Annotated in this window: 59 protein-coding genes and 1 tRNA gene (1 of these 60 only partly in view); 33 read left to right on the top strand and 27 right to left on the bottom strand. The window is 62.9% G+C overall.

The genetic code is table 11. The annotated features are described in order from the left end of the window. The 3 genes in view from xth to erpA are tightly spaced (at most 17 nt apart) and all read right to left on the bottom strand, a layout consistent with a single transcriptional unit that may run on beyond the window. On the bottom strand, positions 1-509 hold the 5' portion of the coding sequence (gene xth, locus AC0L24_RS16830) for an exodeoxyribonuclease III (protein ID WP_127270660.1). It extends 286 nt beyond the left edge of the window; 509 of the gene's 795 nt are visible here — the first part of the coding sequence; the start codon lies at positions 507-509; its stop codon lies off the left edge, out of view. 17 nt (positions 510-526) lie between these two features. After that, positions 527-922: a VOC family protein gene (locus AC0L24_RS16825; RefSeq protein ID WP_127329517.1), complete on the bottom strand. Its 396-nt coding sequence runs from the start codon at positions 920-922 to the stop codon at positions 527-529. 1 nt (position 923) lies between these two features. Beyond that, on the bottom strand, positions 924-1271 hold the full coding sequence (gene erpA / locus AC0L24_RS16820) for an iron-sulfur cluster insertion protein ErpA (protein WP_127270656.1): 348 nt from the start codon (positions 1269-1271) through the stop codon (positions 924-926). Positions 1272-1361: 90 nt separating this feature from the next. Between erpA and AC0L24_RS16815 the strand changes: the two genes are divergently transcribed. The 13 genes from AC0L24_RS16815 to AC0L24_RS16755 all read left to right on the top strand — a co-directional run bounded on the left by AC0L24_RS16815 (position 1362) and on the right by AC0L24_RS16755 (position 17376). Continuing rightward, on the top strand, positions 1362-2576 hold the full coding sequence (locus AC0L24_RS16815) for a deoxyguanosinetriphosphate triphosphohydrolase (RefSeq protein ID WP_127810259.1): 1215 nt from the start codon (positions 1362-1364) through the stop codon (positions 2574-2576). A gap of 75 nt (positions 2577-2651) precedes the next feature. Next, entirely contained in the window at positions 2652-4409 is a 1758-nt protein-coding gene (gene argS / locus AC0L24_RS16810; RefSeq protein WP_127810260.1) for an arginine--tRNA ligase, read from the top strand. A gap of 103 nt (positions 4410-4512) precedes the next feature. Beyond that, on the top strand, positions 4513-7881 hold the full coding sequence (locus AC0L24_RS16805) for an SPOR domain-containing protein (protein WP_473563985.1): 3369 nt from the start codon (positions 4513-4515) through the stop codon (positions 7879-7881). Between the two features lie 131 nt (positions 7882-8012). Further along, the gene (nagZ, locus tag AC0L24_RS16800) at positions 8013-9032 is read left to right on the top strand and encodes a beta-N-acetylhexosaminidase (protein ID WP_127396170.1); all 1020 of its coding nucleotides are present in this window, start codon (positions 8013-8015) and stop codon (positions 9030-9032) included. 60 nt (positions 9033-9092) lie between these two features. Then, entirely contained in the window at positions 9093-9893 is an 801-nt protein-coding gene (locus AC0L24_RS16795) for a segregation and condensation protein A (protein WP_473564049.1), read from the top strand. Then, entirely contained in the window at positions 9890-10654 is a 765-nt protein-coding gene (gene scpB, locus AC0L24_RS16790) for an SMC-Scp complex subunit ScpB (RefSeq protein ID WP_473563984.1), read from the top strand. Before AC0L24_RS16795 ends, scpB begins: the two co-directional genes overlap by 4 nt. 169 nt (positions 10655-10823) lie before the next feature. Then, entirely contained in the window at positions 10824-11045 is a 222-nt protein-coding gene (locus AC0L24_RS16785; protein ID WP_023812188.1) for a twin-arginine translocase TatA/TatE family subunit, read from the top strand. Between the two features lie 29 nt (positions 11046-11074). Continuing rightward, positions 11075-11875 (top strand): Sec-independent protein translocase protein TatB, encoded by an 801-nt coding sequence (gene tatB / locus AC0L24_RS16780; RefSeq protein ID WP_128289446.1) that lies wholly within the window; start codon positions 11075-11077, stop codon positions 11873-11875. Beyond that, positions 11872-12747 (top strand): twin-arginine translocase subunit TatC, encoded by an 876-nt coding sequence (tatC, locus tag AC0L24_RS16775; RefSeq protein WP_127320714.1) that lies wholly within the window; start codon positions 11872-11874, stop codon positions 12745-12747. The genes tatB and tatC overlap by 4 nt, the downstream gene beginning before the upstream one ends. Positions 12748-12943: 196 nt before the next feature. Then, on the top strand, positions 12944-14248 hold the full coding sequence (serS, locus tag AC0L24_RS16770) for a serine--tRNA ligase (protein ID WP_127380881.1): 1305 nt from the start codon (positions 12944-12946) through the stop codon (positions 14246-14248). Then, the gene (surE, locus tag AC0L24_RS16765) at positions 14248-15006 is read left to right on the top strand and encodes a 5'/3'-nucleotidase SurE (RefSeq protein WP_023812184.1); all 759 of its coding nucleotides are present in this window, start codon (positions 14248-14250) and stop codon (positions 15004-15006) included. The genes serS and surE overlap by 1 nt, the downstream gene beginning before the upstream one ends. Beyond that, positions 15003-15662 carry a protein-L-isoaspartate(D-aspartate) O-methyltransferase gene (locus AC0L24_RS16760; RefSeq protein WP_128289445.1) on the top strand — a complete coding sequence of 220 codons (660 nt, stop codon included), beginning with the start codon at positions 15003-15005 and terminating at the stop codon, positions 15660-15662. Before surE ends, AC0L24_RS16760 begins: the two co-directional genes overlap by 4 nt. 202 nt (positions 15663-15864) lie before the next feature. Beyond that, on the top strand, positions 15865-17376 hold the full coding sequence (locus AC0L24_RS16755; protein ID WP_127267602.1) for a peptidoglycan DD-metalloendopeptidase family protein: 1512 nt from the start codon (positions 15865-15867) through the stop codon (positions 17374-17376). A gap of 113 nt (positions 17377-17489) precedes the next feature. On the opposite strand, the gene AC0L24_RS16750 is transcribed toward AC0L24_RS16755, so the two are convergent. Beyond that, a complete protein-coding gene (locus tag AC0L24_RS16750; RefSeq protein ID WP_128289444.1) occupies positions 17490-18380 on the bottom strand; it encodes an NAD-dependent epimerase/dehydratase family protein in 891 nt (296 codons plus the stop codon). A gap of 112 nt (positions 18381-18492) precedes the next feature. Here AC0L24_RS16750 and AC0L24_RS16745 point away from each other — a divergent pair, with 112 nt between their 5' ends. Further along, positions 18493-19311, top strand: coding sequence for an AraC family transcriptional regulator (locus AC0L24_RS16745; protein ID WP_127408836.1), 819 nt, complete (start codon positions 18493-18495; stop codon positions 19309-19311). A 39-nt stretch (positions 19312-19350) separates the two neighbouring features. Here the strand turns inward: AC0L24_RS16745 and AC0L24_RS16740 are convergent, their stop codons facing one another. Further along, complete coding sequence (locus AC0L24_RS16740; RefSeq protein ID WP_128289443.1) at positions 19351-20226, bottom strand: ATP-binding protein; 876 nt, start codon at positions 20224-20226, stop codon at positions 19351-19353. A 296-nt stretch (positions 20227-20522) separates the two neighbouring features. Here AC0L24_RS16740 and yajC point away from each other — a divergent pair, with 296 nt between their 5' ends. From yajC to AC0L24_RS16720, 4 genes are read left to right on the top strand one after another with little or no spacing between them, the layout of a single operon-like run. After that, positions 20523-20861 carry a preprotein translocase subunit YajC gene (gene yajC, locus AC0L24_RS16735; protein WP_127270542.1) on the top strand — a complete coding sequence of 113 codons (339 nt, stop codon included), beginning with the start codon at positions 20523-20525 and terminating at the stop codon, positions 20859-20861. 51 nt (positions 20862-20912) lie between these two features. Beyond that, positions 20913-23462: a protein translocase subunit SecDF gene (gene secDF / locus AC0L24_RS16730; protein WP_128289442.1), complete on the top strand. Its 2550-nt coding sequence runs from the start codon at positions 20913-20915 to the stop codon at positions 23460-23462. A 25-nt stretch (positions 23463-23487) separates the two neighbouring features. Then, a complete protein-coding gene (locus AC0L24_RS16725; RefSeq protein ID WP_127271505.1) occupies positions 23488-23880 on the top strand; it encodes an Mth938-like domain-containing protein in 393 nt (130 codons plus the stop codon). A 1-nt stretch (position 23881) separates the two neighbouring features. Then, positions 23882-24724, top strand: coding sequence for a phytoene/squalene synthase family protein (locus AC0L24_RS16720; protein ID WP_164748857.1), 843 nt, complete (start codon positions 23882-23884; stop codon positions 24722-24724). A 17-nt stretch (positions 24725-24741) separates the two neighbouring features. Here AC0L24_RS16720 and AC0L24_RS16715 read toward each other — a convergent pair whose 3' ends face one another. The 5 genes from AC0L24_RS16715 to AC0L24_RS16695 form a co-directional block, all read right to left on the bottom strand. Continuing rightward, on the bottom strand, positions 24742-25032 hold the full coding sequence (locus tag AC0L24_RS16715) for a type II toxin-antitoxin system RelE/ParE family toxin (protein ID WP_473563983.1): 291 nt from the start codon (positions 25030-25032) through the stop codon (positions 24742-24744). Between the two features lie 16 nt (positions 25033-25048). Next, positions 25049-25306, bottom strand: coding sequence for a type II toxin-antitoxin system ParD family antitoxin (locus AC0L24_RS16710; protein ID WP_292140764.1), 258 nt, complete (start codon positions 25304-25306; stop codon positions 25049-25051). 68 nt (positions 25307-25374) lie between these two features. Next, positions 25375-26793: a methylenetetrahydrofolate--tRNA-(uracil(54)-C(5))-methyltransferase (FADH(2)-oxidizing) TrmFO gene (trmFO, locus tag AC0L24_RS16705; RefSeq protein ID WP_473563982.1), complete on the bottom strand. Its 1419-nt coding sequence runs from the start codon at positions 26791-26793 to the stop codon at positions 25375-25377. 568 nt (positions 26794-27361) lie between these two features. After that, entirely contained in the window at positions 27362-27502 is a 141-nt protein-coding gene (locus tag AC0L24_RS16700) for a DUF1127 domain-containing protein (protein WP_013531314.1), read from the bottom strand. Positions 27503-27551: 49 nt separating this feature from the next. Beyond that, the gene (locus AC0L24_RS16695) at positions 27552-27692 is read right to left on the bottom strand and encodes a DUF1127 domain-containing protein (RefSeq protein ID WP_013531315.1); all 141 of its coding nucleotides are present in this window, start codon (positions 27690-27692) and stop codon (positions 27552-27554) included. Between the two features lie 236 nt (positions 27693-27928). Between AC0L24_RS16695 and AC0L24_RS16690 the strand changes: the two genes are divergently transcribed. The 3 genes from AC0L24_RS16690 to AC0L24_RS16680 are packed head-to-tail and all read left to right on the top strand — an operon-like array spanning position 27929 to position 31104. Beyond that, a complete protein-coding gene (locus AC0L24_RS16690; protein ID WP_473563981.1) occupies positions 27929-29047 on the top strand; it encodes a DUF2157 domain-containing protein in 1119 nt (372 codons plus the stop codon). Next, entirely contained in the window at positions 29044-29628 is a 585-nt protein-coding gene (locus AC0L24_RS16685; RefSeq protein ID WP_127810268.1) for a GDYXXLXY domain-containing protein, read from the top strand. The genes AC0L24_RS16690 and AC0L24_RS16685 overlap by 4 nt, the downstream gene beginning before the upstream one ends. Positions 29629-29655: 27 nt before the next feature. Next, a complete protein-coding gene (locus tag AC0L24_RS16680; RefSeq protein WP_128289438.1) occupies positions 29656-31104 on the top strand; it encodes an aromatic amino acid lyase in 1449 nt (482 codons plus the stop codon). 146 nt (positions 31105-31250) lie between these two features. On the opposite strand, the gene AC0L24_RS16675 is transcribed toward AC0L24_RS16680, so the two are convergent. From AC0L24_RS16675 to AC0L24_RS16665, 3 genes are all read right to left on the bottom strand, one after another. Continuing rightward, a tRNA-Leu gene (locus tag AC0L24_RS16675) sits at positions 31251-31336 on the bottom strand. 284 nt (positions 31337-31620) lie between these two features. Continuing rightward, complete coding sequence (locus tag AC0L24_RS16670; RefSeq protein ID WP_128290002.1) at positions 31621-32286, bottom strand: outer membrane protein; 666 nt, start codon at positions 32284-32286, stop codon at positions 31621-31623. 94 nt (positions 32287-32380) lie between these two features. Then, positions 32381-33232, bottom strand: a complete 852-nt coding sequence (locus AC0L24_RS16665; protein WP_127810271.1) for an alpha/beta fold hydrolase — start codon at positions 33230-33232, stop codon at positions 32381-32383. Between the two features lie 147 nt (positions 33233-33379). On the opposite strand from AC0L24_RS16665, the gene ade reads away from it, so the two are divergent. Then, positions 33380-35188: an adenine deaminase gene (gene ade, locus AC0L24_RS16660; protein WP_473563980.1), complete on the top strand. Its 1809-nt coding sequence runs from the start codon at positions 33380-33382 to the stop codon at positions 35186-35188. Positions 35189-35348: 160 nt separating this feature from the next. Here the strand turns inward: ade and AC0L24_RS16655 are convergent, their stop codons facing one another. Continuing rightward, positions 35349-36512 (bottom strand): alpha/beta hydrolase, encoded by a 1164-nt coding sequence (locus AC0L24_RS16655; protein ID WP_128290003.1) that lies wholly within the window; start codon positions 36510-36512, stop codon positions 35349-35351. A gap of 143 nt (positions 36513-36655) precedes the next feature. Further along, the gene (locus AC0L24_RS16650; protein WP_128290004.1) at positions 36656-37729 is read right to left on the bottom strand and encodes an alpha/beta hydrolase; all 1074 of its coding nucleotides are present in this window, start codon (positions 37727-37729) and stop codon (positions 36656-36658) included. A gap of 466 nt (positions 37730-38195) precedes the next feature. Here AC0L24_RS16650 and ilvA point away from each other — a divergent pair, with 466 nt between their 5' ends. After that, a complete protein-coding gene (ilvA, locus tag AC0L24_RS16645; RefSeq protein WP_128290005.1) occupies positions 38196-39452 on the top strand; it encodes a threonine ammonia-lyase IlvA in 1257 nt (418 codons plus the stop codon). After that, entirely contained in the window at positions 39449-40015 is a 567-nt protein-coding gene (locus AC0L24_RS16640) for a DUF1697 domain-containing protein (protein ID WP_473563979.1), read from the top strand. The genes ilvA and AC0L24_RS16640 overlap by 4 nt, the downstream gene beginning before the upstream one ends. An 8-nt stretch (positions 40016-40023) precedes the next feature. On the opposite strand, the gene AC0L24_RS16635 is transcribed toward AC0L24_RS16640, so the two are convergent. Together AC0L24_RS16635 and gloA are read right to left on the bottom strand one after the other, a co-directional pair. Then, positions 40024-40317, bottom strand: a complete 294-nt coding sequence (locus AC0L24_RS16635; protein WP_473563978.1) for a DUF2218 domain-containing protein — start codon at positions 40315-40317, stop codon at positions 40024-40026. 146 nt (positions 40318-40463) lie between these two features. Continuing rightward, the gene (gene gloA / locus AC0L24_RS16630; protein ID WP_127332092.1) at positions 40464-40904 is read right to left on the bottom strand and encodes a lactoylglutathione lyase; all 441 of its coding nucleotides are present in this window, start codon (positions 40902-40904) and stop codon (positions 40464-40466) included. 217 nt (positions 40905-41121) lie between these two features. On the opposite strand from gloA, the gene AC0L24_RS16625 reads away from it, so the two are divergent. Genes AC0L24_RS16625 through AC0L24_RS16615 form a run of 3 tightly spaced genes read left to right on the top strand, consistent with a single transcriptional unit; the run spans position 41122 to position 43091 of the window. Then, the gene (locus tag AC0L24_RS16625; protein ID WP_127398883.1) at positions 41122-41718 is read left to right on the top strand and encodes a cold-shock protein; all 597 of its coding nucleotides are present in this window, start codon (positions 41122-41124) and stop codon (positions 41716-41718) included. Positions 41719-41742: 24 nt separating this feature from the next. After that, positions 41743-42303 carry a DUF192 domain-containing protein gene (locus tag AC0L24_RS16620; RefSeq protein WP_127382930.1) on the top strand — a complete coding sequence of 187 codons (561 nt, stop codon included), beginning with the start codon at positions 41743-41745 and terminating at the stop codon, positions 42301-42303. A gap of 20 nt (positions 42304-42323) precedes the next feature. After that, positions 42324-43091: an alpha/beta fold hydrolase gene (locus tag AC0L24_RS16615; protein WP_292636050.1), complete on the top strand. Its 768-nt coding sequence runs from the start codon at positions 42324-42326 to the stop codon at positions 43089-43091. 38 nt (positions 43092-43129) lie between these two features. On the opposite strand, the gene speB is transcribed toward AC0L24_RS16615, so the two are convergent. The 7 genes from speB to AC0L24_RS16580 all read right to left on the bottom strand — a co-directional run bounded on the left by speB (position 43130) and on the right by AC0L24_RS16580 (position 49004). Then, entirely contained in the window at positions 43130-44095 is a 966-nt protein-coding gene (gene speB / locus AC0L24_RS16610) for an agmatinase (protein WP_127396854.1), read from the bottom strand. Positions 44096-44107: 12 nt separating this feature from the next. Next, a complete protein-coding gene (locus AC0L24_RS16605) occupies positions 44108-44878 on the bottom strand; it encodes a creatininase (protein WP_127396855.1) in 771 nt (256 codons plus the stop codon). A 12-nt stretch (positions 44879-44890) separates the two neighbouring features. Next, complete coding sequence (locus AC0L24_RS16600; RefSeq protein ID WP_127396856.1) at positions 44891-45598, bottom strand: SDR family NAD(P)-dependent oxidoreductase; 708 nt, start codon at positions 45596-45598, stop codon at positions 44891-44893. Next, a complete protein-coding gene (locus tag AC0L24_RS16595; protein ID WP_127810282.1) occupies positions 45592-46347 on the bottom strand; it encodes an SDR family NAD(P)-dependent oxidoreductase in 756 nt (251 codons plus the stop codon). The genes AC0L24_RS16600 and AC0L24_RS16595 overlap by 7 nt, the downstream gene beginning before the upstream one ends. Continuing rightward, a complete protein-coding gene (locus AC0L24_RS16590; protein ID WP_127396858.1) occupies positions 46344-47114 on the bottom strand; it encodes an ABC transporter ATP-binding protein in 771 nt (256 codons plus the stop codon). The genes AC0L24_RS16595 and AC0L24_RS16590 overlap by 4 nt, the downstream gene beginning before the upstream one ends. Before the next feature lie 10 nt (positions 47115-47124). After that, entirely contained in the window at positions 47125-47907 is a 783-nt protein-coding gene (locus AC0L24_RS16585) for an ABC transporter permease (protein ID WP_473563977.1), read from the bottom strand. 104 nt (positions 47908-48011) lie between these two features. Next, positions 48012-49004, bottom strand: a complete 993-nt coding sequence (locus AC0L24_RS16580) for an ABC transporter substrate-binding protein (RefSeq protein ID WP_127810283.1) — start codon at positions 49002-49004, stop codon at positions 48012-48014. Between the two features lie 121 nt (positions 49005-49125). Between AC0L24_RS16580 and AC0L24_RS16575 the strand changes: the two genes are divergently transcribed. Then, on the top strand, positions 49126-50031 hold the full coding sequence (locus tag AC0L24_RS16575) for a LysR family transcriptional regulator (RefSeq protein WP_127810284.1): 906 nt from the start codon (positions 49126-49128) through the stop codon (positions 50029-50031). 30 nt (positions 50032-50061) lie between these two features. Here the strand turns inward: AC0L24_RS16575 and AC0L24_RS16570 are convergent, their stop codons facing one another. After that, entirely contained in the window at positions 50062-50667 is a 606-nt protein-coding gene (locus tag AC0L24_RS16570) for an HD domain-containing protein (RefSeq protein ID WP_245481723.1), read from the bottom strand. A gap of 147 nt (positions 50668-50814) precedes the next feature. On the opposite strand from AC0L24_RS16570, the gene cysE reads away from it, so the two are divergent. Together cysE and AC0L24_RS16560 are read left to right on the top strand one after the other, a co-directional pair. Next, positions 50815-51663 (top strand): serine O-acetyltransferase, encoded by an 849-nt coding sequence (gene cysE / locus AC0L24_RS16565; protein ID WP_013531333.1) that lies wholly within the window; start codon positions 50815-50817, stop codon positions 51661-51663. Positions 51664-51814: 151 nt separating this feature from the next. Then, positions 51815-52018, top strand: coding sequence for a DUF3126 family protein (locus AC0L24_RS16560; protein ID WP_013531334.1), 204 nt, complete (start codon positions 51815-51817; stop codon positions 52016-52018). 69 nt (positions 52019-52087) lie between these two features. Here the strand turns inward: AC0L24_RS16560 and AC0L24_RS16555 are convergent, their stop codons facing one another. After that, positions 52088-52813, bottom strand: coding sequence for a hypothetical protein (locus tag AC0L24_RS16555; RefSeq protein WP_127810285.1), 726 nt, complete (start codon positions 52811-52813; stop codon positions 52088-52090). Between the two features lie 125 nt (positions 52814-52938). Between AC0L24_RS16555 and AC0L24_RS16550 the strand changes: the two genes are divergently transcribed. Both AC0L24_RS16550 and AC0L24_RS16545 read left to right on the top strand, forming a co-directional pair. Further along, positions 52939-53280, top strand: a complete 342-nt coding sequence (locus AC0L24_RS16550; protein ID WP_127291442.1) for a DUF6949 family protein — start codon at positions 52939-52941, stop codon at positions 53278-53280. 19 nt (positions 53281-53299) lie between these two features. Next, positions 53300-53827 carry a gamma carbonic anhydrase family protein gene (locus tag AC0L24_RS16545; protein WP_127332112.1) on the top strand — a complete coding sequence of 176 codons (528 nt, stop codon included), beginning with the start codon at positions 53300-53302 and terminating at the stop codon, positions 53825-53827. A 43-nt stretch (positions 53828-53870) separates the two neighbouring features. On the opposite strand, the gene AC0L24_RS16540 is transcribed toward AC0L24_RS16545, so the two are convergent. Then, positions 53871-54431: an ankyrin repeat domain-containing protein gene (locus AC0L24_RS16540; protein WP_127397558.1), complete on the bottom strand. Its 561-nt coding sequence runs from the start codon at positions 54429-54431 to the stop codon at positions 53871-53873. On the opposite strand from AC0L24_RS16540, the gene AC0L24_RS16535 reads away from it, so the two are divergent. Next, positions 54430-54609 (top strand): hypothetical protein (locus tag AC0L24_RS16535; RefSeq protein WP_473563976.1); only part of this gene is annotated, 180 nt, incomplete at its 3' end. The two genes, AC0L24_RS16540 and AC0L24_RS16535, sit on opposite strands and share 2 nt — an antisense overlap.

Here is a 54609-nt window from a genome sequence, read left to right as displayed (position 1 = left end):
TCGCCCAGCCAGTTCTCCGGAAACCGCGCGTCGATCCGCTCGGGAATCACGTTGTAGTCGCCGGCGAGCACCAGGGCCTCCTCCAGCCTCAGCCGTTCTTCGGCCCAGCGCTCCAGCCGCGCCATCCAGGACAGCTTGTAAGGAAACTTCTTCTCATCATCGATTGGATTGCCGTTCGGCAGATAGAGCGAGGCGACGCGCAAGGCACCCTTGTCGGTTGAGAAAACGCCTTCGATGAAACGCGCCTGTTCATCGGCATCGTCGCCGGGCAGGCCCCGGATGACTTCGTCGAAGCGCAGCTTCGACAATAGGGCGACGCCGTTGAAACCCTTTTGGCCATGGGTTTCGACATTGTAGCCAAGCGCCTCGATCTCGGCGCGCGGGAATTGCTCGTCGACGGTCTTGATCTCCTGCAGGCAGACGATGTCGGGTGCGCTCTCGGTCAGCCAATGGGTGAGATTGCCAATGCGGGCGCGGACACCGTTGATGTTCCAGGTGACGATTTTCATGGCGGTCTCGATGCTGTTCAGTTGGATTCTTGCGGCGGATGGCGTTCGACGAGGCCAATCGTATTGCCAGCCGGGTCCTTTAGGAAGGCCATCCATTCGCTTTCCCCCGCTGGACCGAACTGGCCCTCCGTGTCGCGATGGACAAGTGTTGGCGGCGCGGTGAAGGGTACGCCTGCCGCGACCGCAGAGGCATGGAAGTCATCGAGGCCGGATATGTCGAGATAGACGGTTCCGGCCGGTATGCCGTCAGTGAACAGCAGCCTGATATCGCCGGCCATGATGAAGGCGATGCCCGGCGGATCGAAGCGCGCATGAACCGCCATGCCGAGCACGTCGCGCCAGAAAGCCAGCGTGGTGTCGAGATCACGGCCAGCCGACAGCGCGATCTGACGGATCGCACCAATGGCAGGCATTCTATATGGAGAAACTCGTGCCGCAGCCGCAGGAGGCGACGGCGTTCGGATTGCGGATCTGGAACGACTGGCCCATCAGATCGTCGACGAAATCGATCACAGAGCCGCCCATATAGACCAGCGACAGATCGTCGATCAGCACGGTGGCACCGTCCTTCTCGATAGCGACGTCGTCGTCGTTGCGCGTATCGACCAGGTCGAACTTGTAGGAGAAGCCCGAGCAGCCGCCGCCTTCGACCGACACGCGCAGCGCCGTCTTGCCGGCCTCGTTCGAGACAATCCTGGCGATCCGCCTGGCGGCGGCCTCGGTCATATCGACTTTCATGGCAGTCTTGGCATCAGCGCCCATGGGCGTCACCTTGCTTTCGGTTTCACATGATAGGTATGAAGCGCGAGGGGCCAAGTCAACCTGGCTAAGTCAACTGCGGCAGCATCAGCCATGACCAACGAGTTGGGCGACATCGGATTCGGCTATCGGCCGCGCGCCGCCTATGCCTGCGATCCGGCAAAGTCGCGCGGGCGGCTGTTCGACGAGGTGGAAAGCCCGACCCGCACGCCATTCCAGCGTGACCGTGACCGCATCATCCATTCGACGGCCTTCCGGCGGCTCAAGCACAAGACGCAGGTCTTCATCGCGCATGAAGGCGACCACTATCGCACCCGGCTGACCCATTCGATCGAAGTGGCGCAGATCGCGCGCGCCCTGGCACGGGCGCTGCGCGGCGACGAGGATCTCGCCGAGGCGGTGGCGCTGGTGCATGATTTCGGCCACACGCCCTTCGGCCACACCGGCGAGGACGCGCTGAACGAGAAGATGGCCGCCTGGGGCGGCTTCGACCACAACGCGCAATCGCTGCGCATCGTGACGAGGCTGGAGGCGCGCTACGCCGAGTTCGATGGGCTCAACCTGACCTGGGAAACGCTGGAAGGCCTGGTCAAGCACAATGGGCCGCTGACGGACGCCAACGGCAAGGGTCTGAAAGGGCCGGTGCCGCAGGCGATCCGTGATTACTCTGAACTGCACGATCTCGAACTCGACCGGTTTGCCGGCATCGAGGCGCAATGCGCGGCGATCGCCGACGATATAGCCTACAACACGCATGACATCGATGACGGTTTGAGGGCAGGGCTCTTGACGCTGGACATGCTGGAGACGGTTTCGCTGCCGGGAACGATCCTGAAAGGCGTTCGCGCACGCTATCCCTCCCTCGATGATGTGCGCACCGGCCACGAGCTGATGCGGCGGCAGATCACCGCCATGGTCGAGGACGTGATCAAGTCCACGACCGCCAATCTCGATCGCATCAGGCCGCGGAGCGCAGATGCGGTGAGGGCAGCCGGCGAGACGATGGTGGTTTTCTCGGCCGAAATGGCTGCCTTGGAGAAAGAACTGAAGGCCTTCCTGTACAAGCACCTCTACCGGCACGCGGAGGTCATGCGGGTGCGCGCGGACGCCGAGCAGATCGTCAAAAATCTGTTCGACGCCTATTTCGCCGATCCGCGCGCCATGCCGGACGGCTGGCGCGAGGGGCTGGATCGGGCCGACGACCGCATCAAGGCGCGCAGCGTTGCCGACTTCCTGGCGGGTATGACCGACACCTACGCGCTCAAGGAACACCGGCGTTTGTTTGACCATACGCCTGAATTGGGCTAGGGCGGGCTCGATTTTGCCGGCCAACGAGCCGGATTCGCTGCAAAGCCGCCAGAGCCAGACCCCAGAGTCACACAAATGAACATCTTCGCCGATTTCACCGCGCGAATCATAAAAGCCGTCGAAGCGCTTGATCTGAAAGACAAAGACGGCGTTTCGCCTGACCTGTCGCGCATTGCCGTCGAGCCGCCGCGCGACGCCAGCCACGGCGACCTGGCGACCAATGCTGCGATGGTGCTGGCCAAGCCGACCGGCCAGAACCCGCGCGCGCTGGCCGAAAGACTGGCGCAGGCGCTGCGTGACGACAAGGATGTCGCGGCGACGGAAGTGGCCGGGCCCGGTTTCGTCAATCTCAGGCTCAAGGACGGCTTCTGGCAGACACATCTGACCGCACTGCTCGGCGAGGGCCGCAACTATGGCCGCTCGACGGTTGGCGGCGGCAGGAAGACCAATGTCGAATATGTCTCGGCCAATCCGACCGGGCCGATGCATGTCGGCCATTGCCGGGGTGCTGTCGTCGGCGACGCGCTCGCCAATCTGATGGCCTTCGCCGGCTACGACGTGACCAAGGAATATGTCATCAACGACGCCGGCTCGCAGATCGACGTGCTCGGCCGTTCCGCATTCCTGCGCTACCGCGAAGCGCTGGGCGACGATATCGGCGAAATACCTGCCGGTCTCTATCCCGGCGATTACCTGGTGCCTGTCGGCCAGGCGCTGGTCACGGAATACGGCCGCTCGCTTCTGCAGATGCCCGATGACGAGGCGCTCGCCATCGTCAAGGATCGCACCATCGATGCGATGATGGCGATGATCCGCGAGGACCTTGCGATGCTCAACGTGCATCACGACGTGTTCTTCTCCGAGCGCACGCTGCACGCCGACAAAGCCAGGAAGATCCGCTCTGCGATCAACGATCTGACGCTGAAGGGCCATATCTACAAGGGCAAGCTGCCGCCGCCCAAGGGCGAGAAACCCGACGATTGGGAGGATCGCGAGCAGACGCTGTTCCGCTCGACCGCGGTCGGCGACGATATGGACCGGGCGCTGGTCAAGTCCGATGGCTCGTTCACCTATTTCGCCGCCGACGTCGCTTATCTCAAGGACAAGGTCGATCGCGGTTTCGTCGACCTGATCTATGTGCTCGGCGCCGACCATGGCGGCTACATCAAGCGGCTGGAGGCCCTGGCGCGGGCGATTGCCGGCGACGAGGTGAAGCTCACTGTCCTGCTGTGCAATCTGGTCAAGCTGTTTCGCGAGGGCGAACCGGTGCGCATGTCGAAGCGGTCGGGCGATTTCGTGACGCTGCGCGAAGTGGTGGAGGAGGTCGGCCGCGACGCGATCCGCTTCATGATGCTCTACCGAAAGAACGATGCGCCCCTGGATTTCGATTTCGCCAAGGTGACCGAGCAGTCCAAGGACAATCCGGTGTTCTATGTCCAGTACGCCTCGGCGCGCTGTCATTCGGTGTTCCGGCAGGCGAGCGAGCAACTGGGCGAAGCCAATTTCGACCGCAACAGCCTGGCGTCGGCCGCGGCATTGCTGACCGACGAGGGCGAGATCGGCCTGATCCGCAAGCTTGCCGAATACCCGCGGCTGATCGAGTCCGCCGCCCTTGCGCTCGAGCCGCATCGGCTGGCATTTTACCTCTATGATCTGGCCTCCAGCTTCCACGGACACTGGAACCGTGGCACGGATAATCCGGACTTACGTTTTGTTAAGGTTAACGACCGACAATTGACGCATGCCAGACTAGGGCTGGTGCAGGCTGTTTCGGACGTTTTGACGTCCGGCCTGACGTTGATCGGAGCCGCCGCGCCCACCGAAATGCGTTAGGTTTGACTAAATAACCTGTCACCTTTTGCCCACATTGCGCTGGTAAGGGCCAACCCTACGCGACGTCCATGGCGTCCGAATGAGTGCGAGTTCGGGAACAATAATGGCAGACAGAACCCAGCTGAGAGTAGCCGACAACAACGACATCTCTGACGATGATCCGTTCGCGGAACTGACCAGGATCATGGGATTCGACCCGCGCCAGCCGGTCAGGCCGCAATCGCCCGCCCAGCCGCAGGCCCCAGCCGCCGATCACGGGCTCGAAGAGGGCGATTTCGATATCGATCTCGAGAAAGAAATGATGGGCGAGTTCGGCGCTGACGACAGCGACGCCGCTCCGGTTGTTCAGGCTCATGAGCCGACCTTCGTGCATGAGCCGGCATTCGAAGCGGCTGACGCCAGCGCGATGGACGATGAGCTTTCGGTGTCGCTCGACAACGATTTCCAACTGGACATGGCTGAGATAGACGATCACGTCGCCGGCGCTAGCCATGCGGTCGCAGCTGAAGCGGCGCCGTCCGTCGAGCCGGCTTTCGCGTCTGATTTTGACGATGCCGTCGCCGGTTCGCTTGAGGACGTCTCCCCCTTCGAGGACGATCATTCGATGGCGGACGAGCTGGCCATTTCGCTCGACCAGGATCTCCGGATCGATGAGGAAGCCGAAGAGGCCCAGTACGCTGAAGAGGCCCAGTACGCCGTTGCCGACACGCCCGCTTCTATCGAGCCAGTTGCCTCCGATGACGAATTCGACGATGCGGTGGCAGCCTCGCTTGAAGACGAGCTGGTGCTCGACGACCATTCGGCGGCCGAACAGTCATTCATGGCCGCCGAGCCCGTCAAGTATCCCATGCCGGAGCAGGCGGCGCGTGACGGCCATGCAATCTCCGATGAGAGCTTTGCCGGCCATTTCGACGACGCGATGGCTGATGTCGACATGGATTTCGACGTTCGCGCGGATGAGCCGAATGCCTTCGACGAGCCGCACGCGCATGATGCGCTTGTCGATATCACTGACGCCAACGGCGATATTCCCATCCCTGAAGGCATGTCGGACGATGCTTTCGACCTAAGTTTGGACGACGCGTTTGCCGAAACGGCCGAAGAGCCGGTCGCCGAGGTTGCTGCCGCAACGGTCCAGCCGGCGGCGCCAGAGGCTCATGTTGCGCCGGCGGCGCATGCCCCGGCCGCGGACGAACGGAGCCTGGAAGACGAGTTGAATGCGCTGCTGGGTGCCATGACGGCGCGCACGGCGCCGGTGGCCAGTGAGCCCGTCACGGCTCAGCCGGCTGTCGCCGCCCTGCCGCCTGTTGCCGAGCCCGCCGAGGTACCGGCCGATCTTGTCGGCGACCTCGACTGGGATCTTGACGAACCCGCGCCTGAGCAGGACCGGCATGTTGGCACGGCCCAAGCGGCCGATGCGGATATTTACGACCTTATGCTTGATGAACTCCAGGATACGACTTGGCACACGGCTGGCGATGTCGATTTCGACGATGATGCGTTCGACGCGGCTTTGCCCAAGGATCTTGATCCGCGTGACGAAGCCGCTGACCGGGACAATTCGGCGGATTCTCTCGATTGGCTTGCGGAGCGTTCCCAACCGGCAGAGCCGACGCGTTCGTGGAGCCGCGTGACGCCCGTTCCGCAGCAGCCGTCATTCAGTGCTCAGCCTGCGTTTGCTCAGCCGGCCGCTTCGGTGGCATCCGTGGCCGCCGCGCCGGCAGTCGCCGACATGACGTCCTACCGTTCGTCCGAGCCGGTCGAGGCCGTGGCTCCCGCTGCCCCGGTGTCGGCGCCCCAATCGCGCCAGCCTGCGCATTACGAAGACATGCCCGACGTCGAAACGGTCGATGTACCCGAGCGTGTCGTCGCGCTAGCCGACGATCTCGATATTCCCGAACTGCACTTCGAGGAAGACCAGCCGGCGTCGCCTGGCTACGACGATCTCGATGCGGAGTTCTCCAGCCTTCTCTCCGAGATGAACGCGGTGGAGGTCGCTCCTGTTCCCACGAGCAATGTGGCCAGCGCGTCTTACGATGATGACTCCTATGCCGCGGGCTTCAAGCCGGGCTATGACAGCCTCAAGCCGGCATATGACGGGGTCAAGCCGGGCTATGACGGGGTCAAGCCGGGCTATGAGCCGGAAGCGCGGACCTATGCCGCGCGGCCGATGGACATGTCCGCCCGCGCGGCGGCGCCCACGGGTTATGCCGACGCCTCCGGCTTCGACCTCGACGGCCTGCCAGGGAGCCAGCCGGTTTCGCAAGCCGATGATTTTACTGTCGATGAACTCGACTACGATCCCGAACTCGACGAGGCTATGGCTGTTCCGGGTCTCGGCGAGCGTGAGGCCGGGAGGCCGACGCGCGGACGCGGACTGTTCATCGCCGCGATTGTCGGCGCGGTCGCGGTCGCAGGCGGTCTCGGGGCCTTTGCGCTGTCCTTTGGCGGCAAGGGCGGCAGCGAAGCGCCTGTCATTGTCAAGGCCGACAACGCGCCGATCAAGGTCAAGCCGGAGAATCCTGGCGGCGCCGTGGTGCCCAACCAAGACAACAAGGTCTACGACGCGGTCAGGGGCGCAAAGCCGGCCGAGCCGGTCCAGGAAAAGCTGGTCACCAACGTCGAAGAGCCGGTGGACGTGCAGGCGAAGGACCCGGCCCGCGCCATCGATCTTTCGCCGGACCAGAATGCAGCCGCCGCTGGAACCGATGTCGGCAATGCCGCGCCGATGGCCGGCGCCGCTTCGGCCGACAACGCTTCTGCCGACAATACGGCGCCCGCGCCCAAGTCCGAGGACCGCATTGCGCAGGTGCTGCAGGATGCCGACAAGGGCACCAATGCCGATGTCGTCGCCGTTGCGCCGCGCAAGGTGAGGACCATGGTGGTCAAGTCGGACGGTTCGCTGGTGCCGCGTGAAGATCCGGCGGCGCCCGCCGCTCCGCTAGTGGCCGCCACCGAGCCGGTCGATCCGGCGCCGCAGCATGTTGCTCCGGCGGCTCAAGCCGACGCGGACCAGACCGGCACCGTGGCGCCTGCCGCCGCCCAGGCGGACGACGAGCCGGCCCTCAAGCCGGTCGCCAAGCAGAAAGCCGAGGCCCAATCGGCGAACACGCCGGCAAAGGTTCCGCTCGCGCCGCAGCGTCCGTCCGACCAGCCGGTCGATGTTGTCGGCGAGGTCAAGCCCGATCAGGTTGCGTCCATAGATCCGGCATCGACCGCGGCCGGCGGTGGCTCGTGGTCGATGCAGATCGCCTCGCAGCCGACCGTCGAAAGCGCCCAGTCCAGCTATCAGGATCTGCAGCGCCGCTATGGCAGTGTGCTTGCCGGGCGTACCGCCAACATCGTCAAGGCCGAGATCGCCGGCAAAGGCACGTTCTACCGGGTGCGCGTTCCGGCCCAGTCACGCAATGACGCGATCAATTTGTGCACCAGCTACAAGGCCGCCGGCGGCAACTGCTTCGTCTCGCGCTAAAGCGGAGCCGACCATCAAAAGCCGGCGCGGTCCATCGCGCCGGCTTTTTTCATGGGGAAAGCAGATCCGGCGTTGTCCCGGATGAATCCCTGGCGATTCCCTTTGATCGCACAAAGCCCTAAACTGCCGACATGACCGAATCAAAATCCATGATCCTCGGCTGTGCCGGGAAATCGCTTACCCGCGAAGAAATCAATTTCTATCGCAATGAATGCCCGTGGGCCTTCATCCTGTTTGCGCGCAACATTGGCGAGACCGAACAGATCCGCGATCTGGTCGCCGAGATGCGGGACTGCATAGGGCGTCCGGACGCGCTGGTGTTCATCGATCAGGAAGGCGGCCGTGTGCAGCGCTTGCGACCGCCGCTGGCACCGAACTATCCCGCCGGTGGCGCGCTCGGCGCGCTGTGGCGCGACGATCATGATGCCGGCGCCCGCGCGGCCTGGCTGATGGCGCGGCTGCATGCCTTCGACCTGCTGCGCTACGGCATCACAGCCGATTGCCTGCCGGTGCTCGACGTGCCGATCGAAGGCGCCAGCGATGTCATCGGCGCGCGGGCCTATGGCAAGGATCCGCGACCGGTGATCGAGCTCGGCCGCGCAGCCGCGGAAGGGCTGATGTCGGGCGGCGTGCTGCCGGTCATGAAGCATATTCCGGGCCATGGACGTGCCTTTGCCGACACGCATTTCGAACTGCCGGTGGTCAATGCCTCGCTCAGCGATCTGCAGCGGCATGATTTCGCCCCGTTCAAGGAGCTTAGCCATCTGCCGATGGCGATGACAGCCCATGTCGTCTACAGCGCGATCGACCCCAACAATCCGGCGACCACCTCCGGCAAGGTCATCGACGAGATCATCCGGCGCGAAATCGGCTTCGACGGACTGCTGATGAGCGACGACACCTCGATGAAGGCACTTTCTGGGGATTTCCCGACAAAGGCGGCATCGATCCTTGCGGCGGGCTGCGATCTGGTCCTTCACTGCAACGGCGTTTTCGAGGAGATGGCGGGCATCGCATCGCGTACCACGGGGCTTGAGGGCACGTCGTTGGAGCGCGCCAAGCGGGCGCTGACCTATATAAAGAACCGTGACACGGTCAAAGAAACCGAAATACGTGCCGAATTCGCCACCTACTTCGATGCGGTGGCATAGCAAAGGGAAAGTGACGGAGTGGCGGAGACATTGGAAAGCAAGGCCTCGAAGGCCGCACCGATGGACCGTCTGTGGGCCGAGAATGACGATTCACGCGTTACCGGCGACCCGTCGCTGGTTGTCGACGTGGCCGGCTTCGAAGGTCCGCTCGACCTGCTGCTGCATCTTGCCCGCACCCAGAAGGTCGATCTGGCGCGCATTCCGATCCTGGCGCTGGTCGAGCAGTATCTGACCTTTGTCGAGACGGCGAGGGCGCTCAGGCTGGAGCTTGCCGCCGACTATCTGGTGATGGCGGCGTGGCTGGCCTTCCTCAAGTCCAAGCTCCTGATTCCCAAGCAACCCGGCGACGAGGGCGAAAGCGGTGAGGAACTGGCGGCGGTGCTGCAGTTCCGCCTGAAGCGGCTGGAAGCCATGCGCGACGCCTCGGCGCGTCTGGTCAACCGCAACCGGCTCGGCCGCGATGTGTTCGCGCGCGGCATGCCGGAAATGGTCATCGTCGAAAAGCGTAACGCCTATTCGGCCTCGCTCTACGATCTCTTGACCGCCTATGCCCAGCAACGCCAGAAGCAGGCGATCAACCATGTGACGATCGCCAGGCGCGGTGTCTGGTCGCTCAAGGACGCGCGCGACATCCTGACCCGCCTGGTCGGGGCTGCAAGCGACTGGACGGCGCTGGAAAGTTTTCTGATCGCATACATGACCAGCCCCGAGGAGCGGCGCACGGCAATCGCCAGTTCGTTCGCGGCAACATTGGAACTGGTGCGCGACGGCACGATGGACGTGCGGCAGGATCAGACGTTCGCGCCGATCTACCTGCGCGGGCGCACGCAGGCAATCAAGGCAGTCGAGGTGGCATCATGAGCGAACGCGCCAACGCTTCGGTTATCCCGTTCAAGGTCGGCGATGCACCCGAAGAGGAGTCGCTTTCCCGGGATCCGGCCGAGCAGCTACAGAACCCGGCCGAGCGGCTGTATCTGGCCGAGGCCGTGCGCATGGCCGAGGCGATCGTGTTCGCCAGCTCCGAACCCGTCAGCGAAAAGCAGCTCGCGGCACGCCTCCCTGACGGCATCAACATTGCCCTAGCCATGGCCGAGCTGCAGCAGATCTATGCGCGGCGCGGCGTCAATCTGGTGCGTGTCGGCGACGCCTGGGCGTTCCGCACCGCCGGCGACTTGGCTTTCCTGATGAGCCGCGATACCGTCCAGCAAAGGAAGCTCTCCCGCGCGGCTCTCGAAGTGCTGGCGATCATTGCCTATCACCAGCCGGTGACGCGTGCCGAGATCGAGGACATCCGCGGCGTCGAAACCTCGAAAGGTACGCTCGACACGCTGCTGGAAACGGAATGGGTGCGCATGCGCGGCCGGCGAAAGACGCCCGGACGCCCTGTGACCTACGGCACGACGGAGACCTTCCTCGACCATTTCGCGCTGGAAGAGATCCGCGATCTTCCTGGCATGGAGGAACTGAAGGGGGCTGGACTGCTTTCGGGCCGCATGCCGTCGAATTTCTCCATTCCGCAGCCGCCGGCCGATCCCGACGCATTGACCGACGACGAGGATGCGCTGACCGACATCGATCTCGAGGAACTCGGCCTGCTGACGCCGCGCGTCACGGAAGATTGACTGGCATTGGCGGCCAACTTGATGAGGATGCGCGGATTCGTAGCGGGCGTTCCCGTCGAAAATGCGTGACATCCGTCACCCTTTCATAAACTCTGTCGCAGTTGTGTTTGAATCCCAACGCGAAAACGCATAGATCATCGCCAGGGAAAACATTCGAGAGAGATTTGCTATGGGTTCATTTTCGATTTGGCATTGGCTGATCGTGCTGGTGATCGTGCTTTTGGTGTTCGGCCGCGGCAAGATTCCCGAGCTGATGGGCGATATGGCCAAGGGCATCAAGAGCTTCAAGAAGGGCATGGCCGACGACGAGGTTGCCGAAGACAAGCGCACCGTCGAACATCGTGCCGACGAGACCGTTGCGGCCGCGAAGGAAAAAGCCAGCAAGAGCTGAGCCCAAGGTTCTAGTCGGAACAGAGTGCCATGTTTGAAGTCGGCTGGACCGAAATGCTGGTCATCGCGATCGTCATGATCGTGGTCGTCGGACCCAAGGATTTGCCCAATATGCTGCGCACCTTCGGCCGCACGACGGCGAAGCTGCGCGCCATGGCGTCCGATTTCCAGAAACAGTTCAACGAGGCGCTGAAGGAAGCCGAGCTCGACGACGTCAAGAAGTCCGTCGACGAGCTCAGGGGCATGAGCCCGATGGCTGAGATCAGGAAGCAGCTCAATCCGTTCGAACAGGCCGCGGCCGACGTTCGCTCCGGCGTCGATGCGGCGATGAAGCCGAAGCCGGCAGCCGATCCGGCAAGCTCTGTCGCTTCGACCCCGCAAGCGGCCGAGCCGTTGAAGAACGGTGCAACGACCATGCCTGGCGTCAACGGGCCGGGAGCAGCGCCAGCAGCGCCGGTTTTTCCGGCAATGACCGACGAATCGGTGGTGACCTCGTCAGCGCCGGCGGAACCCGTTGCGGCGCCGAAGGCGTCCGCGGCGAAGAAACTAATCAAGCCTGCACCGGCAAAAGCGACGCCGGCTGCAAAAGCTTCGGCAAATGGTGCAAAGGTTGCCGCGAAGGCAGCGTCTGCGTCCAAGACGCAGGCGAAGGCCATGACGGCGGCACAGCCTGAAGCGCCCAGGGCCAAGACGCCCGCTGAGGCCAAGGCTGTCGCGGCCAAAGCCGTGGCGACCAAGACTGTAGCGACCAAGATGGGGGCGAAAGCCGAACCGAAGCTTGCAGCGGTGAAGAAGCCGGTGGCCAAGAAGACGGCGGGAGCCGCCAAGTGAGCGTTTCGGACACCGAAAAGGACGAAATCGAGAAATCGTCCGCGCCGCTGATGGAGCATCTGATCGAGTTGCGCCGGCGGCTGATCTGGTCGCTGGGCGGCTTCTTCGTTGCCTTCCTGGTCTGTTTCTTCTTCGCCAAGAAACTGTTCAACCTCCTGGTCGTGCCGTTCAAATGGGCGACGCAGTGGGCAGGGCTCGATCCGCACAAGGTCGAGCTGATCTACACGGCGCCACAGGAATTCTTCTTCACCCAGGTCAAGCTCGCCATGTTCGGCGGCATGGTGATCGCCTTTCCGCTGATCGCCACGCAGATCTACAAGTTCATCGCGCCCGGCCTGTACAAGAACGAGCGCAACGCCTTCCTGCCGTTCCTGATCGCATCGCCGATCCTGTTCCTGATGGGCGCATCGCTGGTCTATTTCTTCTTCACGCCGATGGTGATGTGGTTCTTCCTCGCCATGCAGCAGGCCGGCACCGACGATCAGGTGCAGATTTCGCTGCTGCCGAAGGTGTCGGAATATCTCAGCCTGATCATGACGCTGATCTTCTCCTTCGGCCTGGTGTTCCAGCTGCCGGTGGTGACCAGCCTGATGACACGGGTCGGCATGCTCTCGTCCAAGGGACTGGCCGAGAAGCGCAAATGGGCGATCGTCATTGCCTTCGTCGTCGCGGCGATACTGACGCCGCCCGATCCGATGAGTCAGATCGGCCTGGCCATCCCGACCATCCTTCTCTACGAGGTGTCCATCTGGGCTGCCCGGCTGATCGAGCGCGATCGGGAAAAGCAGCGCGTGGCACGCGAGAAGCAGGACGCGGCGGAAGAGGTGGCGGACAAAGCACCGGACGAGCCCCCGGCACCTGCCTCCTCATAGGCGACAGAGCGGCTGCAGCGGCGGAAAAACACAGTCGTCGCCCCGTCCTCTTGCATCGATCTCGGATGCGGTTTACGCCCTCTGGCTGAAACGCATCGCGCTCAAAGCGATGCGTTTCAGTTTTGTTTTGAGCATGTCGTTGTCCCAAATCGCTGTGCACTTTTGGGCGACATGCTACCCAGGAGCGTTTCAAACCATGCTTGACATCAAATGGATTCGCGACAACCCGAAGGCCCTTGTCGAGGCGCTGGTGAAGCGCTCGTGGTCGGCCGGTGAGGCGCAGTCCATGGTCGACGGGCTGATCGCCTCGGACGAGGCCCGGCGCGAGCACGTCACCGAGCTGCAGACCAAGCAGGAGCGCCGTAATGCCGCGTCGAAGGAGATCGGCAACGCCATGCGTTCGGGCGATGCCGCCTTGGCCGAGAAGCTGAAAGCCGAAGTCGGCGAGATCAAGGTCTTCATCCAGAACGGCGAGGCGCGCGAACGCGAGCTCGACAAGGCGCTGACCGATGCGCTGGCGGTGCTGCCCAATGTGCCGTTCGACGACGTGCCTGTCGGCAAGGACGAGCACGACAATGTCGTCAAGCACCTCGTCGGCAAGGTGCCGACGCGGCCGAACTGGGTGAAGGAGCATTTTGAGATCGGCGAAGCGCTCGGCATGATGGATTTCGAGCGCGCGGCAAAGCTGTCGGGCTCGCGCTTTACGGTGCTGAAAAGCGGACTGGCCCGGATGGAACGTGCGCTCGGCCAGTTCATGCTGGACCTGCATACGACCGAACATGGCTACGAAGAAGTCATCCCGCCGTTGATGGTCAAGGACGATGTTCTGTTCGGCACCAACCAATTGCCGAAGTTCGAGGAAGATCTGTTCTTCGCGCCGCACGGGGAGGGCAGGCTTGGCCTGATTCCCACCGCCGAGGTCCCACTCACCAACCTTGTGCGTGAAGAAATCACCGCGCATGAAAAACTGCCGCTGCGCTATACCGCGCTGACGCCGTGCTTCCGCTCGGAAGCGGGTTCGGCCGGGCGCGACACGCGCGGCATGCTGCGCCAGCATCAGTTCTACAAGGTCGAGCTGGTGTCGATCACCGATCAGGAGTCGTCACTTGCCGAGCACGAGCGGATGACGCAATGCGCCGAGGAAGTGCTGAAGCGGCTCGGCCTGCCGTTCCGCACCATGACGCTGTGCACCGGCGACATGGGGTTTGGCGCGCGCAAGACCTACGATATCGAGGTCTGGTTGCCCGGCCAGAACGCCTATCGTGAGATCTCGTCCTGCTCGGTGTGCGGCGATTTCCAGGCGCGCCGCATGGACGCGCGCTACAAGGACAGAGACGGCAAGGGCAACCGCTTCGTCCACACCCTCAACGGCTCGGGCACAGCCATTGGCCGCGCGCTCATCGCCGTCATCGAAAACTACCAGAACGAGGATGGCAGCGTAACCATTCCTGAAGTGCTGCGGCCTTACATGGGCGGCCTGGAAAAGATCGAAGCGAAATAATGCGTATCCTCCTGACCAATGACGACGGCATTCATGCCGAGGGCCTGGCGTCGCTCGAACGCGTCGCGCGCACGCTGTCCGACGATGTCTGGGTGGTGGCGCCCGAGCAGGACCAGTCCGGCTACGCGCATTCGCTGTCGATCTCGGAGCCGCTGCGGCTGCGCAAGATCGGCGAGAAGCATTTCGCCGTGCGCGGCACGCCGACGGATTGCGTCATCATGGGCGTCAAGAAAATCCTGCCTGGCGCACCCGACCTGATCCTGTCCGGCATCAATTCGGGCGCCAATATCGCCGATGACGTCACGTATTCGGGCACCGTCGCCGGCGCCATGGAAGGCGCGCTGCTCGGTATCCGCTCGATCGCGCTCAGCCAGGGCTACAGCTATGTCGGCGAAGATCGCGTCGTGCCCTACGAGACGACAGAGGTGCTGGCGCCGGCGCTGCTGAAGAAGCTTGTCGCGACGCCGTTGCCGGACGGCGTGCTGCTCAACGTCAATTTTCCCAATTGCACGCCCGAAGAGGTCGCCGGCACGGTGGTCACCACGCAAGGCAAGCTCGTGCACTCCCTGTGGGTCGACGAGCGCCGCGACGGGCGCGGCCTGCCATACTACTGGCTGCGCTTCGGCGGCGAGCCGGTCGAGGGCAAGCAAGGCACCGATCTCTACGCCTTGCGCAACAGGCTGGTGTCGGTGACGCCGCTGCAGCTCGATCTGACCGCGCATGAAATCCGTGACCAATTGAGCAAGGCGCTTGCATGAACCAGGGCCTCCCGATCGATGACCGCGAAGGTTTTGCCGCCTTTCTGCTGCGTCTGCGCGGTCGGGGGACTGTACCGAAAGCGCTGATCGCGGCCTTCGAGGCGACGCCGCGGCGCGGCTTCCTGGCGGCCCAGTTCCATCAGATCGCCTGGTCGGACCGAATGCTGCCGATCGAATGCGGCGAGGCGATCGAAGGTGCCGATATGCAGGCGGCGGTGATCGCGGCGCTCGCTATCGAGCAGGGCAACCGCGTGCTCGAGATCGGTACCGGTTCGGGCTACACCTCGGCGGTGATGTCGCGGCTGGCGGCGCGGGTCATCACCACCGATCGCTACAAGACGCTCGCCGAGCAGGCTAGGCAGCGCTTCGAGGCGCTCGGCATCGGCAATGTCATCGTGCGCCACGCCGATGGTTCCGGTGGCCTGCCGAATGAAGGGCCGTACGATCGCATCGTTGCATGGGCGTCCTTCGACAGCCTGCCGCGTTTCCTGCTCGACCAATTGTCGAGCGGCGGCATCGTCATCGCGCCGATCGGCCCCGAAGAGGGCGAACAGGTGCTGGCCAAGCTGACCAAGGTCGGCAGCCGCTTCGAGCGTGAAGACATCGGCCTCGTTCGCCTGCAGCCGATCCTGCGCGGTGTCGCCGCTATCATCTAGCGCGTATGCCGATGATCAGGCCGCGCCGCGTCGGGTGCGCGCCCGTCTTCGGCCCCGGCCGGCATGACCTGAAAATCTCCCCTGGGCTCGCTCTCTAATATTTTAAGAAAAATTGCGCCGGATTCCATGGGGTTAACCGTCGAGTAACATTAACGCGCTTTAATCATGCCTAGTTTGTACCGGGTATGTGCGGGTTAGTGCGATGCAACTCAGTGTTTTGAAGACAAGCGGTCGCAATCTGGCGCGAGGCTGCGCCATACTGATGGTCGCGGGTGCTGCTGCGGGGTGCAGTTCCCAGGTTTCGCGGTTCAATGGCGTCGACGACGTCTTTACATCCTCGACCAACAATCAGCGCACCATCATCAACAAGCAGGATGCCGTACAGCAGCCTTATCCGGGCGATGTCGCCGCCGCTCCGATCGATGGCAGCCATACACAGTCGGTCAGCCGCTCCAGCCTCGATCCGGTCTCGACGCGGCCGCTGCCTCCGCCCGTTGCCCAGGCTCCCGAAGTGGCGCCGGTATCGAAGCCGGTGCGCACCGCATTGGCCCCCGCACCGCATGTCGACAGGACCACGACCGGCACCGTCGCCCCGGTGGCATCGCCTTTCAAGGTTTCGCAACCTGACGAACCCCGCGTGGCTGCTTCCGGCACTCCGCATGCAACCGAGATCGTCGTCAGGGACGGCGAAACGATCGGCGGCCTGGCGCAGCGCTACAAGGTTCCGTCCGACGTGATCATGAAGGTCAACGGGCTGAGCGCGACCAAGGGGCTGAAGACCGGCCAGAAGCTGGTCATCCCGGCCTACGCCTATTCGAGCAAGAGCGAGCCGAAGCTCGCGGATGCCAAGCCGGCGAAAGACACCAAGCACAACCTGCCGGCCACTGCGCCGGACAAGGTCGCCGTCCTGCCGCAGCAGCCGAAGCCTAGGGAGGGCAAATCCACCGCTCAGGTCGACACGTCGGCCGCCGCGAGCCAGCCCAAGGAGCCCAAGCCGCAGGTAGCCGCGGCCAAGGCGACCAATGCAGCTGGCACCTATACGGTTCAGTCGGGCGACACGCTTTCCTCGATTGCCAGGAAAACCGGTGTCGGAGTCGTTGCCATCAAGCAGGCCAACGGCATGCAGGATGGCTTGCTCAAGATCGGCCAGACCCTGAAGGTGCCCGCCGGCGGAACCGCGACCGTCGCCGCCGCCAAGCCGGCCAAGGTCGATCCGGTGACGACGGCCACGACGCAGCCCGCGGCAAAGACCACGCCGTCGGAAACGCTGGCGTCCTACACGCCGCCGAAGAAGGATTCGAAGGTCATCCAGCAGGCCGAGGCCGACGATGCCGTCGCGCCTGACGCCACCGGCATCGGCAAGATGCGCTGGCCGGTGCGCGGTCGCGTGATCTCCGGTTTCGGCTCCGGCAAAGACGGCGTCGACATCGCCGTGCCCTCGGGCACACCGGTCAAGGCAGCCGAGAACGGTGTCGTCATCTATGCCGGCGACGGCCTCAAGGAATTCGGCAACACGGTGCTGGTGCGCCACGAGAATGGCCTGGTCACCGTCTACGGCCACGCCAGCTCGATCGAGGTGCAGCGCGGCCAGAAGGTCAAGCGCGGCCAGGAAATCGCGCTGTCGGGCATGAGCGGCACGACGGACTCGCCGAAGCTGCACTTCGAAGTGCGCAAGAACTCGGCCCCGGTCGATCCCTCGGGTTACCTCGAATAGAAGAAAAAAAGCAATTTGCGGGCCGTCTGACCTCCAGTCCGGCCCGCCGGCTCAGCCCGTTCCGAAAGGAGCGGGCTTTTTCAGTTTCAACGCGACGCGCCAGTCTTCAAGCTTCAAAGATGATCACGCAGAGTGTCGGCGATCATGACGTCAAGGCCGCTGGCCTTGATTCCGAGAAGCGTCTCCGCGTCGGAGGAATCGACCAGCAAGGGATTGTCGAAGAGATAGCTCATCTCGATGAGTTCATGCATGCCCAATGCTTCCATTTCGGGGATGGAATAGGAACGTGTTTCTGGAATTTCACGGTGAAGCATTGCCGCCGTCGTCAGGATGAGTTCCCGGGGTGAGGCGTGTTGCGATGGAGCATGGAACGCCCGTCGCCATTCGCCCGTGTAGCGGGAAGCGGCGACCAGCGTCCTGGCCACGTCCTTCGTGAAGGACCAGGCATGAGTCGCGTCGAGGTTTCCAATGAAAGCAGTCGGCTTCCCCTCGATTATTGAGGGCAGCGCGACCAGTGAGAAAGAGCTGATCGCGCCATGTCCAAGATAATCGCTGGACCGCACTTCGATTGCCGGCACGTCCGCACGGACCGCCCGCTGCCACATGATCGTGCGGGCGGTCCCTTTCTTCGAAGTCGGATCCAGAGACAGGTCGGAGTGAAGCGGGGTATCGGCATGTTTCCCATAGCCATAGAGGTTTCCGAGAACCACAAGCTTCGCGCCGACCGCTTCCGCGGCACGCACGGTGCCGTCGATGATTGGGAAGAAGTCGGTCGGCCACCGGTGATAGGCGGCCATGGCACACATGAAAATGGCGTCGGCGTTTCGGCAGATACGCGCCAGTTCAACGGCATCGGTGGCATCGGCCTGCACCGCCCGGACGTTCCGCAACGCGTTTGAGCCGACACTCCGGCTCGTGAGAACGACATCATGTCCTTCTTCGCCCAGAAGGCGCGCGGTCTCGTGCCCGACCGGGCCTGCTCCGACAACTACATAAAAACTCATGGCTAACCTCTCGTCCAAGCTCGATGGAGAGGCGTAGGTACATGTCCATGGCATTGAAAATCGCGCGGGAATTGCCAATTCTTGGACAGGTTTTGCCAGGAAGCGAGAGAGCATGCATTCGCAGTCTGTTCCGGCCCGATTTCCGCCCGACGTCACAATGGCCTTCTGGCATATCGAAGCGGGCGTCCATCGTCTCTCCAGGGCGGCCCATCATCGCATCATGGTGCATGCAAGCGCGGCGACGCGTTCCTACTGCAATGAGGTTGGTCGATATTTCGTGAGGCGCGCCGGCGATATTGACCTGGTGCCCGCTGGCCAAGAGGGCGGCTTCGAGACCGAAACCCCGTTCGACACGATCGAGATCGCGTTACAACCAGCCCTGATGGAAAGGGTGGCGGCTGAGCTAGGTGGCAAGGCGCGCGCGTTGCCGCTCGACACACGTCATCTGCTTCGTGATCAGCGCATCCAACATCTCGCCCGTGCACTCGAGAGCGATCTCGGCGCAAACTCACCGAGTGGATCTTTGTTTGCCGACAGCATTGGCGCCGCTCTGGCGGTGAGGCTGCTCGGTCTTGAGAATTCCGATGTCGAGCGAACAAACCGGTTGTCAGATGCCCAGCTCAAGCGCGTGTTGGAGCATATCGAAGCTGGCTTGCACGAGCCCCTTTCAATCCAGCGATTGAGCCGAGTTGCCGGGGCGAGCAGCTCGCACTTGCGGGCTTGGTTCAAGGCGGCGACGGGCGTCACCCTGCACCGCTACGTGGTGCGACGTCGCGTCGAACGCGCACGCGCCCTGCTGCAGCGAGGCGATCTCAGCACAAGCGAGGTGGCGGAATTGACGGGCTTTGCGCACCAGTCACATCTGGCGCACTGGATGCGCCGCGAGATCGGCCAAACGCCGCGTGATTTGCGCCGGGCGCAGCCCAAATGATCTTGTCATTGGATGGCGTTGGCGACGCCACCCAACGTGTCAGTCCCTCAGTGGCTTGCCGAGCCGTCCAGCCAGGTCCTGGGTGAACTGCCAGGCGACGCGGCCCGAGCGGCTGCCGCGGGTGGTCGCCCATTCCAGTGCTTCGGCGCGCAGTTGCTCGGGATCCATGACAAGGCCATGGTGCCTGATATAGCCGTCGATCATGTCGAGATATTCATCCTGCGAACATTTGTGGAAGCCGAGCCACAGCCCGAAGCGGTCGGACAGCGACACTTTCTCCTCCACCGCCTCGGACGGGTTGATGGCGGTCGAGCGCTCATTGTCGATCATGTCGCGCGGCAATAGATGGCGGCGGTTCGAAGTGGCATAGAATATGACATTCGCCGGCCGGCCTTCGACGCCGCCTTCGAGCGCGGCTTTGAGCGACTTGTACGAAGTGTCGTCGTGGTCGAAGGAGAGGTCGTCGCAAAACAGGATGAAGCGGAAGGGGGCTGCCTTGAGCAGGCCCATCAGCTTCGGCAGCGTGTCGATGTCCTCGCGATGGATTTCGATCAGCTTCAACGGCAGGTCGGACTTGGCCCTGGCGTTGATTTCGGCATGCACGGCCTTGACCAGCGACGATTTGCCCATGCCGCGCGCGCCCCACAACAACACGTTGTTGGCTGGATAGCCGGCGGCGAAGCGTTCGGTGTTGTCGACAAGGATGTCGCGGACGCGGTCGACGCCGCGGATAAGGCCGATGTCGACGCGGTTGACCTTGCGCACCGGCTCCAGATAGCCCGGATCGGCCTGCCAGACGAAGCAATCGGCCTCGCCGAGGTCGGTTTCGGGCACCGGCGGCGGGGCGAGGCGGCTCACCGCCTCGATCAGCCGGTCGAGTTTCTGGTTCAGGGCTTCAATGCTGCTGTCGGTCATGTCTGTCTTTTGTTTCGCGGTTTCGACATTTGGGAGCGTGAACGTGCCCGATTCCCTCTGATCCAAAACCGGTGGCAACCTTTTCTTCGAGCGTGATCTCTGGCAAACGGTTTCCGTTTGTCTGAGAAAACCGGCTCCCGCTTTTCGCGATCCTGCTCTAACACGGCTCAACAGGCCGTAAAAGCAGCCGATTTGGCTGGCCGCGCAGTTGCATTGACAACTTTACCGACTATATTCCGGCCAAATTTCAAGGGCCGCCAAATTGGCGGCTGTTTTCAAAAATCAGGAGTACCTCGATGTTCGTGACACCGGCATACGCCCAAGGCGTCGGCGCTTCTCCCGACATGTTCATCAGCATTTTGCCGTTTGTCCTGATTTTCGTGATCATGTATTTTCTGATCATCAGGCCGCAGCGCACGCAGCTGAAGAAGCGCGGCGAGATGCTGGCGGCTGTCCGTCGCGGCGACACGGTCGTCACCGGCGGCGGCTTCGTCGGCAAGGTGACCAAGGTGATCGACGACAACGAGCTCGAGATCGACCTCGGTAACGGCTTGAAGGTGACGGCGCTGCGCTCGACGATCGCCGATGTGCGCGTCAAGGGCGAGCCGGTGGCCAACCAAAACGCCAAGAAATAATCCAATTTTAGGCGGAGCGATCCGCGGACACGCTCTGACGGACGACGCCATATGCTGTATTTTTCGCGCTTCAAGATGATCCTGATCTGGGTGGCCGTGGCCATCACGGTGATCCTCGCCGCGCCCAACCTGTTCTCCGCCAGCACGCTGGCGCAACTGCCCAGCTGGGTGCCGAAGCGGCAGATGACGCTCGGCCTCGACCTACAGGGTGGTTCACACATCCTGCTGGAAATGAACCAGAACGATCTGATCAAGGATCGGCTGGAGACGACGCGCGATGAAATCCGCACGATGCTGCGCGACGCCAAGATCGGCTATACCGGCCTTGCCGGCACGGGGCGGACCCTGCAGGTCCGCATCACCGATCCCGCCCAGATCGATGCCGCCAAGACGGCGCTGAAGACGCTGACCGATCCGGTCGCTGCCGGCCTGTTCACCGGCGGCTCCGTCCAGGAAATGACGCTCGACGATTCCGAGCCCGGCCTGCTCAAGTTCAACGTCACCGACGCCGGCATCAAATACCGCACGTCGACCGCGCTGACGCAGTCGATCGAGGTGGTCGAACGCCGCGTCAACGAACTCGGCACCACCGAACCGATCGTGCAGCGGCAGGGCGACGACCGTATCCTTGTCCAGGTGCCGGGTCTTCAGGACCCGCAGAGACTGAAAGAAATCCTCGGCCAGACCGCCAAGCTGACCTTCCAGATGGTCGACCAGTCGATGCCGGTGCAGGACGCGCTCAATGGCCGTCCGCCCGCCGGCTCGTCGGTGCTGTATTCGCAGGACGATCCGCCGGTTCCGTATCTGATCGAAAATCGCGTCATCGTCTCGGGCGAAAACCTCGTTGACGCACAGGCGACATACAATTCGCAGAACAACGAGCCGGTGGTGTCGTTCCGCTTCGATTCGAAAGGGGCGGCGCGCTTCGGTCAGGCCACGGCGCAGAATGTCGGCAAGCTGTTCGCCATTATCCTCGACAATCAGGTGATATCGGCGCCGCAGATCCGCGAGCCGATCCTCGGCGGCACCGGCCAGATTTCCGGCAATTTCACTGCCCAGAGCGCCAATGACCTTGCGGTGCTGCTGCGCGCCGGTGCGTTGCCCGCAACGCTGACGGTCATCGAAGAACGCACGGTGGGTCCGGGCCTTGGCCAGGATTCGATCCATGCCGGCAAGGTCGCCGGCATCATCGGTTCTATCCTCGTCGTCGCCTTCATGTTCGTCGCCTACGGCTTCCTCGGCTTCCTGGCCAACATCGCGCTGGCGGTGCACGTGGCGATGATCGTCGGCGTGCTCTCGTTGCTTGGCGCTACGCTGACCTTGCCTGGTATCGCCGGTATCGTGCTGACCATCGGCATGGCGGTCGATTCCAACGTGCTGATCTATGAACGTATTCGCGAGGAGCGACGCGCCGGCCGCTCCGTGATCCAGGCGATCGATACCGGTTTCACCAAGGCGCTAGCGACCATCGTCGATTCCAACATCACTTCGCTGATCGCCACTGTGGTGCTGTTCTATCTCGGTACCGGGCCGGTGAAGGGCTTTGCCATCACCTACGCCATCGGCATCCTGACCACGGTCTTCACCGCCTTCACCTTCACCCGCCTGCTGGTCTCGATCTGGCTGCGCCGGGCTCGCCCGAAGGAATTGCCGAAGGCGCCGGTGACCTTCGTTCCACCCGGCACCAAGATCCCCTTCATGGGCATCCGTCGCTGGACCTTTACGCTGTCCAGCGCACTGTCGATCCTGTCGGTGGTGCTCTTCATGACCGTTGGCATCAATTACGGCATCGACTTCAAAGGCGGTTCGCTGATCGAGGTGCAGGCCAAGAGCGGCAATGCCGACCTCGCCGACCTCCGTGCGCGGCTGACCGAGCTCAACATCGGCGAAGTTCAGGTGCAGCAGTTCGGTACGCCGAACGACGTGCTGATCCGCGTCGGGACGCAGGATGGTGGCGAGAATGCCGAGCAGACCGTCATCGACAAGGTACGCGGCGAGCTGCAGGACAATTACGATTTCCGCCGCGTCGAAGTGGTCGGACCGACCGTTTCTGGCGAGCTTGCCAAGCAAGGCACGATCGCCATGCTGATCGCGCTGCTTGGCATCCTGGTCTATGTCTGGTTCCGCTTCGAATGGCAGTTCGCGGTCGGCGCCATCGTGGCGACGGTGCACGATGTGGTCATGACGCTCGGCTTCTTCGTCATCACCGGACTGGAGTTCAACCAGTCATCGCTGGCGGCGATCCTGACGATCATCGGCTATTCGCTGAACGATACGATCGTGGTCTATGACCGTGTTCGAGAGGATTTGCGAAAATACAAGCGCATGCCGCTGCCGCAGCTGTTGAACAACGCCATCAACGAGACGCTGTCGAGAACGACGCTGACTTCGGTGACGACGATCCTGGCGCTGCTGGCGCTGGTGCTGTTCGGCGGCGAGGTGATCCGCTCGTTTACGATGGCCATGCTGTTCGGCGTCGTCTTCGGCACCTATTCGTCCATCTTCATCGCCGCACCGCTGCTGATCCTGTTCAAGCTGAGGCCGCAGGCTTCGGCCGACGAGGAGAAGCCGGTCAATGGCGGCAAGGCGGTCGCGACCTGACGCGCCGCCCCGAAGGGGTATAGCGGTGACCGGCAAAGGCATCGTCATCCGCGAGGCGCATTTTCCGGGCCGCGCGCCGATCGAAGCCTATGGCAATGGCGGGTTCCGCTTTGCCGACATGTCGCATCGCGGTTCGCTCATGTGCCTGCCATCCGGCATCCATGGCTGGGAACCGGCTGATCCTCTGGTGCTGACGGTGGCGGATTTCGACAAGCTGCTGGCTGAGGCCGGCAAGGTCGAGATCCTGCTGGTCGGCATGGGCAGGGATCTCCGGCCATTGCCCGCCGCACTGCGAGCCGCGCTGAAGGCTGCCGGCATTGCGTCCGACCCGATGTCGACCGGTGCCGCGGTACGGACCTACAATGTCCTTCTGGCGGAAGAGCGCGCCGTGGCCGCCGCGCTCATCGCCGTCGATTGACATGTCCCAGAATGCCAAAATCGTCATGGACGCGGTGCGCGCCGCCGACCATGACCGCTATCTGACCGCGCTCTACGCGCCCGACGACAAGCGCGACGCGCTGTTTTCGCTCTACGCCTTCAATGCCGAGATCGCAGGAATCCGCGATCGCATCCATGAAGCGCTGCCGGGCGAGGTGAGGCTGCAATGGTGGCGCGATGTCATTGCCGCTGGCGGAGAAGCGGGCGCCGGCCATCCCACAGCCGAAGCCTTGAACGCCACGATAGCGACGTTCGGCCTGCCGAAGCCGGCCTTCGAGAACATGCTCGATGCACGCATCTTCGACCTCTATGACGACCCGATGCCGTCGCGCACTGACCTGGAAGGCTATTGCGGCGAGACTGCTGCCGCGCTCATCCAGCTTGCGGCGATGGTGCTCGATCCCGTCGGGGCGCCGCGCTTTGCCGATCTGGCGGGCAGGGCAGGCTGTGCGCAGGCGATGACCGGCCTGTTGCTGCTGTTGCCGCTGCATCGCCGGCGCGGACAGTGTTTTGTCCCGGCCGATATTTTGGCGGCGGCGGGATCGTCGCCGGAAGAATTCATTGCTGGTGATGGCGGACCCGGCGCCAAACGCGCGGTGGCGGCGATGATGGCGCTGGCACGGGAACATCTTTCCGCCTTCGAGCAAGGCGCACCGACCTTGCCTGTCTCGCTGCGTCCGGCATTCCTGCCGCTCGCCCTGTCACGTGCCTATCTCGGCAAGATGGAGAATGGTTCGCCGCTCGAAGGCGTGGCGCGGCTGTCGGCCTTGCGCCGGCATTGGCTGCTGCTGCGTCGCGCGAGCAAGGGCTGGCCTGCGCTTTGACGTAAACGTCAATCGTGTTAAGACGTCCCCGCGCCAAACTGTTGCCTAAGACAACAGGCCGGCCCGGAGGAGATGAATTCGATAATGGCAGAGTGCTCGAACGGAACCGTTCGCAAGCCTTGCACGATGTCATCGCGCGATCGGCCGCTACGCGGTGCGTCGCCGATGCTCTGGCAGCGGCCTTCGATGCGTAAGGTTAACTTCAGCGCGTCGTCAGGACTTCCACCGGCGTTGACGATATGTCTGAAAATGTCGGCCGGATCGGTCCTGGCACTTTCGCCGTATTCAACCTTAAGCGGCTGAATCATCGCAGCGGCTCAAATACTACGCGGCGAGACCCCGAAGATGGTCGCGAACCTCTTCTCCCGAATGGTTCGGCCTTGTGTCCTCGATCGATGCCTTCACCCGCGCCCTGATCGACGCCATGCGCTCGGCGTGCTCTTCCTCTTCACGCTGAAAGGCGCGAAGGGCGGCGCGGATGACCTCGCTTGCCGAACCGAAGGAGCCGTCTTCGACTTTGTCCCGGATCATGCGCGCCATAGCGGGCGTGACAGTGACCGACAGTTTCTCGGCGGGTTCCATGGATGCCTCTCAAGGTGTAAAGTAGGATACTATCCTACTTTACACCAGAGTTCCATCAGAACAGCAAACTACTCTGCAGCTTCGGCCGTTTCCGTTTGCGCCGCCAATCCCAGCCATTGCCGGCAATCGGCGCGTGCGCGCGATGTGATGGCGTGCCGCTTGGCAACAGTCTTGTCCTTGCCGCGCATGCGTTTGCCTTCGGTCTTCGGGGCCTCCACCGGCGGGAACAGGCCGAAATTGACGTTCATCGGCTGGAAAGAGCGCTTGCCCGGCTCATCGTCGGACACGATGTGCCCGCCGGTGATGTGGTTGAGCAGGGCACCGAAGGCCGTGGTCAGCGGCGGCAGGGACGGTGAGTGGCCGAGACGCTCGGCTGCGGCGAAGCGGCCGGCAAGCAGACCGATCGCAGCGCTCTCGACATAGCCTTCGCAGCCGGTGATCTGGCCGGCGAACCGCAGGCCGGGGCGCGACTTCAGCTGCAGCGAGGCATCCAGCAAGGTCGGCGAGTTGATATAGGTGTTGCGGTGCAGGCCGCCGAGGCGGGCGAAATCGGCGTTTTCGAGACCCGGAATGGTGCGGAACACGCGCACCTGCTCGGCATGCTTCAACTTGGTCTGGAAACCGACCATGTTGTAGAGCGTGCCCAGCGCATTGTCCTGGCGCAACTGTACCACGGCATAGGCCTTTACCGTCGGACTGTGGGCATTGGTCAGCCCCATCGGTTTCATCGGTCCGTAACGCAGCGTCTCGACGCCGCGCTCGGCCATGATCTCGATCGGCAGGCAGCCGTCGAAATAGGGCGTGCCTTCCCATTGCTTGAATTCGGTTTTCTGCCCGTCGACCAGCGCTTGCACGAAGGCTAGGTACTGGTCCTTGTCCATGGGGCAATTGATGTAGTCCTTGCTGGTGCCGCCTGGCCCGACCTTGTCGTAGCGCGACTGGAACCAGCAGGTATCCATGTCGATCGTGTCAAAATGGACGATCGGTGCGATGGCGTCGAAGAAGGCGAGCGCATCGGCGCCGGTCGCTTCCGCGATCGACTGGGCAAGCCCGGGGGCGGTCAACGGACCCGTGGCGACGATCGCCTGGTCCCAATCCGCCGGCGGCAGACCTGGCACTTCCTCCCGCCGGATGGTGATCAGCGGGTGTGCTTCGAGTTTTTTCGTCACGGCATCGGCGAATCCGTCGCGGTCGACGGCCAGCGCGCCGCCGGCCGGAACCTGGTTGGCGTCGCCGGCGCTCATGATCAACGAGCCGGCCAGCCGCATTTCGGCATGCAACAGGCCGACCGCGTTGTTGTCGGCGTCGTCGGAGCGGAAGGAATTGGAACAGACGAGCTCGGCCAGGCTGTCGGTCTTGTGTGCATCGGTGCCGCGAACGGGCCGCATTTCATGCAGGATGACCGGAACGCCGGCCTGCGCTGCCTGCCAGGCGGCTTCGGAACCGGCGAGGCCGCCGCCGATGATGTGGATGGGATTTTTGCTCATGAGCGCCGGAATAATCGCTTGGTGCGGCGATTGCAATTGCCGTGCGCGGTGCGGGGCAAACAGCTGCTGATGGGAGCGCCTCCTGAAACGACAACACCCGCCGGGGGAGGAGGTCCGGCGGGTGTCGTTTTTGGGGTCGACCCTCGGGAGGAGGTGAAGGCCGACCATATTCGTCATCGCCGGGGAGGAGGTCGGCTTTGACGAAATTCCTTTCGCCATTTTTTAGAAGGGGCGAAACCTCTGGAGCAAAATTCGTTTTACTCCGGGGAAACAGCGCCCGCCGCGGGAGGAGGTGCAGCGGGCGCCGTTTTTGTGGCCAACCCTCGGGAGGAGGTGAAGGTTGGGCCTATTCGTCATCGCCGGGGAGGAGGTCGGCTTTGACGAAAACTCTTTCGCCGTTTGAAAAGGGGCGAAACCTTTGGGGCAAAATTCGTTTTGCCTGGGAAACAACGCCCGCCGCGGGAGGAGGTGCGGCGGGCGCCGTTTTTGTGGTCAACCCTTGGGAGGAGGTAAGGGGTGACCGTATTCGTCAAGGTCGGGGAGGAGGTCGACCCTGGCGAAATTCTGGTTAGATCGCCTGGCGGGCGATGATCTTGATTTCGTCGCGGACGATACCGAGATCATGCAGCTGGCGGTTGGAAAGGCGACCCAGCTCGGTAACCGTCTCGCGATAAACGCGCCAGTTACGATAGTTGCGGATCAGGTTCATTGTCGTTCTCTTTTTCAAAACTGGTTCGGACCATTCGCGGTCCGAAGAATTAGACCGCCTTGCGAGCGACGTAAGGAATGTCGCTGCGGCTGATGCCGAGGTCGGTCAGTTCACGGTTGCTCAGGCGGCTCAGCTCGGACACGGTGTCCCTGTAGCGGCGCCAGTTGCGGTAGTTGCGGATCAGGTTCATGGTAGTTCTCGTTTCGTCTTTCTTGCGGATCATTCCGTTTGTGTACGAACTATAAATAGTCGGACCCATATCGATTTAAAAGCGCTATGGCTGCATGGCAGCAATGCAAATTGTGCAATGCAGCATTAACGGGGTTCACGGACCTGACACAAAGAAACCCGAATCGGAAAATGCCGCCGCGTCAACGATTTGACCGGATCGGCTGAAAAAAAGACCAAACTTGGGGGAGACGCAGCATGGCGGGGTATTCGTCGCGGGTCAGGGCGGATATCGCGCGTTGGCTGCAGGCCGGGCTGATTGACGCCGCCACAGCCGATTCGCTTTCGCGCGATGTCGAGGCCAACGCGCGCGAGTCGCTCAGCTTCGGCTCTATCCTGGCAATGATGGCCGCCTTGCTTTTCGGCGCCGCCATCCTGATTTTCGTCGCCGCCAACTGGGACGCGATCCCGAGGCTGGCGCGCGTGGCGGCACTGTTTGCCGTCATCCTTGGTGGCTATGTCGGCGGCGCGGTGCTGAAGGCCCGCAACCATGCGGCGATCGGGGAAGCGCTCTGGGTCGTGGCGGCCGCGGCTTTCGGCGGCTCGATCGCGCTGATCGGCCAGATGTATCATCTCTCGGGCGACGAGTCGTCTGCTCTGGTCACCTGGGGCGCCGGCACGGCGCTGGCGGCGGTTGCGCTGCGTTCGAATCCGCTGACGGTCGCTTCGGTCGGCATCGCCGATGCCTGGCTGTTCCTCAAAGGCTTCGACTACTACAGCCGCAGCGAATTTCCGCATGCCTTCGTGATCATGGCGATCGTGCTGTTTGCCGTCTCGTTCTGGACCCGCAGCCAGGCGGCGCGCCACCTGATCATCCTGTCGGTTCTGTTCTATCTTGTGCTGCTGGTCACCAACCACGACACGCTGCAGGTGGCTTTCCCGCTGGTCGTCGTCTCGGCGCTGCTGTTCGCGGCCTCGGTCTTCGCGCCGGATCCGGTCGACCGGGTCGTGCAGCTCGGCGGCCGCTTGCCCTTGCACGCACTGCTCGGCTTCCTCACCGGCCTCGCAATGATCCAGTTCGAACTCGCCGACGAGAGCACCTACAACAGCGGTTTTGCCTTCGCTTCGGTGATCGCGCTTGCAGGCATTGTCGCCGCAATCGTGCTGGCAGGGCGGGAAAGCCGTGGGCTGCGCTGGTTTGCCTATCTTGGCTTCGCCTTCGAACTCGCCATCATCTATGTGGTGACCTTGCAATCGATGCTCGATACGGCCGGCTTCTTCCTGGCCGCCGCGGTGCTGCTCGGCATCCTTGCGATCGTCATCATCCGCGTGGAAAAACGCATGAAGGGTCCAGATGCCAAAGGAGCCACGGCATGATCACCGGGAAAAGGCTTGTCATCTCGGCACTGGTGCTGGCGCTCGTTCAAATCGGCTTCCTGAGCTGGATCATCGCCGGCCGCGCGGCGATCCTGCGCAACGGCAAGGAAGTGCTGCTGAAGATCGAACCTGTCGATCCGCGCGACCTCCTGCGCGGCGACTATATTATCCTGGGCTACGATATTTCGCGCATACCGGTGAAAATGATCGCCAACATTCCGCCCGACAAATTTTCAAGCGAGGACACCTCAATTGTCGTGCGCCTGAAGAAGGGCTCCGACAGCTATTGGCAGCCGACGACAGCCTGGTTCGGCAAGGCACCGACGCCGGCCGCTGCCGACGAGGCCGATATATCAGGCCACGTCGCCGAGGGCTGGGACCTTCGCGGCGAAGAGGCGACCATCGCGCCGGACTACGGTGTCGAGCGCTTCTATCTGCCGGAAGGCGAGGGGATGGCAATCCAGAACGACATGCGGGTGCGGCCGTTCGGCATCCGTCTTGCGCTCGCCGGCGACGGCACCGCGCAGATCAAGGCGCTGGTGGACGGCGACAAGACGCTGTTCGAGGAACCACTCTACTAAAGCCCCTTAATTCCAGCGGTGTGAAGCATGCCAGTTAGCCTGTCGACGCGTGAGGACATCAACCTCGACACTGTTTTCCGCGTCGCCTGGAAGAAGGACACGGTGGCGATCGGCGAGAAGGCGTTGCAGCGCATCGCCGAATGCCGCGCTTCGTTTCTCAGGCTGATTGAATCCGATCCGCCACCGGTCATCTATGGCGTCACCACCGCCATGGGAGAGCTGGCGAGCCGCAAGCTCGAACTCGACGAGCGTGATCGCCATGCGCGCATCAAGGCGTTTGCCGCCGCCACCTCGTTCGGCGATCCCTTGCCGGATCGCGTGGTCAGGGCGATCGTGCTTGCCCGGCTGACGAATTTCATCGAGGGCAACGCCGCCACAACGCCGCGCATCGCGCTTGCCGTGGCCGCTATGCTCGACGGTGGGCCGATGCCAACGGTGCCGGCCTCCGGCCAGGGCGGCGCCGGTGAGATCCTGGCGCTCTACCCCTTGTTTGCAGAACTTTCGACGCGCTTCGACCTTGAGGTCAAGGAACGCGGCTCGCTGATCAACGGCTCGCCTTGCGCTGCTGCTCTGGTGGCAGACGCAGCGCTCGCGGCGCGCCGCCGGATCCGCATGGCGCATCAGGTGTTCGCGCTGTCGATCGAGGCGTTTCGTGCCCCGCTCGAACACTATGACGCCGCCCTCGACACGCTCTGGGGCGATGAGCATGAGGCCGCGGCCCTGCAGGGTTTGCGGGAATTTCTGGTTGGCGCCGGCGATGGGCGACGCAATTATCAGGCGCCGGTCAGCTACCGCATCGTGCCGCGCGTCCTCGGCCAGGCGCATCGTGCGCTGTCGTCGACCGAGCAGGCAGCCACTGTGTCGCTGGCCTCTATATCGGACAATCCGGTCTACATCCCGCCCGACGATGCACATCCGCTCGGCCGCTGCATCTCGACCGGCGGCTATCACAACGCCATGGTGACGCCGGCACTGGATGATCTGGCGGCGATATGGGCCGACATCTGCCTGCTTTGTGATCGCCACGCCTCCAAGCTGCTCAACGGCAAGGTGTCGCTGCTGCCCGATCTGCTGATGACCGCACGTCACTCAGCCGACAGCGACGGCCACGGCAATGTCGGCTACGTGCCGATGGCGATCACCGGCTATCTTGAGCAGGCCAAGCTGGCCGCACAGCGCACCTTCATTCCAGGAACGGAATCGGCCGGCGCGGGGCAGGACGATGTCGCCACGACGGCGTTCTTCGCATGGACCAAGGAGGCAACCGCCGGCCGCTGCGTCGATGCCGCCATGGCGATGCTGGCGATGATCGCCTCGCAGGCGCTGCACGTCACCGAACGGACGCCGCCGCCAGCACTGCGCTCCTTCGTCGATCAAATCAGAGCTATCGTGCCGCCTGTCGGCGCCGATCGTGTGCTGGGGCCGGAACTTGCCAGGCTGGCGGAATGGTTCACACAGAAAGTGTTCGAGGCGTAGAGATGCCAACAAGCCGTGGCTGGTGAAATTGGTGCGCCTGAACGGATAAAATTCGAACCGGTCCTCCTTCGCCAAGGCTTCGGAGGACGCTCCTTCGCTCTTCGAGCTTCAGGTGGCCCGCCACCCGAAGCTCGAAGAGCGAAAGGTGGTGCGGACGACGGGAATCGAACCCGTACGATCAGAGATCGAGGGATTTTAAGTCCCTTGCGTCTACCAATTCCGCCACGTCCGCAGGCCAGCCCTTTTCAGACGCCTGACACAGGCCGTCAAGTCGTGTTGTTGAGCGTTCGCCGAACGTGCAAACAGACGGGGCGGCTTGATGATACTGGCGCGATCACGGAATTATCGGCGCGGCGGGTAATGGTAGGATGCCTGTGTGGTGGATTTGATCCGCCAAGGCCGGCGCCTCTCAGGCCCAACCCATTCCCCCCGCCCACTGGGAGCGTCGGCCACCCTTCCATGAAAGAGCCCTTTGAGTGGTTGCCTGGTCCGGCAGCGTCGCGATTGTGGCCCTGCTCAGAACTTGTAGCTCAAATTGATGCCTACCGTGTTGAGCTTCACGTTCTGATCGCGATCGTTGAAGGGTTCCGCTACGTCGTAGTGCTCGGAGCCGAAATCATAGTAGCGATACTGTGCGCCGACGACGAACTTGTCGGTCAACGCGTAGTCGACGCCGGCACCCACGGTCCAGCCGACATTCGTGCGCGTGCTGGCGAACGCCGGACCCGCGACTTGCGATGTTTCGATGCCGGCAAAGGCGACGCCGCCAATGCCGTAGACCAGCAGGCGATCCATGGCGTAGCCGGCCTTGGCGTTGACCGACCCGAACCACTTGATGTCGGTGCCGAATGTGCTTCCCAGGGCCGATATCGTCGTTCCGTCGATCGAGGAATAGTTGAGGTCTGCCTCGGCGCCCAGCACCGCCTGGTCGAATTGCCACAGTCCGGCGACATGGCCGCCGACAAAACCGCCGTCAACGTCAGGTGTGGCCGAAAACGGCTCGCCCTCTGTTCCTGATATGTCGGACCGACCCCAGCCATAGCCGGCTTGCATGCCGGCATAGTAGCCGGTCCAGTCGAAGCCGGGCGCGGTCATCGGAACATCGGCCGCTGGGTCGGCGGCGAAAGCCGGCACGACCAGAGCGGCAAGAAAACCGGCACTTGCGACCATCAGGCGATACATCGAACTCCCCGAAATGACGATTCAGAAAGATCCTCGCCAGAAGGATAACCGCATTCGCCGCAATCGCAATCCCCCTGTCGCCGCACAGAATCCTCTATTTGGCGTCGATGAAATCCAGCACAGCCTGGTTATATTCATCCGGCGCTTGCAGCATGGCGAAATGACTGGCGTTGGGCAGGATAATCAGCTTCGCGCCCGGGATGGCGGAGGCGATATATTCGGTGTGTTCGCGCTTGATCGCTTCGTCATGGTCGCCGGCAACGATCGCCGTCGGCGTGGTTATCGCAGCGAGCTGCTCCTTGGTCCACGCCGGCTCGGTCTCCCACATATGGCTCATCTGCGCCACGAAGGCGTCATACTGGTCCGGTGTTTTCGACATCTTCTTGTAGTCGCGGCCGGAGCGGTCGATGTAGGCGGCAAAGGTCTTGTTGGTCATCACGCCCGGATCGACGCCGTCGGTGGTTACGTTGGCGGCTTGCGCAAAGAGCCTTGTCAGCCGCTCCGGATGATGCAGTGCGATGTCGATACCGATAATTCCGCCATCGCTCCAGCCCACGAGCGCGGTCTTGTCGATCTTCAGGTAATCGAGCAGCGCCAGATAGTCCGACGCCATCAAGTCATAGCCATAGGGCTGCTCGGTGCGGGTGGAGCGGCCGTGACCACGGCTGTCGGCGACTATCACCTTGTGCGTCTTGGAAAACGTGGCCACCTGGCTGGCCCAGATGTCGGCGTGGCCGAGGCCGCCATGGATGAGCAGCACGGGGTCGCCCGCTCCGAAAACGGCGTAGTACATCTGGATGCCGTTCACCGGCGCATATCCGCTCTGATCGGGTTTGGGCATGGCCGCAGGCTCCGGCAAGGTCTGCCAACGTTCCTCGGCGGCGGCAAAAGCGCTCGAGGCGGCGAACAAGATGACGATGGCGAACACTTTGCAAAAACGGGTCATGTTTCCCCCTTACGGCTCGGTCCGTAGCCAGCATCGCGCTTTGGCCAGATTAGTCAACAAGCTCAGTCTGCCGCGGTGTGTTGGCCCGACGGCTCTGGCGGCGCCCGCCGACATTTGCGAGACTGGCAACAACCGAAGGAATCGCGAATGACGAAAGCAACGCCCGCAAAACCCAGACCGTGGACCGAGATGGCGACACATCTGGTCGATGTCGCCATGGGGCGCAAACCCGCTGACCTGGTCGTCCGCAACGGCCGTTGGGTGAACGTCCATTCGGGCGAGATCATCGCCGGCACCGACATCGCCATTGCCGGCGGTCGTTTCGCTTATTGCGGGCCGAACGCCAGCCATGCCATCGGCCAGGGCACCAAGGTGGTCGACGCCGGCGGGCGCTATCTGGTGCCCGGCCTCTGCGACGCGCATATGCATGTCGAGAGCGGCATGGTGACGGTGACCGAGTTCTGCCGGGCCGTTATTCCGCACGGCACCACCTCTATGTTCATCGACCCGCACGAGATCGCCAATGTGCTTGGCCTGCCGGGCGTGCGGCTGATGCATGACGAGGCCGTCGCCATGCCCATCAACGTGCATGTACAGATGCCGTCCTGCGTGCCCTCGGCGCCCGGGCTGGAGCATGCAGGCGCCGAGTTGACGGTCGCCGATGTCGCGGAGGCAATGAGCTGGGAAAACATCATCGGTCTTGGCGAAGTGATGAATTTCCCCGGCGTCGCCGCCAACGATCCTGTCATGTCGGGCGAGATCGCCGCGACGGTGAAAGCGGGGAAAACGGTCGGCGGCCACTATGCCTCGCGCGATCTCGGCCTGCCGTTCCATGGCTATGCCGCCGGCGGTCCCGAGGACGATCATGAGGGCACACGCGCCGAGGATGCCATCGCCCGTGTGCGCCAGGGCATGAAGGCGATGCTGCGGCTCGGCTCGGCCTGGTACGACGTCGCCTCGCAGATCAAGGCGGTGACGGAGAGCGGCATCGACCCGCGCAATTTCATCCTGTGCACCGACGACAGCCATTCCGGCACGCTGGTCCAGGAAGGCCATATGGACCGCGTGGTGCGCCACGCCATCCAACAGGGGTTGAAGCCGGTGACGGCGATCCAGATGGCGACGCTCAACACCGCCCAGCATTTCAGACTCGAGCGCGAGATCGGCTCGATCGCGCCGGGGCGGCTGGCCGACCTGCTGATCGTCTCGGATCTCGCCGCAATGACCATCGACGAGGTCTATGCACGCGGCGTCAGGCTGGCCAAGGGCGGCAAGCTCGAAATCGACATTCCGGCCTATGATTACCCGAAGACGGCGAAGAACACCGTCAAGCTCGGCAAGAAGCTGAAGGGCGGCGACTTCGATATCGTTGCTCCCAAAGGCGCCAACGAGGTGCGGGTGCGTGTCATCGGCGTCATCGAGAACCAGGCGCCGACGCGCGCGCTGGAGGCCGATCTGCCGGTCGAGGACGGGCTGGTCGCCATGGACCGCCGCAACGACATCTGCCAGATCGCGCTGGTCGAGCGCCACCGGGGCACGGGCGGCGTCACCAACGCCTTCGTTTCCGGCTTCGGCTATATGGGCGACTGCGCCATGGCGTCCAGCGTCGCGCATGACGCCCATCACATCATCTGCGTCGGCACCAACAAGCAGGACATGGCGCTGGCCGTCAATCGCTTGGGTGCGGTCGGCGGCGGCGTCGTGCTGTTCTCCAAGGGCAAGGAACTGGCGCTGGTCGAAATGCCGATCGCCGGGCTGATGTCGGACGAGCGGGCCGAGATCGTCGCGGCCAAGGCAGAGAAGCTCACCGAGGCGATGCGCAAGACTGGCTGTTCGCTGAACAACGCCTACATGCAGCACTCGCTGCTGGCGCTGGTCGTCATCCCCGAACTCAGGATTTCCGATGTCGGCCTGATCGACGTGACGACATTCCAGAAGGTCGATCTGTTCGTCTAGGATTGTTGATATTCAGGCCATGCCGGCCTGCAACTAGCGATTTTCTGCGCTTCCGGTGCTCACGTACTTAAGTACGCTCCGCTCCGGTTCTCGAAAACCACCACTTTCGGCTCGGCCTGACCCGAACTCAACAATCCTAGGGCCAATGTCGCCCGCTGGCTCACCCGCCGGTGGCGATGGTCAGCACCTTGAACGGCGTGGTGATGACGATTTCCGCGACCGACCCGACGGCCTTGCCGAGGCCCTGGCCGAGATTGTTGAGCTGAGTCGGGACGGGCTCGTCCGAGGCAAGGCCGGCAGGCGCCCGCAGCCGGTCGCCGAGCAGTTGCACCAGCATCGGGTTGTCGGCGAATTTGGCGTGGTTGAGGCGGTCGCCGCCCTTGGCCTGGGAAAGGTCGACCACCGACACGCCATAGCTGGCGAGGTCGGCCGCATCGCCGTAATCGCCGACGCGCGGCTTATCGCCCGAGATCAGGGAGGACAGCTTGAGAGCCCGGTCATCCGCCGAGAGCAGGATGGCGAATGGCTTGTCGGGTTTGCCGTAACGGATCATCTGTTTCTTGAACACGTCGACATCGATGTCGGGCGAGGCCAAGATGACGTAACCGAGTTTGTCGTCGAGATCGCGATCGCCGGTGATGGCAAGCTGGCGCAGAGCCTCCATGGTCACCCAGGTCCCCATCGAATGGGCGATGATGTCGATGCTCTTGACCTTGGTCTTGGCCAGCATCCTGAGCGTCGCCTCGAGGTCGTCGCGCGCTGCGTTGGCGCTTTCCTTGTCGTAGATGTAACCCGTGGTCTTGCCGCTCGATGCCCACGAGAACAGCACCGGCGTGCCGGGATATTTCGTGTCGTGGGCGATCTGCGTCAGCCGGTAGATGCCGTCATCGAAGCCGTTGTTGAAGCCGTGCACGAAAACCAGCGCACGGTCGCCGCGCATGGCGATGTCGGCGCCGACCGCCTTGGCGAATTGCGGCGCGCCTTCATAGAAGGTGACGTCCTTGGCGGTGAAATCCTTGGCCGGATTGCTGTTCGCGGATCCCTTGGCCCGCTCGATGGCGCCGACCTGATGGTTTTTCGGGACGGTGACGTCGACACGGGCAAAGCTGGTGGTCAGCGAGCGATCGCCGTCGAACACCTGTCGCGGGTCCTTGGTTGCCCTCTGGCGTGTCGTGGCGACGAAGATTTCATGCGTGGCCACGATGTCGGAAGCGGGCACCGTGACCGTCGTCTTGTTGAGCAGGTCGTGCGTTTTGCCGCCGGCGCAGCCGGTGACAGCGAGCGCCAATGCAACGACGAGATAACTCTTCGAACGCATGGTCATACGCCGGCTCCCGCAAAGGGGGACGTCAAACGCATGACGTCGCTGGCTATTCCGATAAGGCCGGAGACCGGCGCGGTCCAGTTCAAAGTGAATCGATACATCCGCAATGGTGAACAGGCACGGCGAAAACCGCGGGACCGCATCTATTGTCCAAGCAGGCTGATGCGGTCTGTCACGTCACGGTCGCTGGCAAAGCCGTCATCCTCGCGTAGCCGCTGGCCGATCATCTTCACCAGCGTCGGATTGTCGGCGAACTTCGTATGGTTGAAGCTGTCCGATCCCTTGACCTTGGACAGGTCGACGACCGTCACGCCATAGGAGGCGAGATCGGCGGCATCCTTGTAGTCGCCGACGCGCGGCCGGGATCCGGCGATCAGGCCGGAGAGCCGCAGCGCGCGGTCGTCGTCCGACAACAGCAGGATGAACGGCTTGTCGGGCTTGCCATAGCGCCGCATCTGGCTCTTGAACACGTCGACATCGATGTCGGGCGAGGCCAGCACCACGTCGCCGAGCTTGCCGCCGAGATCGCGGTCGCCGGTGATGGCCATCTGCCGCAGCGTTTCCATGGTGACCCAGGTCCCGAGCGAATGCGCGACGATGTCGATGCGCCGCGCGCCGGACTGCTCCAGCATCCTGAGCGTCACCTCCAATTGGTCGCGGGCGGCGCTGGCGCTTTCCTTGTCATAAACGTAGTCGGTGGTCCTTGCGCCCGATGCCCAGGAAAACAGCACTGGTGTGCCGGGATAGCCGGAATCGTGGACGATCTGGGTGAGGCGATAGACGGCGGCATCGAAGCCGGTGTTGTAGCCATGCACGAAGACCATGACGCGACCGCCACGCGCCGCGATGTCGGCGTTGAGCGCGCTGGAGAATTTCGGCTGCGTGTCGTAGCCGACGACCTCGGAAGCCATGAAATATTTAGCCGGGTCGTCCGACTTGCCGCGCGAGCGGCGCTCGATCTGGCCGGTCTTGTGAAGCCCCGGAACGGTGACGTTGACGCGGGCATAGTTCAGCGTCGCCGAGCGTTCGCCGTCGAAAACCTTGTTGGGATCGTCGGATTTCTTGCGCGTCGTGGCGATGAAGATCGAGTGATTGCCGGCGATCTCCGTCACCGGCGCGGACACCATGGCGCTGCCCAGCAATTCCTGTGTTTGCTGGCCGGCGCAGCCGGCGACGAACAAGGCCAGGAGAACGGCAAAAATCTTCTTCAAAGGCACGCCTGAATTTCCAACTCCGGCCGAAAGGCCTGTCTATTCTCACGATACCTCCCGGACAGGCAGAGTGCGGCAGAACTAAGTCATGTCCAGTCGAAATGTGATCGGCGCCCCGCTGCGGCCATCGCAGTGTTGCGCGAAAGCCAAAATGGCGGGAAACGGCTGCGTGATGCGTGCAATGAGCGGCGCCGTCGCCGGCTTTCCAATTCCCGCAGAGATAGCGAGTTCAAGCCGCCCGATACGAAGGGGCATTAGAATGCACCCACAAGTAGCTGAAAATATTCCGCAAAATTTCCGCTCGGAACGACGCACATGATGGACGATGGCGCCACGTAGCCGGATATGCAATAGGCTGGCTCGCGCCGCACCTTGTCCCGGCGCTCAACAACCGAACGTGCGCGACCCGATCAATGATAGAGGTCCGCGGACAGCGTGCAACACAAGGTGGCTTTCCCAAGGGTGGTTTCCGATGAACAGTTTCTCTTCCCGCGTTGCTGCCGCTGCCGCCGCGATCCGCCAGATCTTCCCTGAAACGCCGCTGCAGGAAAACGATTATCTGTCGAAAAAGACCGGTGCGCGGGTGCTGTTGAAGCGCGAGGATCTGTCGCCGGTCCGCTCTTACAAGATCCGCGGCGCCTTCAATTTCTTCCGCAAGACACTGGCGGCCGGCAACGAGGCTGAACTGTTCGTCTGCGCGTCCGCCGGCAACCACGCGCAGGGTTTTGCTTTCGTCTGCCGCCATTTCGGCAGGCGAGGCGTTGTGTTCATGCCGGTGACGACGCCGCAGCAGAAGATCGACAAGACCAAGCTGTTCGGCGGCGATTTCATCGAGATCAGGCTGGTCGGCGATTTCTTCGACGACTGCTATCGCGCGGCCCTGGAATTCACTGGCAGTTCCGGCGCCCATATGGTGCCGCCCTTCGATCACAAGGACATTATCGAGGGCCAGGCAACCGTCGCCTACGAGATCGCGGACCAGATGCCGGGCGCCCGCATGCCCGATATCGTCATGCTGCCGGTCGGCGGTGGCGGACTTGCCGCTGGCGTCACCCATTATTTCGCCGATCAGGGCAGGGAAGCACGCTTCGTCTTCTGCGAACCGGCAGGCGCGCCGAGCCTGCGCGAAAGCCTTGCGGCGGGAAAACGGCTCAAACTCGCCAAGGTCGACAATTTCGTCGATGGCGCCGCGGTGGCCGAGATCGGCCGCGAGCCGTTGCGTCATCTCAAGGATTTTCCGGCCGAAACGGTGCGGCTGATCCCGGAAAACCGGCTCTGCGCCACCATGATCGAAATGCTCAACGTCGAAGGCGTCGTGCTGGAGCCGGCCGGCGCGCTGGCGATCGATGCGCTCAAGGATTTCTCCAAGAAGGAGATCAGGGGCAAGACCATCGTTGCCGTGGTTTCGGGCGGCAATTTCGATTTCGAGCGGCTGCCGGACGTTAAGGAACGGGCGCTACGCTTCGAGGGGCTGAAGAAATACTTCATCATCCGCTTTCCGCAGCGGCCCGGCGCGCTGCGAGACTTCCTCGAACTGCTCGGGCCCGACGACGACATCGCCCGTTTCGAATATCTGAAGAAATCGGCGCGCAATTTCGGTTCGGTGCTGATCGGCATCGAAACCAAGGACCGCCGCAATTTCGATCTGCTCAAGGCGAAGTTCGAGGCCGAGGGCGTCCAGTATCAGGACATCACCGACAACGAGACATTGGCCGGTTTCATCATATGAGCGGCAAGGAGGTAGGAAAAATCTTCGTCGCGCTGTTTTCCGGCATCAATGTCGGCGGCAACCGCATCGTCAAAATGGCGGAGCTGCGGTCGTTCTTCGAGGGTCTCGGCTTTTCCGATGTCGCCACCTACGTGCAGAGCGGCAATGCCGTGTTCCGGGCGAAGAAGGGCGACGCAGCGACACTGGCGAAACAGATCGAAGCAGCCTTCGAGAAGAAATGGGGTTTTTATTCGCGCATCATGGTGCGCGATCTTTCCTGGTTCGAGCGGCTGGTGAACGAAAACCCTTACCCCGAAGTTGCCGGGGAACATACCAAGCTGCATGCCTATGTGCTGGAGCGCGAGCCGACAGCGGACGAGGTGGCGCGACTGACCGAAAAGTGCACCGGCCCCGAACGCTTCGAGATCAAGGGCGATGTGCTCTACTTGCACGCGCCGGACGGGCTGGGCAAATCGGTGTTTGCCGGGCTGATCCCGCGCATGCTGAAAGTGCCGGGCACCGCGCGCAACTGGCGCTCGGTGCAGGCGCTGCTGGAGATGGCCGCTCCGGCCGGTGGGAAGTAATTCGCCGCCTAAGCTGCCGGAGCGGGTTTCCAGTCGAAGGTCAGCTCTTCGCGGAAAGCAAAGCGCTTGATGTGATCGGCGACAACGCCTTCCAGGCGCCCGATCGATCCTGCTTCGTCAGTCGACACCGTGATATGCAGTGTCGCCGCATCGGCATCCATGACGGTACGGCCCATTGAAAGATCGATGGTGCCGTGGGTGGGATCGAACTCGACCGGGAATTTGTGCGCCCAGTGCTTGCACAGCTGCTGCAGGTAGCGGCTGGCATGTTCGGTGGCGACGTCGGCATGGCTGGTCGGCATGGATTCTCCTGGGCAAGCGCCTGTTGCGTGGCCGGGGCACCGGCCCAAGCCTGGCGCCTCAGCCAGACAGATAGGCGCCGCCCCTGAAAAACCAAACGGTACTGGGCCGTCAGCCTGGTATCGTCCGCTCAAGACAGCGTGATCGGCTACCAGCTTCCGGTGTTCGCCATCGAAGCCCAGGGCTCCGCCTTGGCCTTGGCCGGGCCTTTCTGCAGAAGCTCGATCGAGATGCCGTCCGGCGACTTGACGAAAGCCATGTTGCCGTCGCGCGGCGGCCGGTTGATGATGACGCCATTGTCCATCAGATGCTGGCAGGTGGCGTAGATGTCGTCGACCTCATAAGCGAGGTGGCCGAAATTGCGTCCGCCCTTGTAGTCTTCCGGATCCCAATTGTAGGTCAGTTCGACCAGCGGTGCCTTGTCGGCGATGCCGCTTTGCTCGTCTTCGGAGGCCGCGAGGAAGATCAGCGTGAAGCGGCCTTGCTCGTTTTCGTAGCGGCGCACTTCCTTGAGGCCGAGCTTGTTGCAGTAGAAGTCGAGCGAGGCATCGACGTCGGTGACGCGGATCATGGTGTGCAGATAGCGCATGTGATTTCCTCGATAAATTGCGTTGCGGCGCAACATAGGGTCGGCCCTGTCAAAGGGCAATCGTGCGGCGGTGCGCAATGCCGGCAAAGAACAAATCCGGTATTGCCCAAATGAACCGTGAAAAAAGGCACGGCAGGTCTTGCACAGACCGGAAGCCGCAGTGTTAATCTGTTGGCAAGAATCAGTTGCGGTGTTCTTGAAAAAAGGGGGCATTCTTATGGGGGAAAAGGCCTCTTTGACGGGGCGGGACGGACCCCTCGGCGACGCCTTGCAGCGTGACGAAGGCGGCGATGCCGCGGACTTGCTCGAAATAGCCGGCGCCATCAAGTGGTTCGATGTGGCCAAGGGCTATGGTTTCATTTTGCCGGATGGCGGCATTTCCGGCGATATCCTCCTCCATGTGACATGTCTTCGAAGGGATGGCTTTCAGACGGCCCTGGAGGGCGCACGCGTGGTCTGCCTCGTCAAACATGGCGACCGCGGATTGCAGGCCTTCCGGGTGCTCTCTATGGACGTCACCACCGCGGTCCACCCGGCCGAGATGCAGGAGCAGCGCACCCATGTCGCGGTGACGCCGGAGAGCGGTCTCGAACGCGCCCTGGTGAAATGGTTCAACCGCACCAAGGGGTTTGGTTTTCTCACCCGCGGCGAGGGCACCGAGGACATCTTCGTCCATATGGAGACCTTGCGCCGCTACGGTATCACCGAGCTCCGGCCCGGACAGGTCGTGCTGGTTCGTTTCGGGCGCGGCGACAAAGGCCTTATGGCCGCCGAAATTCACCCCGATATGGGGACCTTGCCGGTCTCGCACTAGGGCGTTTCCGGCCGAGGATCTCGAATGGCTTACAGGAACTGGCTGACCGCGGGCGCGATGTGCGCGATTGCCTTCATCGCCGCCGCCGGTGGTTACTTCTATTCCGAAAAGCCGACCTCGGCGGACAGCCGGGCGATGATCCTTCCGGCCGATCCGACGCCATTGGTCGTGGTGACGAAAGGCGGTGATCGCTCTTTTTCCATCGAAGTCGCCGACACCGCCGCGGAGCGCGAGGCCGGCTTGATGTACCGCCAGGACATGGCGGACAACCACGGCATGCTGTTCGTCTTCGAGGTCCAGCAGCAGGTCGGCTTCTGGATGCACAACACGCCAATGCCGCTTGATCTGATTTTCGTCGGCCAGGATGGCAAGATCCGGGCGGTCAAGCACGGCGAGCCGCAATCGGACGCCGTCATTTCGCCCGGCGTACCGGTGCGCTTCGTGCTCGAGCTCAAGGCCGGCACTGCCGCCAGGAACGGCATCGAGTATGGCGACCTTTTGCGCCATCCGGCCGTGGGCACGGTATCCGGCCCCGGCATGCCACCAGCCGACAATGGCGATGCGCCCAATGGCGGTGGCGGTTGAGCACGCAGGCGGGATCGCAGATGCAGTTTTTCATCCATGACGGCTTCGACCTTGCCTTCCTCGACCGCCAGCCGGAATCGGGCGAGGGCGATCCGGTGCTGATGATCCATGGCTTTGCCTCGAGCCATTATGTCAACTGGGTGTCGCCCGGCTGGTTCAAGACGCTGAACGATGCCGGTTACCGCGCCATCGCCTTCGACAATCGCGGCCACGGCTCGTCGTCGAAGAGCTATGAGGAGGCCGACTACACGCCGGTCAAGATGGCTTCCGATGCCGCTGCCTTGCTCGGCCATCTCGGCATCGAGCGCGCCCATGTCATGGGTTATTCGATGGGCGCCCGCATCGCGGCGTTCATGGCGCTGTCCGATCCGGACAAGGTGGCGACGCTGGTCTTCGGCGGTCTCGGCATCGGCATGGTCGACGGTGTCGGCGATTGGGATCCGATCGCCGCCGCCCTGCTTGCCGATGATCCGGCCGCCACCAGCCATCCGCGCGGCCGGTCGTTTCGCGCCTTCGCCGACCAGACCCGCAGCGATCGCCGGGCCTTGGCCGCTTGCATCGCCAAATCGCGGGAATTGCTGAGCGAGCAGGATATCGCGCGAATCGCCCAGCCGACGCTGGTCGCCGTCGGAACCACCGACGACATTGGCGGCTCGCCCGATGAGCTTGCAGCGTTGATGCCGAACGCCAGCGCCTTTCACATCGAGGGCCGGGACCATATGCTGGCCGTCGGGGACAAGACCTTCAAGCAGCGCGTGCTGGAGTTCTATGCCGAGAATCCGCTCTGAGCGGACGGCGATGCATCAGGCGGATTTGATGCTTGTGCTCAGTCCGGCGCTCTCGCTGCTTGAACCGACTTCGCCATCACGCACAGCAGCTCGAACATCATCGTCGCGCCGGCGAGCGCCGTCATTCCGCCCAGGTCGAAAGGCGGCGCCACCTCGACGACGTCGGCACCGACAATGGTCAATCCGTCGAGCAGGCGGACCATTTCCTGGGCCTCGCGGGTGGTGAAGCCGCCTAGCTCGGGCGTTCCGGTCCCAGGCGCCATCGACGGGTCGATGCAGTCGATGTCGAAGGTCACATAGATGGGCGTATCGCCGACGATGCCGCGCGCCTCTTCCATGACGCTGGCCGCGCCCCGCCTGACGAACTCCTCCATGTAGATGATGCGGATGCCCTGGGCGACCGCCCAGTCATGTTCGCCGGGTTCGTATATCGAGCCGCGGATGCCGATCTGGACGATGCGCTTGGGATCGAGCAGTCCTTCTTCGATGGCGCGGCGGAAGGGCGTGCCATGCGTATAGGGATTGTCGCCGAAATAACGGTCGTTGGTGTCGGAATGCGCGTCGAAATGGATCATGCCGACGGGCGCCTTGCGGGCCACGGCGCGCAGCACCGGCAACGTCGTCAGATGATCGCCGCCCGCTGCAAGCGGAATGGCGCCCGCCGTGACGATCGCCGCGATGCCGTCCTCGATGCGCTTCAGCCCGTCCAGGAGGTTGATTGGATTGACCGAGAGATCGCCGACATCGGCGACATTGGCGATGCTGAACGGCTCGGTCCCCGAGACGTGATGGGCGCGCCGCATCAGGCTCGACTGGTTGCGGATTTCGCGCGGGCCATGCCGCGCACCGGCGCGATTGGTGGTGCCACCGTCCCACGGTATGCCGACGAGCGCGATGTCGAGCCCCTCCGCACTCGCCACGGCCGGCAGTCTCATGAAGGTCGAAAGTCCGGCGAAACGAGGAACGGCGGAGGCATCGATCGGCTGGAAGAAATTGCTGCTCATGGTGTCGGCACCTCAGAAGAATTCACGTTTGACGATTTCCGCAATGCGGGTCTCGCAGTCGTCGAGCAGCCACCGGCCCTTTTCGGCCGATGAGCCCTCGGTCAGCGACAGCACGCCGGATGGCGGCACTTCCTCGGCTGGCTTGGGATAGCGATCATATGGCCTGAACTGCGCCGGGCCGTCATGCAGTGCCTTGCCGAGGTCGACGAACTCGGGACGCAGCGCCAGCATCATCGAGGTCTCGATGACGCTCGCATGTTCCAGCTCGATGCCGGGATAACCATCGGGGAACACTTTCGCCAGCGTCTCTGTGCGCACCATTTCCCAATGATCGATGCGCAGGATCGTCAGATCCGCCGCACGCTCGCGGCCGATGGCGTCGAGCGCCAGTTCGATGCCTTCGATCGACGGGCCGATGTTCTCGTAGTGGCCGTTGAGGACAACGATGCGCCGGACCTTCTGGCGATAGAGATCGCAGATCACATCCTTGACCAGCAGCGAAAACGTATGCGCCGTGATGTTGATCGTGCCGGGGAAGGCCGGGCCGCCGCCTGTTCTCGGCTGCGAGCGGTTGCCGTAGGCAATGGTCGGCGCGACGAGGCCGCCAACCTGCTTCGCCACCGTCTCGGCGATGGCGGTGGGAAGCACAACATCGACGTTCATCGCCATGTGGTGGCCGTGCTGTTCGGTCGAGCCGAGCGGCAGGAAGATGGGAGCGCCGGCGGCGATCCGCTTCTCGGCTTCGGGCCATGGCAGTTCAGCGAGGAAAACTCGGTCTTTCATGATCATCTCGTTTCAAAGCATCGCCGCGCCACCATTGGCGCCCAGGCATTGTCCAGTGAAGAAGGTGGCGCCGGGGCCGGCAAGGAAGACCACCGCGGAGGCGATTTCATCCGGCCGGCCGATCCGCCCTAACGGGTGTGTCGTTTCAAGCGCGCGCTGGCTCTCGCTCAGCGCCTCGAAACCGAGAAGCGGCGTGTCTGTCGGCCCCGGCGCCACGGCGTTGACCAGGATGCGAGGCGCAAGCTCGCGCGCCCAGGATCGGGTCAGGCCGAGCAATGCGGCCTTGGTCGCGCAATAGACCGAGGCGCTCGCCCGGCCGAGATAGGCAAGCTCGGAGGCGATGTTGATGATGCGGCCGCCATCGGGAAGGTACGGCAGGACTTCCCGCGCCACGATGATGGCGCCGCGCACATTGACGGCAAACATGCGGTCGACATGGTCGAGCGAAATCGCGCCAAGCGGTGCTTCCTGCAGGATGCCGGCATTGTTGATCAGGATGTCATAGCCGCCGATCCGTTCCGCTCCTTGCCTGACCGCGGCAATAATGTCGGCCTCATTGGCAAGGTCGCAGGCAAGGATCGGGATATCGCCTTCGGATGCCTTGAGATCGAAGCCGAGAACCATGGCTCCGGCGTCCCGCAAGGCGAGCGCGGTCGCGCGGCCGATGCCGCTGGCCGCACCGGTGATCAGCGCGCGTTTTCCGTGCAGCGGGGTTACCAAGGCACTTCTCCCCTGTCGACGCCGAGCGACTGCCCGGTGATGTTGGCCGCGAGATCCGACGCCAGGAACAGGTAGGTGCCGGCCATGTCGGCCGGCTCCATCAGGCCGGGCAGGGCTTGCGCGCCGACCATGTCTTCGAGCAGTGCTGGTTCACTGACGCCGCCTTGCTCGGCCATGCGGCCAAGCGAGCGCATCGATGCTTCCGTGCGGACCCATCCCGGACAGACCGCATTGACGCGGATGCCTTTCGATCCAAGTTCCTTGGCCCAGGTTTTCGTCAGGCCGATGATGGCGTGCTTGGAGGCGACATAGGCGCCGAACCGCGCTTCGGCGACGCGGCCCCAGATCGATGCGGTGTTGATGATCGAAGCGCCGGCCTGCATGCGCGGCAAGGCGCGCGCGGTGACAAGCGCCGTGCCGATGACGTTGATCTCGATGATGCGCCGGAAGGCGGCTTCGGCCTCGTCGCTGCTGTCAGTGATCGGCGTCATCAGCTCGAGGCCGGCATTGTTGATGAGCACGTCGATCCGGGAGATCGGTCCGAGGGCCGCGCCGACCGCCTCGCGGTCGGCGATGTCGGCCTCCGTGCCTGTGGCGCCCAAGTCGTGGGCCCGTTCGTGCACGGCCACGTCGTTGGCAATGAGGTGCAGGCTGGCGCCGGCCTGGGCGAAGCCCTTGGCGATGCCGAGCCCGATGCCTCGGCTCGCTCCGGTGATCACGACCGTCTTTCCGGAAAAGGAGAGGCTCATACGACCACTCCGGTTTCGTTGCGGATCAGATGCAGGACCTTGTTGCGCAGCTCGAAGAATTTCTGGGTTTCGCGAATCTCCAGCGGCCGGTCCGGGCCAAGCTCTGCCGCCACGTCGATATCGGCGACGATCGAGGCTGGACGGCGCGAGAACAGGATGATCCGGTCGGCGAGAAATACGGCTTCTTCGACGTCGTGGGTGACGAAGATGATGGTCTTTTCCTCGCGGATCTGGATCTGCCGCAGCTCGACCTGAAGCCGCTCGCGCGTCAGCGCGTCGAGCGCGCCGAAGGGCTCGTCCATCAACAGCACGTCCGAACCCGCGGCGAGCGTGCGGGCTATGGCCACGCGCTGGCGCATGCCTCCCGAGATACGGTTTGGATAGGAGTCGGCAAAGTCTGCGAGCCCGAACAGCTTGAGATAGTGGCTGATACGCTCGGCTCTTTCGGTGGCACCGAGGTCCTTCCTGTAGCGCATGCCGAAGGCGATGTTGTTTTTGACCGTCAGCCAGGGAAACGACGAATAGGACTGGAACACCATGCCGCGCCGACGGTCCGGCCTGACGACCTTTTCCCCACCGAGCAGGATCGAGCCCGAACTCGGTTCGTCGAGGCCGCCGACCATGCGCATCAGGGTGGTCTTGCCGCAGCCCGAGGGGCCGAGGAAGACGACCAGCGAATTGCGGTCGAGGCCAAGGCTGGTGTTTCGCACGACATCGACGGGGCCAAAGGACTTGGCCGTGTCGACGAATTGAACATATCCGGTCATGTCATGCTCCTTACAGATACCGGAACAGCCCGCGGTGAAGCAGGCGCAAAAGCTGGTCGGTGACAAGGCCGATCAGGCCGATGACGACGACGCCGGCCATGACCTCCGGTGTCTTGACGAAGCGCCGGGCCGTCCAGATCACATAGCCGATGCCGGAATCGGCGGCGACGATCTCGGCGATGATCAGATAGGTCCAGCACCAGCCGAGCGTGATGCGCAGATTGTCGAGCAGCGTCGGCCCCATCCAGCGCAGAGCGACGTCGACCATGACCTGCCTCGAATTGGCGCCGACGGTGCGGGCGACCTCGACGAACTCCTGCGGCACGCGCCGCATGTCGTCGGCGACGAGCAGCACGAGCTGGAAGAACGTCCCCAGCCAGAGCAGGAAGATCTTGGTTTCCTCGCCGACGCCGAACCAGATGATGGACAGCGGCACCAGCGCGGGGACCGGCAGATAGCGGATGAAATCGATCATCGGCTCGAGGGCGGCGCCGACGATCCGGTAGCTGCTCATCATGATGCCGATCGGGATCGCCATGACGGCGGCCAGCAGGAAGGCAATCCAGACACGGGTGGTCGAAACCGCGACGTGCCAGAGCAGGTTCTGTTCGGTCAGCATCGTCCATAGCGCGACGACGACGCGGCTCGGCGACGGCAGGAACTGCGGGGCAATGATGCCCGCGCGCGCCGCCAGCTCCCACAGGGCAATAACGAGCGCAGCCGCAGCGACACTGACGGCGAACTCCAGCATCGGCGATCCGCGTCCGCGGAAGACGAACAGGCTGCTGAACAAATCACTATCCCCGGATGATCGAAAGAACGGTCGTCACCGGCGGTAAGCCGGAATGACATCGCTGCCGACAGCCGAGACAAGCTGCCGGCCCGGCCGCGCGGCCGCTATTTCGCCGGGATCTTGTTGATCGCCGAATTGTCGATCTGGTCGGCCGCCACCAGTCTGTTGTCGGCGGCGCCGTTCTCCAGGTTTAGATCCATCACCGTGTCGAATATCCCGTGCAACGTGCCTTTTTCTCCCGGCTTGCCCATGTAGGCCAGGGATTCTGCAAGCGTCGTGTAGGACAGGCTGGAGTTGACGATGTCGGCCACTTCGGCAGGCGTCAGGCCGAAATGCTTGGACGCCATGTCGGCGAATTTTTCCGGCTCGGCCTTGATGAAATCGACCGCCTCATAGATGCAGCCGAGGAATTTTGCGTATTTGTCGGGGTTCGCCTTGAAGTCGTCGTTGCGGGCGATGATCGCGTCGATGATGATGCCGCGATGATCCTTGGACGAGATCAGCATGCGGGCACCGGTGCGGGTCGAGGCCTTCAGCGCCTGCGACATGAACGGTTCGTAGGTCGCGATCGCCGCGATCGATTCATCGACGAAAACCGCACCCGTATCGGCCGTCGCGATGTCCTTGATCTGCAGATCCTTCAGCGACAGGCCCGCCTGCTTCAGCTCCATCTGCAACAGCAGGCGCGAGGGGATGTTGGGCTCGGCCGCGACAACCTTGCCCTTGAGATCGGCAACCGACTTGATCTTGTCATCGGTGATGACGCCGTCGCCACCGACGGATTCGTCGATCGTTCCGATGATGATGCCGGGCGTCGAAGCATCGCGCGGGCGGCCCTGATATTCGCCGACCGAGCGCATCTGCATCTCGATGTCGCCGCGCGCCATCGCCGCCATGACGTTGGTCAGGTCATCCTCGAACTTGATGCTGACATCAAGGCCCTTGGCGGTGAAGCAGCCAAGGTCGCTGGCGATATGGACAGGCGCAAATCCCAGCCATGTCGGCGCCAGGATGCGGATCTGGTCGGCGCTGAGGGCGAGCTGCGAACTGGCGAGCAGCAGGGCTGCGGACAAGGCGGTGCCGAGTAACGGTTTCATGATTGTTCCCCAATTTTGTTCCGTACAGGCTCGCGATTTCTGACATTGATGTAAATGAGTTTATTTAGAACGATACATCGAATAACATCGATGTATCGTTCTGTGCATCATGGGGGGCGCCATGCGCCGGCTGGACAATATCGACATCCGCCTGCTGCGCGTTTTCGTGGCGCTGGCCGATTCAGGCGGGTTCGCCGCTGCGCAAATCACGCTCAACCTGTCGCAGCCGACGCTGAGCACGCATCTGGCGGAGCTGGAGAAACGCATCGGTGCGCAGCTCTGCCATCGCGGGCGCAAGCAATTCCGCCTGACCGAGGTTGGACAGGCAACCTACGATGCGGCGCAGAAGCTGTTCCGGGACCTTGACGATTTCGGACATCGCATTAATGCAGCCAGCGGCAGCCTGTCGGGCCGCTTGCGGGTCGGCACGTCGGATGGGGTCTTCACCAGTGGTGAACTGGGTATCCAGCACGCCCTCAGCCGCTTCATGGGGCCCGATTCCGACGTCTTCATCGACCTTTCGGTGGGTACGCCGTCCGAACTCGAGCAACAAGTTGCCGATGGCGGTCGCGACGTCGTCATCGGGCCGCTGTCGCAGAAAGCGCCTGGGGTCGTCTATCGCGACTATTGCGGCGAACCGCATCTTCTCTATTGCGGCCGTCGGCACCCGCTCTTTGCGATGCCCGATTCAAGGATCGATCAAGGCGCCGTCGACGCTGCGCGGTTCTCGGTGCGCAGCTATCGGCATTTCGACGACCTCTACCTGGTCGGCCATCCCAAGGCGAGTGCATCGGTCGTGCACATGGAAGCGCAGTTGATGCTGATCCTGTCGGGCAACTTCATCGGCTTTCTGCCGTGCCATTTTGCCGATCCCTGGGTCGCGGCCGGAGACATGCGGGCAATCAAGCCAAGGGCCTATTCGTTCAGTTCCATACACCGCGTCGCCTATCGCAAGACCGACGCCCAGCGCTCGCTTGTTCAGGCGTTTCTCGGTGCATTGTTCGATGCAACGCCCGTGGCGGGATAGGGAGACATGCAAGCGCGCCACCGGCGAAGATCACAAAGGGGTTTGCAGGGCCTGCAATGACCGCGTCATGTTTTCCCTGGCCTGCGGTTCGAAGCGCTGGCGAAACTCTTCAGTGTGGAAGATGTGCGGGCGGGCGAGGAAAGTCTTCAGGACAGCACTGCGTCCGGCCCGCCACATCGGCTCCTCCACCCAGTGGTACTCGCGCCGCACGGCGCGCTCATAGGCGTCGAAGGCGTCCGGCGCGGCTCCCAGGATCGACAGATCCATATCCAGGAAAAGACTTGCGTCCCGTGTGGCCGCCGCGTCTTCGAACGGCGACACCTGGTGCGTGGCGGTGGCGACGATCATTGCCGAGATGCGGTTGAGGCGTGAAGGATTTGCGCGGCCCGCCAGCTTTTTCTCGGCAAGGGCAGCACTTTGCGCCTCATTGTCCTTGGCCTTGCTGTCATAGACGGCATCGTGGAACCAGATCGCCGCTTCGATCGCCTCGGGGTCGCCGAGCAATTCTCGACAGTCGCCAGCGAGCGCCAGCATTGCCTCGATATGGAAAAGGTTGTGATAGTGGCGGCCTGGCGCCCGGTAGAGAGCCGAAAGCTCGCTTTTCAGCGCGTCGTCGATCAAGGGTTCGTTTTCCATGGCTGCTTGAATTCCCGCGAACCAAATCCATTTGACAAAGCACTAAGGAAAATTGAGTTCAATCGTGCTATCATCTGGCTTATATGTGCGGCCAGGCAACAGGCAAGCACAACAGGCAAGCCAGGCAGGACGCAGGACGAGACGGCGATGAACAGCATCAGCATTTCCCGACACAGCGCATTGAAGCCCGTCGATCCGATCTGGCGTTCGATCCGCGACGAGGCCATGGAGGCTGTCAACCGCGACCCGCTGCTCGCTGCATTCCTCTATTCGACCATCCTCAACCAGGACAGCCTGGAGGAAGCAGTCATTCACCGGCTGGCCGAGCGGCTGGCGCACCAGGACATCGGCTCCGATCTCATCCGCCAGACGTTCAAGTCCATGCTGGCCGACGACAAGGAGTGGCCGACGACGGTGCGTGTCGACATCCAGGCCTATTATGATCGCGATCCGGCTTGCGATCGCTTCATCATGCCTGTGCTCTATTTCAAGGGTTTCCACGCCATCCAGACCCATCGGCTGGCGCATTGGCTGTGGAATCAGGGGCGCAAGGATTTCGCGCTCTACCTGCAGAGCCGCTCGTCTTCGGTGTTCCAGACCGACATCAACCCGGCCGCCCGCATCGGCAAGGGCATCTTCATCGACCATGCCACCGGCCTCGTGGTCGGCGAGACCGCTGTCATCGAGGATGACGTGTCGATCCTGCACGGCGTGACACTGGGCGGCACCGGCAAGGCCGGCGGCGACCGCCACCCCAAGATCCGCTACGGCGTGCTGATCGGCGCCGGCGCCAAGATCCTCGGCAACATCGAAATCGGCCATTGCTCGAAGATTGCCGCCGGCTCGGTGGTGCTGTCGCCTGTGCCGCACAACAAGACAGTTGCCGGCGTGCCGGCCCGCGTCGTCGGCGAGACCGGCTGCGATCAGCCGTCGCGCCAGATGGACCAGCTTCTGCCGTCGCAGACGATGGATCAGGTCGTCAGCTTCGACATCTGATTTTCACGAGGCCGCCGCCTGCTGCCGGATTCCGGCCGCTGGCATGAGTAGGTGGTTGTCTCGCCTTATCAGGCCGCTTGCCTTTACATCGCCATTGTCGACGTGCCAGAAGCGCGTTCGAACGAGCAAGCCCGATGATCGGAGAAGACTGTTGAAGCCGGACGAAATCAGAAAGCTGGACGCCTATTTCAAGCGCGTCTTCCAGAACCCCAAGCTCGAGGTCAAGGCACGGCCGCGCAAGGACGATTCGGCCGAGGTCTATGTCGGCGACGAATTCCTCGGCATCGTCTTCAAGGACGAGGACGACGGCGATTACAATTTCTCGATGGCGATCCTCGACATCGATCTGGCCTGAGCCAGCGATTTTGCGCTCGGCCGGCTCCGCCTCGAATGCGGCCGGCCGGCCGCACCTTCCGAGGCTTTCTTACTGTCCTGTTTTCAGGACGCGCCCGGCTTCAGTGGCGATTGCCGCGTCGAGCGCCTGCCAATCGCCCAGAAACTCCCTTGGGAAGCGATAGGTGAGGCTGAGCTCGTCGCCGACCTGGATGTCGCGCTCGCAAGGCGCCAGCGATTGGTCGGCACTCGGTCCGCTCAGGCAACGGGCCACGAACGGCTCCTTGCCGGGGCGATTGCCGACAACCAGCACCTCGTTCAGATAGCCTGATTTCTCGTTGAAACCATAAATCATCGTGCCGCCAGGCCCGACAATGCCGGGTTGGGTGATCAACGAGCTGTAGATCGGCGCGAAGCGGCCACTCATGTCACGCGACATCATCTGCTGTTCGAAGGCCAGAAAGACGATGCTTTTGGCTGTCCCCGTATGGTTGAAATCATCCCGCGCCGCCTCGCTGTAGCCGTCCATCTGGGGATAGCGCAGATAGAGGTCGAGCCGCGAGGCGATGCCGTCGCGCCGGGCCTGGGCGAAACGGATGGCGTTGGCCGGGACCGTGATGACATTGTTGCCGATCACCACCTGGTGCATCGTTGCGTCGTCGGTGTATCCGGCCATGGCGATCGAATGGCCGAACCATTTGCCTGCAAGGCTGATCGCTGCTGAAAGCAGGGCCAGCGCCGCGAATCCGTAGAGCACCCGCTTCATCAGCCTAGAATCGACCACAGTGAGTTCGTTGGCGAGCACTGCCTGCTTCATCTCAGTCCTCGGATCTCGGGCCGTCCGTCCGCCTCCAGTGTCCCTGGGCGGCACACATCGTACGGCACGGCTCTTGCAGCCTGCGTGGAACGACTGTGCAATTTCATGGTAAATGGAAAGTTAAGATGGGACCGCTGGAACTCACACTCTTTGCTTTTGCCGTCGGGTTGACGGCCTGCGGGCTGGCCGGATCGGCTATGGAACTGGTGTCGGGCCGCAAGGTCGCCTTCACCGAACCCTATGTGTCGCCGTCACATGTCTTGCGCTCGCTGCTCGCCACGGCCTGTGCCGGACCCTTCATGCTGGTCAATGATGCCATCGATGCCCGGCGTCAGCGCCGCATTTCAACGTTGGCGCTGATGTCCTGCGGCTGCACGGCAATTGCGTGGACCTTGGCGCTGGGCGTCGTCGTGCTTGCCATTGCCTCATGGACGGTCCGTCTCCTAGGGTCCGAGCTGCCAGGCTGAGACGATTCGGAGAGCAGAAATGCCGCTTTATGCGATCGATGGAACAGAGCCCAGCTTCGCCGATGCGGATTCGAACTGGATCGCGCCCGATGCGACGCTGATCGGCGACGTCAGGGTCGGACGCAATGCCGGCTTCTGGTTTGGCGCCGTCATCCGTGGCGACAATGAGCCCATCGTCATCGGCGCCGATACCAACGTGCAGGAACATACTGTCATGCACACCGATCCCGGCTTCCCGCTGACGATCGGGGAAGGCTGCACGATCGGCCACCGCGCCTTGCTGCATGGCTGCACGATCGGCGACAACAGCCTGATCGGCATGGGCGCCATCGTGCTGAACGGCGCGAAAATCGGCAGGAATTCTCTGGTTGGCGCCGGTGCGCTGGTCACCGAAGGCAAGGAATTCCCGGACAATTCGCTGATCGTCGGCTCGCCTGCCAAGGCGATCAGGGTGCTGGACGACGCGGCCGTGGCAAGGTTGCGCGGCTCGGCGGCGCACTACGTTGCCAACGGCAAGCGCTTCCAGGCGGGGTTGAAGAAGGTCTGAGGTCGGCCTGGCATTTGCTGGCGGTGGTTCGTAGCGCCCCAACTCACTGTCTGTCGGAGTTGCGCCCGGCCATCGCATCGCGCAGCAAGGAGGCACCGGCTTCAAAGCCGGCAATCTCGGCTTCCTCGATCACGTTCCTGTAGTCATCGATGCGGGTTTCGAGCACCGGGTCGGCGCCCGCCGCCAAAAGCAGGCCGATCGCATCGACACTGCGGATGGCCACCGAATAGTGCAGCGGAGTCCAGTCGTTGACGCCCCGCATGTTGGGGTCGGCACCGCCGTCGATCAACACCCGCACGATGTCCAGCCGGTCGGCGCGGTCGGTGGACAGCGCTGCAATGATGGACGGAAACCCGCCGTGATCCTGATAGTTTGGATTCGAGCCGGCATCCAGCAAAGACGAGATGAAGCCGACGGGGCTCCAATAGATCGCATATTCCAGCGGATGCCCGAGGCCGAGCTCGAACGGCATGCGCTCGTCGAACCAGCGGGAAGAGCCGCCCAACGCCACGCCGAGGCCCTCGAAGTCGCCGGCCTTGAAGGCATCGTCGATAACGTTGAACAGGCGATGGCGCTCGCATCGATCTTCCGGGATTTCCAACATGGCCGTGATCCAGAAGGCGAAACTGACGGCCTATAGTGCCTCGATCTTCCGGGCGTGGGAAGGCGGGACGATTCGACTGAATGAGATTGGGATCTTCAGCCTACCGCAGGCTGATTGGTTTTCGATTCTCCGCCAGAAATGGCGGAGCCGGCCCCGGGGCGGGGCCGGCGCCGTTGAC

The organism is Mesorhizobium sp. WSM4809 (genome assembly GCF_055811655.1).
This window is presented reverse-complemented; position numbering and strand designations above follow the sequence as displayed.

What these genes read in the sequence shown, in the direction of transcription:
- AC0L24_RS16825 (WP_127329517.1), bottom strand. Translation starts at nt 922, where the DNA reads ATGCCTGCCATTGGTGCGATCCGTCAGATCGCGCTGTCGGCTGGCCGT.
- erpA (WP_127270656.1), bottom strand. Translation starts at nt 1,271, where the DNA reads ATGGGCGCTGATGCCAAGACTGCCATGAAAGTCGATATGACCGAGGCC.
- AC0L24_RS16815 (WP_127810259.1), top strand. Translation starts at nt 1,362, where the DNA reads ATGACCAACGAGTTGGGCGACATCGGATTCGGCTATCGGCCGCGCGCC.
- argS (WP_127810260.1), top strand. Translation starts at nt 2,652, where the DNA reads ATGAACATCTTCGCCGATTTCACCGCGCGAATCATAAAAGCCGTCGAA.
- AC0L24_RS16805 (WP_473563985.1), top strand. Translation starts at nt 4,513, where the DNA reads ATGGCAGACAGAACCCAGCTGAGAGTAGCCGACAACAACGACATCTCT.
- nagZ (WP_127396170.1), top strand. Translation starts at nt 8,013, where the DNA reads ATGACCGAATCAAAATCCATGATCCTCGGCTGTGCCGGGAAATCGCTT.
- AC0L24_RS16795 (WP_473564049.1), top strand. Translation starts at nt 9,093, where the DNA reads ATGGACCGTCTGTGGGCCGAGAATGACGATTCACGCGTTACCGGCGAC.
- scpB (WP_473563984.1), top strand. Translation starts at nt 9,890, where the DNA reads ATGAGCGAACGCGCCAACGCTTCGGTTATCCCGTTCAAGGTCGGCGAT.
- AC0L24_RS16785 (WP_023812188.1), top strand. Translation starts at nt 10,824, where the DNA reads ATGGGTTCATTTTCGATTTGGCATTGGCTGATCGTGCTGGTGATCGTG.
- tatB (WP_128289446.1), top strand. Translation starts at nt 11,075, where the DNA reads ATGTTTGAAGTCGGCTGGACCGAAATGCTGGTCATCGCGATCGTCATG.
- serS (WP_127380881.1), top strand. Translation starts at nt 12,944, where the DNA reads ATGCTTGACATCAAATGGATTCGCGACAACCCGAAGGCCCTTGTCGAG.
- surE (WP_023812184.1), top strand. Translation starts at nt 14,248, where the DNA reads ATGCGTATCCTCCTGACCAATGACGACGGCATTCATGCCGAGGGCCTG.
- AC0L24_RS16760 (WP_128289445.1), top strand. Translation starts at nt 15,003, where the DNA reads ATGAACCAGGGCCTCCCGATCGATGACCGCGAAGGTTTTGCCGCCTTT.
- AC0L24_RS16755 (WP_127267602.1), top strand. Translation starts at nt 15,865, where the DNA reads ATGCAACTCAGTGTTTTGAAGACAAGCGGTCGCAATCTGGCGCGAGGC.
- AC0L24_RS16750 (WP_128289444.1), bottom strand. Translation starts at nt 18,380, where the DNA reads ATGAGTTTTTATGTAGTTGTCGGAGCAGGCCCGGTCGGGCACGAGACC.
- AC0L24_RS16745 (WP_127408836.1), top strand. Translation starts at nt 18,493, where the DNA reads ATGCATTCGCAGTCTGTTCCGGCCCGATTTCCGCCCGACGTCACAATG.
- AC0L24_RS16740 (WP_128289443.1), bottom strand. Translation starts at nt 20,226, where the DNA reads ATGACCGACAGCAGCATTGAAGCCCTGAACCAGAAACTCGACCGGCTG.
- yajC (WP_127270542.1), top strand. Translation starts at nt 20,523, where the DNA reads ATGTTCGTGACACCGGCATACGCCCAAGGCGTCGGCGCTTCTCCCGAC.
- secDF (WP_128289442.1), top strand. Translation starts at nt 20,913, where the DNA reads ATGCTGTATTTTTCGCGCTTCAAGATGATCCTGATCTGGGTGGCCGTG.
- AC0L24_RS16720 (WP_164748857.1), top strand. Translation starts at nt 23,882, where the DNA reads ATGTCCCAGAATGCCAAAATCGTCATGGACGCGGTGCGCGCCGCCGAC.
- AC0L24_RS16715 (WP_473563983.1), bottom strand. Translation starts at nt 25,032, where the DNA reads ATGATTCAGCCGCTTAAGGTTGAATACGGCGAAAGTGCCAGGACCGAT.
- AC0L24_RS16710 (WP_292140764.1), bottom strand. Translation starts at nt 25,306, where the DNA reads ATGGAACCCGCCGAGAAACTGTCGGTCACTGTCACGCCCGCTATGGCG.
- trmFO (WP_473563982.1), bottom strand. Translation starts at nt 26,793, where the DNA reads ATGAGCAAAAATCCCATCCACATCATCGGCGGCGGCCTCGCCGGTTCC.
- AC0L24_RS16700 (WP_013531314.1), bottom strand. Translation starts at nt 27,502, where the DNA reads ATGAACCTGATCCGCAACTATCGTAACTGGCGCGTTTATCGCGAGACG.
- AC0L24_RS16695 (WP_013531315.1), bottom strand. Translation starts at nt 27,692, where the DNA reads ATGAACCTGATCCGCAACTACCGCAACTGGCGCCGCTACAGGGACACC.
- AC0L24_RS16690 (WP_473563981.1), top strand. Translation starts at nt 27,929, where the DNA reads ATGGCGGGGTATTCGTCGCGGGTCAGGGCGGATATCGCGCGTTGGCTG.
- AC0L24_RS16685 (WP_127810268.1), top strand. Translation starts at nt 29,044, where the DNA reads ATGATCACCGGGAAAAGGCTTGTCATCTCGGCACTGGTGCTGGCGCTC.
- AC0L24_RS16680 (WP_128289438.1), top strand. Translation starts at nt 29,656, where the DNA reads ATGCCAGTTAGCCTGTCGACGCGTGAGGACATCAACCTCGACACTGTT.
- AC0L24_RS16670 (WP_128290002.1), bottom strand. Translation starts at nt 32,286, where the DNA reads ATGTATCGCCTGATGGTCGCAAGTGCCGGTTTTCTTGCCGCTCTGGTC.
- AC0L24_RS16665 (WP_127810271.1), bottom strand. Translation starts at nt 33,232, where the DNA reads ATGACCCGTTTTTGCAAAGTGTTCGCCATCGTCATCTTGTTCGCCGCC.
- ade (WP_473563980.1), top strand. Translation starts at nt 33,380, where the DNA reads ATGACGAAAGCAACGCCCGCAAAACCCAGACCGTGGACCGAGATGGCG.
- AC0L24_RS16655 (WP_128290003.1), bottom strand. Translation starts at nt 36,512, where the DNA reads ATGACCATGCGTTCGAAGAGTTATCTCGTCGTTGCATTGGCGCTCGCT.
- ilvA (WP_128290005.1), top strand. Translation starts at nt 38,196, where the DNA reads ATGAACAGTTTCTCTTCCCGCGTTGCTGCCGCTGCCGCCGCGATCCGC.
- AC0L24_RS16640 (WP_473563979.1), top strand. Translation starts at nt 39,449, where the DNA reads ATGAGCGGCAAGGAGGTAGGAAAAATCTTCGTCGCGCTGTTTTCCGGC.
- AC0L24_RS16635 (WP_473563978.1), bottom strand. Translation starts at nt 40,317, where the DNA reads ATGCCGACCAGCCATGCCGACGTCGCCACCGAACATGCCAGCCGCTAC.
- gloA (WP_127332092.1), bottom strand. Translation starts at nt 40,904, where the DNA reads ATGCGCTATCTGCACACCATGATCCGCGTCACCGACGTCGATGCCTCG.
- AC0L24_RS16625 (WP_127398883.1), top strand. Translation starts at nt 41,122, where the DNA reads ATGGGGGAAAAGGCCTCTTTGACGGGGCGGGACGGACCCCTCGGCGAC.
- AC0L24_RS16620 (WP_127382930.1), top strand. Translation starts at nt 41,743, where the DNA reads ATGGCTTACAGGAACTGGCTGACCGCGGGCGCGATGTGCGCGATTGCC.
- AC0L24_RS16615 (WP_292636050.1), top strand. Translation starts at nt 42,324, where the DNA reads ATGCAGTTTTTCATCCATGACGGCTTCGACCTTGCCTTCCTCGACCGC.
- speB (WP_127396854.1), bottom strand. Translation starts at nt 44,095, where the DNA reads ATGAGCAGCAATTTCTTCCAGCCGATCGATGCCTCCGCCGTTCCTCGT.
- AC0L24_RS16605 (WP_127396855.1), bottom strand. Translation starts at nt 44,878, where the DNA reads ATGAAAGACCGAGTTTTCCTCGCTGAACTGCCATGGCCCGAAGCCGAG.
- AC0L24_RS16595 (WP_127810282.1), bottom strand. Translation starts at nt 46,347, where the DNA reads ATGAGCCTCTCCTTTTCCGGAAAGACGGTCGTGATCACCGGAGCGAGC.
- AC0L24_RS16590 (WP_127396858.1), bottom strand. Translation starts at nt 47,114, where the DNA reads ATGACCGGATATGTTCAATTCGTCGACACGGCCAAGTCCTTTGGCCCC.
- AC0L24_RS16580 (WP_127810283.1), bottom strand. Translation starts at nt 49,004, where the DNA reads ATGAAACCGTTACTCGGCACCGCCTTGTCCGCAGCCCTGCTGCTCGCC.
- AC0L24_RS16575 (WP_127810284.1), top strand. Translation starts at nt 49,126, where the DNA reads ATGCGCCGGCTGGACAATATCGACATCCGCCTGCTGCGCGTTTTCGTG.
- AC0L24_RS16570 (WP_245481723.1), bottom strand. Translation starts at nt 50,667, where the DNA reads ATGGAAAACGAACCCTTGATCGACGACGCGCTGAAAAGCGAGCTTTCG.
- cysE (WP_013531333.1), top strand. Translation starts at nt 50,815, where the DNA reads ATGAACAGCATCAGCATTTCCCGACACAGCGCATTGAAGCCCGTCGAT.
- AC0L24_RS16555 (WP_127810285.1), bottom strand. Translation starts at nt 52,813, where the DNA reads ATGAAGCAGGCAGTGCTCGCCAACGAACTCACTGTGGTCGATTCTAGG.
- AC0L24_RS16550 (WP_127291442.1), top strand. Translation starts at nt 52,939, where the DNA reads ATGGGACCGCTGGAACTCACACTCTTTGCTTTTGCCGTCGGGTTGACG.
- AC0L24_RS16545 (WP_127332112.1), top strand. Translation starts at nt 53,300, where the DNA reads ATGCCGCTTTATGCGATCGATGGAACAGAGCCCAGCTTCGCCGATGCG.
- AC0L24_RS16540 (WP_127397558.1), bottom strand. Translation starts at nt 54,431, where the DNA reads ATGTTGGAAATCCCGGAAGATCGATGCGAGCGCCATCGCCTGTTCAAC.